Source organism: Desulfosoma sp., assembly GCF_052743555.1.
The window spans coordinates 115,344-173,014 of sequence record NZ_JBRAHS010000002.1; the positions used below are offsets into that span (position 1 = coordinate 115,344).

Annotated in this window: 46 protein-coding genes and 2 tRNA genes (2 of these 48 cut by a window edge); 33 read left to right on the forward strand and 15 right to left on the reverse strand. The window is 57.5% G+C overall.

The features are described 5' to 3' along the window. The 4 genes from ACUVSA_RS02005 to ACUVSA_RS02020 form a co-directional block, all read right to left on the reverse strand. Window positions 1-862, reverse strand: partial view of a DUF6599 family protein gene (locus ACUVSA_RS02005; RefSeq protein WP_445893591.1) — the 5' portion only. The gene continues 176 nt to the left of window position 1, outside the view; the window shows 862 of its 1,038 coding nt (coding positions 1-862); the start codon lies at window positions 860-862; its stop codon lies off the left edge, out of view. A gap of 19 nt (window positions 863-881) precedes the next feature. Then, window positions 882-2,597, reverse strand: coding sequence for a bifunctional sulfate adenylyltransferase/adenylylsulfate kinase (locus ACUVSA_RS02010; RefSeq protein WP_445893592.1), 1,716 nt, complete (start codon window positions 2,595-2,597; stop codon window positions 882-884). Between the two features lie 166 nt (window positions 2,598-2,763). Beyond that, window positions 2,764-3,558 (reverse strand): carbon-nitrogen hydrolase family protein, encoded by a 795-nt coding sequence (locus tag ACUVSA_RS02015; RefSeq protein WP_445893593.1) that lies wholly within the window; start codon window positions 3,556-3,558, stop codon window positions 2,764-2,766. Between the two features lie 109 nt (window positions 3,559-3,667). Continuing rightward, window positions 3,668-4,009, reverse strand: coding sequence for a hypothetical protein (locus ACUVSA_RS02020; RefSeq protein ID WP_445890652.1), 342 nt, complete (start codon window positions 4,007-4,009; stop codon window positions 3,668-3,670). A 214-nt stretch (window positions 4,010-4,223) separates the two neighbouring features. Here ACUVSA_RS02020 and ACUVSA_RS02025 point away from each other — a divergent pair, with 214 nt between their 5' ends. The 10 genes from ACUVSA_RS02025 (at window position 4,224) to ACUVSA_RS02070 (ending at window position 13,623) form a co-directional block, all read left to right on the forward strand. Beyond that, on the forward strand, window positions 4,224-5,453 hold the full coding sequence (locus tag ACUVSA_RS02025; RefSeq protein WP_445890651.1) for an ABC transporter substrate-binding protein: 1,230 nt from the start codon (window positions 4,224-4,226) through the stop codon (window positions 5,451-5,453). Window positions 5,454-5,465: 12 nt separating this feature from the next. Beyond that, window positions 5,466-6,326 carry a branched-chain amino acid ABC transporter permease gene (locus ACUVSA_RS02030; RefSeq protein WP_445893594.1) on the forward strand — a complete coding sequence of 287 codons (861 nt, stop codon included), beginning with the start codon at window positions 5,466-5,468 and terminating at the stop codon, window positions 6,324-6,326. After that, window positions 6,326-7,288 carry a branched-chain amino acid ABC transporter permease gene (locus ACUVSA_RS02035; protein WP_445893595.1) on the forward strand — a complete coding sequence of 321 codons (963 nt, stop codon included), beginning with the start codon at window positions 6,326-6,328 and terminating at the stop codon, window positions 7,286-7,288. Before ACUVSA_RS02030 ends, ACUVSA_RS02035 begins: the two co-directional genes overlap by 1 nt. A 41-nt stretch (window positions 7,289-7,329) precedes the next feature. Next, window positions 7,330-8,094 (forward strand): ABC transporter ATP-binding protein, encoded by a 765-nt coding sequence (locus ACUVSA_RS02040; RefSeq protein WP_445890648.1) that lies wholly within the window; start codon window positions 7,330-7,332, stop codon window positions 8,092-8,094. Then, entirely contained in the window at window positions 8,084-8,785 is a 702-nt protein-coding gene (locus ACUVSA_RS02045; RefSeq protein WP_445890647.1) for an ABC transporter ATP-binding protein, read from the forward strand. The genes ACUVSA_RS02040 and ACUVSA_RS02045 overlap by 11 nt, the downstream gene beginning before the upstream one ends. Before the next feature lie 104 nt (window positions 8,786-8,889). Then, window positions 8,890-9,795: a LysR substrate-binding domain-containing protein gene (locus tag ACUVSA_RS02050; protein ID WP_445893596.1), complete on the forward strand. Its 906-nt coding sequence runs from the start codon at window positions 8,890-8,892 to the stop codon at window positions 9,793-9,795. Between the two features lie 385 nt (window positions 9,796-10,180). Beyond that, window positions 10,181-11,200: a molybdopterin-containing oxidoreductase family protein gene (locus tag ACUVSA_RS02055; protein ID WP_445893597.1), complete on the forward strand. Its 1,020-nt coding sequence runs from the start codon at window positions 10,181-10,183 to the stop codon at window positions 11,198-11,200. Window positions 11,201-11,208: 8 nt separating this feature from the next. Beyond that, window positions 11,209-12,387, forward strand: coding sequence for a molybdopterin dinucleotide binding domain-containing protein (locus tag ACUVSA_RS02060; protein ID WP_445893598.1), 1,179 nt, complete (start codon window positions 11,209-11,211; stop codon window positions 12,385-12,387). Next, window positions 12,354-13,004, forward strand: a complete 651-nt coding sequence (locus tag ACUVSA_RS02065; RefSeq protein ID WP_445893599.1) for a TorD/DmsD family molecular chaperone — start codon at window positions 12,354-12,356, stop codon at window positions 13,002-13,004. The genes ACUVSA_RS02060 and ACUVSA_RS02065 overlap by 34 nt, the downstream gene beginning before the upstream one ends. Window positions 13,005-13,008: 4 nt before the next feature. After that, complete coding sequence (locus ACUVSA_RS02070; protein ID WP_445893600.1) at window positions 13,009-13,623, forward strand: 4Fe-4S dicluster domain-containing protein; 615 nt, start codon at window positions 13,009-13,011, stop codon at window positions 13,621-13,623. A 410-nt stretch (window positions 13,624-14,033) separates the two neighbouring features. Here ACUVSA_RS02070 and ACUVSA_RS02075 read toward each other — a convergent pair. Next, window positions 14,034-14,109, reverse strand: a tRNA-Lys gene (locus ACUVSA_RS02075). An 11-nt stretch (window positions 14,110-14,120) separates the two neighbouring features. Next, a tRNA-Arg gene (locus ACUVSA_RS02080) sits at window positions 14,121-14,197 on the reverse strand. Between the two features lie 77 nt (window positions 14,198-14,274). On the opposite strand from ACUVSA_RS02080, the gene ACUVSA_RS02085 reads away from it, so the two are divergent. After that, window positions 14,275-14,463: a HEPN domain-containing protein gene (locus tag ACUVSA_RS02085; protein WP_445890641.1), complete on the forward strand. Its 189-nt coding sequence runs from the start codon at window positions 14,275-14,277 to the stop codon at window positions 14,461-14,463. Between the two features lie 162 nt (window positions 14,464-14,625). Here ACUVSA_RS02085 and ACUVSA_RS02090 read toward each other — a convergent pair whose 3' ends face one another. After that, the gene (locus ACUVSA_RS02090) at window positions 14,626-15,837 is read right to left on the reverse strand and encodes an MFS transporter (protein WP_445893601.1); all 1,212 of its coding nucleotides are present in this window, start codon (window positions 15,835-15,837) and stop codon (window positions 14,626-14,628) included. A gap of 534 nt (window positions 15,838-16,371) precedes the next feature. Here ACUVSA_RS02090 and ACUVSA_RS02095 point away from each other — a divergent pair. The 11 genes from ACUVSA_RS02095 (at window position 16,372) to ACUVSA_RS02145 (ending at window position 31,201) form a co-directional block, all read left to right on the forward strand. Next, entirely contained in the window at window positions 16,372-17,226 is an 855-nt protein-coding gene (locus ACUVSA_RS02095; RefSeq protein WP_445890639.1) for an AAA family ATPase, read from the forward strand. Between the two features lie 78 nt (window positions 17,227-17,304). Then, window positions 17,305-18,504: a hypothetical protein gene (locus ACUVSA_RS02100; protein ID WP_445890638.1), complete on the forward strand. Its 1,200-nt coding sequence runs from the start codon at window positions 17,305-17,307 to the stop codon at window positions 18,502-18,504. A gap of 2 nt (window positions 18,505-18,506) precedes the next feature. Continuing rightward, on the forward strand, window positions 18,507-19,319 hold the full coding sequence (locus tag ACUVSA_RS02105) for a tRNA lysidine(34) synthetase (RefSeq protein ID WP_445890637.1): 813 nt from the start codon (window positions 18,507-18,509) through the stop codon (window positions 19,317-19,319). Window positions 19,320-19,373: 54 nt separating this feature from the next. Continuing rightward, window positions 19,374-22,085 carry a DNA polymerase I gene (polA, locus tag ACUVSA_RS02110; RefSeq protein ID WP_445893602.1) on the forward strand — a complete coding sequence of 904 codons (2,712 nt, stop codon included), beginning with the start codon at window positions 19,374-19,376 and terminating at the stop codon, window positions 22,083-22,085. Window positions 22,086-22,198: 113 nt separating this feature from the next. Next, window positions 22,199-23,536, forward strand: coding sequence for a KamA family radical SAM protein (locus ACUVSA_RS02115; protein ID WP_445893603.1), 1,338 nt, complete (start codon window positions 22,199-22,201; stop codon window positions 23,534-23,536). A gap of 13 nt (window positions 23,537-23,549) precedes the next feature. Further along, window positions 23,550-24,599: a D-alanine--D-alanine ligase family protein gene (locus ACUVSA_RS02120; RefSeq protein WP_445890634.1), complete on the forward strand. Its 1,050-nt coding sequence runs from the start codon at window positions 23,550-23,552 to the stop codon at window positions 24,597-24,599. Continuing rightward, on the forward strand, window positions 24,599-26,179 hold the full coding sequence (locus ACUVSA_RS02125; protein WP_445893657.1) for a GNAT family N-acetyltransferase: 1,581 nt from the start codon (window positions 24,599-24,601) through the stop codon (window positions 26,177-26,179). Before ACUVSA_RS02120 ends, ACUVSA_RS02125 begins: the two co-directional genes overlap by 1 nt. Window positions 26,180-26,353: 174 nt before the next feature. Continuing rightward, the gene (locus ACUVSA_RS02130; RefSeq protein WP_445890633.1) at window positions 26,354-27,241 is read left to right on the forward strand and encodes a YitT family protein; all 888 of its coding nucleotides are present in this window, start codon (window positions 26,354-26,356) and stop codon (window positions 27,239-27,241) included. A gap of 50 nt (window positions 27,242-27,291) precedes the next feature. Further along, a complete protein-coding gene (locus tag ACUVSA_RS02135) occupies window positions 27,292-28,014 on the forward strand; it encodes a TerC family protein (protein ID WP_445893604.1) in 723 nt (240 codons plus the stop codon). 59 nt (window positions 28,015-28,073) lie between these two features. Beyond that, window positions 28,074-30,671, forward strand: coding sequence for a mechanosensitive ion channel domain-containing protein (locus ACUVSA_RS02140; RefSeq protein WP_445893605.1), 2,598 nt, complete (start codon window positions 28,074-28,076; stop codon window positions 30,669-30,671). A 23-nt stretch (window positions 30,672-30,694) separates the two neighbouring features. Beyond that, window positions 30,695-31,201 carry a DUF2062 domain-containing protein gene (locus ACUVSA_RS02145; protein WP_445893606.1) on the forward strand — a complete coding sequence of 169 codons (507 nt, stop codon included), beginning with the start codon at window positions 30,695-30,697 and terminating at the stop codon, window positions 31,199-31,201. 434 nt (window positions 31,202-31,635) lie between these two features. Here the strand turns inward: ACUVSA_RS02145 and ACUVSA_RS02150 are convergent, their stop codons facing one another. From ACUVSA_RS02150 to ACUVSA_RS02165, 4 genes are all read right to left on the reverse strand, one after another. After that, window positions 31,636-32,031, reverse strand: coding sequence for a hypothetical protein (locus ACUVSA_RS02150; protein WP_445890629.1), 396 nt, complete (start codon window positions 32,029-32,031; stop codon window positions 31,636-31,638). A 148-nt stretch (window positions 32,032-32,179) separates the two neighbouring features. Next, complete coding sequence (locus tag ACUVSA_RS02155; protein WP_445893607.1) at window positions 32,180-36,031, reverse strand: translocation/assembly module TamB domain-containing protein; 3,852 nt, start codon at window positions 36,029-36,031, stop codon at window positions 32,180-32,182. 28 nt (window positions 36,032-36,059) lie between these two features. Further along, window positions 36,060-36,599, reverse strand: a complete 540-nt coding sequence (locus ACUVSA_RS02160) for an acyloxyacyl hydrolase (RefSeq protein ID WP_445893608.1) — start codon at window positions 36,597-36,599, stop codon at window positions 36,060-36,062. A 24-nt stretch (window positions 36,600-36,623) separates the two neighbouring features. After that, complete coding sequence (locus tag ACUVSA_RS02165) at window positions 36,624-38,429, reverse strand: autotransporter assembly complex protein TamA (protein WP_445890626.1); 1,806 nt, start codon at window positions 38,427-38,429, stop codon at window positions 36,624-36,626. Window positions 38,430-38,564: 135 nt separating this feature from the next. Between ACUVSA_RS02165 and ACUVSA_RS02170 the strand changes: the two genes are divergently transcribed. Further along, window positions 38,565-40,259, forward strand: coding sequence for an FAD-dependent oxidoreductase (locus ACUVSA_RS02170; protein ID WP_445893609.1), 1,695 nt, complete (start codon window positions 38,565-38,567; stop codon window positions 40,257-40,259). Between the two features lie 662 nt (window positions 40,260-40,921). Here ACUVSA_RS02170 and ACUVSA_RS02175 read toward each other — a convergent pair. Then, window positions 40,922-41,233 (reverse strand): hypothetical protein, encoded by a 312-nt coding sequence (locus ACUVSA_RS02175; RefSeq protein ID WP_445890624.1) that lies wholly within the window; start codon window positions 41,231-41,233, stop codon window positions 40,922-40,924. A 547-nt stretch (window positions 41,234-41,780) separates the two neighbouring features. On the opposite strand from ACUVSA_RS02175, the gene ACUVSA_RS02180 reads away from it, so the two are divergent. From ACUVSA_RS02180 to ACUVSA_RS02225, 10 genes are all read left to right on the forward strand, one after another. Further along, window positions 41,781-42,959 (forward strand): cysteine desulfurase family protein, encoded by a 1,179-nt coding sequence (locus tag ACUVSA_RS02180; protein WP_445893610.1) that lies wholly within the window; start codon window positions 41,781-41,783, stop codon window positions 42,957-42,959. Between the two features lie 185 nt (window positions 42,960-43,144). Continuing rightward, window positions 43,145-45,664 carry a TIGR03960 family B12-binding radical SAM protein gene (locus tag ACUVSA_RS02185; RefSeq protein WP_445893611.1) on the forward strand — a complete coding sequence of 840 codons (2,520 nt, stop codon included), beginning with the start codon at window positions 43,145-43,147 and terminating at the stop codon, window positions 45,662-45,664. 3 nt (window positions 45,665-45,667) lie between these two features. Then, a complete protein-coding gene (locus tag ACUVSA_RS02190) occupies window positions 45,668-47,224 on the forward strand; it encodes an Rne/Rng family ribonuclease (protein ID WP_445893178.1) in 1,557 nt (518 codons plus the stop codon). 156 nt (window positions 47,225-47,380) lie between these two features. After that, window positions 47,381-49,159, forward strand: a complete 1,779-nt coding sequence (locus ACUVSA_RS02195; protein ID WP_445893612.1) for a chloride channel protein — start codon at window positions 47,381-47,383, stop codon at window positions 49,157-49,159. Window positions 49,160-49,560: 401 nt separating this feature from the next. Then, window positions 49,561-50,868 (forward strand): glutamate-1-semialdehyde 2,1-aminomutase, encoded by a 1,308-nt coding sequence (gene hemL, locus ACUVSA_RS02200; RefSeq protein ID WP_445893613.1) that lies wholly within the window; start codon window positions 49,561-49,563, stop codon window positions 50,866-50,868. 208 nt (window positions 50,869-51,076) lie between these two features. Continuing rightward, window positions 51,077-51,310, forward strand: coding sequence for an AtpZ/AtpI family protein (locus ACUVSA_RS02205; RefSeq protein WP_445893614.1), 234 nt, complete (start codon window positions 51,077-51,079; stop codon window positions 51,308-51,310). Between the two features lie 7 nt (window positions 51,311-51,317). Next, the gene (locus ACUVSA_RS02210) at window positions 51,318-51,716 is read left to right on the forward strand and encodes an ATP synthase subunit I (RefSeq protein WP_445893615.1); all 399 of its coding nucleotides are present in this window, start codon (window positions 51,318-51,320) and stop codon (window positions 51,714-51,716) included. A 3-nt stretch (window positions 51,717-51,719) separates the two neighbouring features. Then, window positions 51,720-52,442: a F0F1 ATP synthase subunit A gene (gene atpB, locus ACUVSA_RS02215; RefSeq protein ID WP_445893170.1), complete on the forward strand. Its 723-nt coding sequence runs from the start codon at window positions 51,720-51,722 to the stop codon at window positions 52,440-52,442. Between the two features lie 71 nt (window positions 52,443-52,513). Further along, the gene (atpE, locus tag ACUVSA_RS02220; protein ID WP_445893616.1) at window positions 52,514-52,888 is read left to right on the forward strand and encodes an ATP synthase F0 subunit C; all 375 of its coding nucleotides are present in this window, start codon (window positions 52,514-52,516) and stop codon (window positions 52,886-52,888) included. A gap of 218 nt (window positions 52,889-53,106) precedes the next feature. After that, a complete protein-coding gene (locus ACUVSA_RS02225; RefSeq protein ID WP_445893617.1) occupies window positions 53,107-53,742 on the forward strand; it encodes a redox-sensing transcriptional repressor Rex in 636 nt (211 codons plus the stop codon). Window positions 53,743-53,804: 62 nt separating this feature from the next. Here the strand turns inward: ACUVSA_RS02225 and ACUVSA_RS02230 are convergent, their stop codons facing one another. The 3 genes in view from ACUVSA_RS02230 to nadA are tightly spaced (at most 27 nt apart) and all read right to left on the reverse strand, a layout consistent with a single transcriptional unit that may run on beyond the window. Continuing rightward, window positions 53,805-56,363, reverse strand: a complete 2,559-nt coding sequence (locus tag ACUVSA_RS02230; RefSeq protein WP_445893618.1) for an excinuclease ABC subunit UvrA — start codon at window positions 56,361-56,363, stop codon at window positions 53,805-53,807. Next, the gene (pdxA, locus tag ACUVSA_RS02235) at window positions 56,360-57,385 is read right to left on the reverse strand and encodes a 4-hydroxythreonine-4-phosphate dehydrogenase PdxA (protein ID WP_445893619.1); all 1,026 of its coding nucleotides are present in this window, start codon (window positions 57,383-57,385) and stop codon (window positions 56,360-56,362) included. The genes ACUVSA_RS02230 and pdxA overlap by 4 nt, the downstream gene beginning before the upstream one ends. A gap of 27 nt (window positions 57,386-57,412) precedes the next feature. Further along, window positions 57,413-57,671 carry the end of a quinolinate synthase NadA gene (gene nadA / locus ACUVSA_RS02240; protein ID WP_445891905.1) on the reverse strand. Its footprint extends 653 nt past the window's final position, so only the last 259 of its 912 coding nucleotides appear in the window; its start codon lies off the right edge, out of view — the gene reads right to left on this strand; its stop codon occupies window positions 57,413-57,415.

A 57,671-nucleotide genomic window follows, 5' to 3' on the forward strand; every position in this document is an offset into this window, starting at 1 on the left:
CATGAACCGGCGAAAGGCGTCGCGCGCCGTTTTCTTCGAGGAACTCCACATAGGCTGCGACGGCCGAAGGGCCGTCTGTGGCTTTGTGGGCCGTCACGATGAAGACCGTCATGGCCGATCCGTCTTCCAGAATCGGCACGGCATAGGTTCTCTGAAAGCCCTCATAGCCAAAAGCGTTCCCCAAATAAAGCACCGCCTTTTCATGAGCTTTCATGGACTCGGGAAATCGTTGCAAGGCCTGAAGAATGTCGGCCGACGGGGGTATGGATTTTATAAGGGGCGTGAGGGTTGACGCCACGGCCTGCATGAGTCGAGGGTCTTCCGAGGATCCAATCCCTTCCAAGTAGAAGTTTCCGGCGGCCGCACAGACGGCGTTGGCGGCTCGATAACCGAAGGCCATGTCCGGCAAGGGAACAGCCGACGAGCGCCTCTGTTGGCTGAAAACAGCATAGGCGCTTTCTGAATGGTTCATGGAAAAAAGAAAAAACTCCGCCCACAGGCTGGGATCTTCCTTGAGTGCCACGCGTTGCGTGCGAAGGGATGTGAATCCCGCTTCCAGGTACAGTTCCGCCTTGCCGTCGATTTTATCCGCCAGGGTCTGGGCGTCAAAGGTTTCCATGGGTCCCGCTGTGGTCAGGTCTTTGGCAAGTGTTTGGGCCCAGTCGGGAAAGGAGAAATTCGAAACTGCCTTGGGCGGCATGGGTTCCCCGGGACCCGCGGTTCCCGCTTTTCCCGTCAGGAAAGGATCCTGGCGAAAGGAAGCCATGAAAACCCCGGTGGTGATCAAAGCCATCACGCCCAGCAAGGCCCACGACAGACGTCGTTCGCTTCGGCTCGGTTCCGGCTTGGTTCGCACTGCCACCTTCGTCCTCCCGATCGTGTCATTTGATGTAGCCGGCGCGTTCCAGATAAAGCAAGACTTCCTGGGCGGCTTCATCGGGAGTGAGTTCCGTCGTGTCGATGACCACCTCGGGGGCGGTGGGTGGCTCATAGGGGTCGTCGATGCCGGTAAAGCCCTTGATAAGGCCTGCGCGAGCCTTGGCGTACAATCCCTTGCGATCGCGGCTTTCACACACTTCCAAGGGCGTGGCCACATAGACTTCCACAAAACCGCCGTAGTTTTCGATCAGGCTTCGAATTTGCCGTCGGGTGGCGGCATAAGGGGCAATGGGAGCACAGATGGCGATGCCGCGGTTTTTGGTGATTTCGCTGGCCACAAACCCGATGCGACGCACATTGATGTCGCGGTGTTCCTTGGAAAAGCCCAGTTCACTGGAAAGATTGCGCCGCACCACGTCTCCATCCAGCAGCGTTACGGGCCGACCCCCCATTTCCAAAAGCCGGGCGTAAAGAATGCGTGCGATGGTGGACTTTCCCGCTCCGGAAAGCCCTGTGCAGAAAATGGTAAATCCTTGCTTGTGTCGAGGCGGGTAACCTCTTTGCAGCTCCTCGATGACTTCGGGAAAGCTGAACCATTCCGGCACGCGCTTGCCTTCTCGAAGCCGGCGGTGAAATTCTTCCAGCGTCAGGGATTTTACCGTGCTCTGGGGCGGCACCTCGCGAAGCGGCATATAGGCGTCTTCTTCAAAAACATAGACCAGTTCTTCAAAGGGAATGATTTCAATGCCCAGAGCCTCCTGACAGGACAGCGCCGTTTTCATGGCCGCTTCGGGCTCGTAAAATCGGCGGCCGTTCGGGGTTGGAGCCGGGCTGGCGTGGTCCCGACCCACAATGAAGTGGGTGCAGCCGTAGTTTTTACGAACGATGGCGTGCAAAAGGGCTTCTCGAGGACCGCACAGGCGTATGGCCAAAGGCAGAAGGCTCAACAGCATCATGTTGGGTGGATAATATCGGCTCACCGCCTGATAACACCGAATCCTCGTATAGTCGTCGATATCGCCCGGCGTGGCCCGGCGGGCTACGGGATGAAGCAGCAGGTTCGCCTTGGCACGGTCCATGGCTCGAAGGGTCATTTCAAACTGGGCTCGATGCACGGGGTTTCGCGTTTGAAACCCCACAATGCGGCGCCAGCCCAGTTTTTTAAAAAGGGCGCGCATTTCATGAGGGGTATGCCGCAACCGTTTAAAGGCGAAATGGAGGGGCAACTGCACCCCTTCCACCGTGCCGCCCACATAATGTGTGCCATAACTGTGAAACAAGGCATCCACCCCAGGGTGTGCGGTGTCCGTGGTGCCGTAGATGATCTCAGCCTCCCGTGGCTTATCGATGGGCCAGACGTCCTCCACATGCAGCACGGCCACCATAAACCCTTCCATGTCACGCAAAGCCACCGACTGGCCGGCGTCCAAGGAGCAGGCTTCGGCTTCCGATACATCGAGGCAGATGGGCAGAGGCCACAGCACGCCGTTTTGCAGCTGCATGCGATCTAACACCGATTCGTAGTCGGCGCTGGTCATAAAGCCGCGCAGGGGCGAAAAGGCTCCGTTCAGGAGCAGTTCCAGGTCCGACAGTTGTCGGGTGTTGAGCGTCAAACTGGAAAGCCCTCGGCTCACATCCCTGAGCATCTGAGCTCGAGTTTCATTCACCACGAGATTAAGCAGTTCGCCGCCGTGGGCCGTCGCGGTGCTCTCGGTCATGATTTCACCCGTTGCCGATGTCGTGTCCCTTGCCTTGAGCTGGAGCGTTTATTCCTGTGAAACAATGCCGCGTGGCCTGTTCTTACCATGTCCGGGCGTGTTTTGAAATGCAAAAGGCTCACGGCCCCACCCCCCTTCATCGTGCCGTTTCGGTCCATCCACAGGTTTAGAACACATCCTTTCGGCGGTTTTGCAGTGAAGGAAGCTTTTGGCGCACGAATTCAATGCGCGCGGAAGACACGCACGCGAGAACAAGGTCTTCGGTTTCCGTAGCGGAGGCAATGGGAATGCCAAAGGGGTCGAACACCGTGGATCTTCCGCAAAAGGACCTTCCGATCAAATTGCACCCGGCCACATAGTAAGCGTTTTCAATGGCGCGGGCTCGAAGGAGCGTGAGCCAATGGTCTTCCTTGACGGACCCCTGATACCAGGCCGATGGGACCAACACCAGTTGGGCGCCCTGGTCGGCCAGGTGACGAAAGATTTCCGGAAATCGTAAATCGTAACAAATGGTCATTCCCACACGAACCCCGTTCAAGGTCACGACCGAAGGGGGGCTTTCCCCAGGAGTCATGGTGTCTGATTCGCGGATGTTCAGGGCATCAAAGAGGTGCAGTTTTCGGTACCTGGCAAGGACTTCGCCTAGAGGGCTTAAAAGGACGGCTGTGTTGTAGACCCTGTGCGGATCCGGTGAGGGTTCCCAGCCGCCGGCGAGCACGGCCAGGCCCAAATCCCTGGCCAGGGCCGCCAACCTACCGAAAAAATCGACGCCCGATTGGCGCAGGAAGGTTACGGGAGGACGACCCGCCGCGGGCAGTCCCATGAACATTTCGGGAAAGACCACCAGGTGGGCCCCTTTTTGGGCCGCCATCTCAATATAACGGCGGGCGGTCTCAAGGTTCTGCGAAACATCCTCGCTGCCCTCCACTTGCGCCAAAGCCAGCATGAGCGTTGTGTCCATTTGAGGCTCACCTCCTGCCGATGTCTTAGTAAACGAAAGTTTCCCCTCTTTTAAGTCCAAGGTTACTTGACTCATATCACATTGTCGGTTAGGAATTTGTCCGAGGACATCAATATTGGCTGATCTTGGCCTTGGCTCCAGCTGAAACTGAAAGCAGTAAACCAGCAAAAACGAGTTCTCGGGCGGTCACATAAACACCTTTTTCCTGAATTTCTTTTTGTCCGGTGGGGCTTAATCTATATGCCATCCAAGGGGGTTGCCAAACCGGCTCTATGAGCGATCTCATGATCGACGCCTTTTCCTTTAGGATCATGCTGCGTATCATGATGGTCGTGTTGGTTGCTTTTCCTGAGCTGGCACTTTTCCTAGCACGCTCTGTTTGCGAAGGAGAGTGAAGGCCAGAAAATGTTGTTCGGGAGGCGGTGACAAAGCGCGTTAACGATTCAAACAATTTTGCGCACTCCCACCTCCGTGAACTTCTCACCCTTCATTGTCGGGGCGCATAGCACTTGGCCACTTTACTAGGATGGGCGATTTTATCAAGAAGTCACTTTCCGACAGGTATCAGAAACGCTTCGGCCTATAGCTTCCCTATGGCTCTGGCTCTGCAGGGCCGAGAAGGCGGGTCATGAGCAACGGGTTTATCAGAACAGGGAGGTGTATTCATGAAAGGGTGGCAACGGATGTGGCTTCTCACGGTGTGGGTGGTTTTGGGTCTGGCTTTGGGGCCGGCGGCACCACAGGCGGCGGATCCTCTCAAGGTGGGTTTCGTGTACATCATGTCCGGACCCTTTGCGACGTATGGTCAGTTTGCCAAACAGGGGGCTGAAATGGCCGTGGACGAGATCAATGCCGCCGGAGGCATCATGGGGCGTCCGGTGCAGGCCATCTTTGAGGACTCCACGGGAAAACCCGACGTGGCGGTGCGCGTCATCCGCAAACTGGTTTATCAGGACGGTGTGATAAGTGTTATCGGATTGGATTCCAGTGCTGTGGCCAACACGGTTGTTCCCCTCATGCCCGAGATGCAAACGCCGCTCATTGTCACCCATGCCGCAACGCCCGATGTCACGGGAAGTTTGTGCAACAAGTACACCTTTCGCATTTCCGTCAGCCTGAACCAAAATGTTAAAGCCGCGGCTCTTGTGGCTTCCGCGTCCAAAGCTAAGACATGGACCACAGTGGGGCCGGACTATGCCTTCGGACATGAGTCTTGGGAGTATTTTCAGAAATACCTCAAGGCACTGCGTCCCGACGTGACCTTTATGCCTCAAGACCAAACAGCCTTTGCGCCCACCAAAACCACGGATTTCAGCGCCTATATAACCAAGATCATGAATGCCAAGCCTGAAGGCGTGCTTATCTCCCTCTGGGGGGGCAATCTCATTGACTTTGTTCGGCAAGCCTCCGAGATGGGGTTTTTCAAGGGTGACTGGGAAGTCCTCATGACCCTGGGCGCTGCGACCGAAGTCCTTTATGCCCTGGGGGACAAAATGCCTGAAGGCCTGTGGGTGGGAACCCGCTACTGGTTTCTTGCCAACGATTCCCCAATCAACGTGGCCTTTCGCGACAACTACAAGAAACGCTACGGTCAGTTCCCTTCCTACAACGCTCACGGAGCCTATGCGGCCCTCTATGCCTTGAAAGCCGCAGCGGAAAAGGCGAAAACCTTGGATAAGGAGGCCATCATCAAGGCCCTGGAAGGACTGACACTGGAACTTCCCGTGGGAACCGTCACCTTGCGGCCCGAAGATCATCAGGCCTGGACCAATGCCACGTGGGGTAAAACGGCTTCAGATCCCAACTATCCCATTCGCATTTTGAAACCGATCAAAATCTTCCCAGCTGAAGCGGTCACACCGCCGGTGGAAGAAACAGGCTGCCGCATGAAATGAGAAGGGTTTTTCATGGAAGTGATGGTGGTCAATGTCCTCAACGGGTTGAGCTGGGGTATGCTGCTTTTTCTCATTTCGGCGGGACTCACGACGGTTTTCGGGGTCTTGGGCGTGCTCAACTTTGCCCATGGTTCCCTTTTTATGTTGGGAGCCTATGGAACTATGACCGTGATGCGCTTCATCCCTTCTTTTTGGGCCGGAGTGCTGATTGCCCCCCTGATGACGGCTCTTTTAGGCATGGGCATAGAAACCACATTGCTTCGACGCGTGTACTCCCGCGACCGGAGTTTTCAGTTGCTACTCACCTTTGCCGTCCTTTTGGTGTTGGATGATGCCGTGCGCGTCCTTTGGGGGGCGGCGTACCATGTGGTGGATCCTCCGGACCTTTTGGCGGGAAGCGTGAGGCTTTTTTCTCATTCCTACCCCGTCTACAGACTGTTTTTGATCCTGGTAGGGCCGGTTCTGGGCATGGGGTTGTGGGCGTTTTTTACCTGGACACGATGGGGAAAGATGATTCGCGCCGCCGCCCAAGACCGGCACATGGCTGAAGGGGTAGGGATTCGCGTGCCGTTGCTTTTTACGCTGGTTTTCAGTCTGGGTGCATGGCTTGCGGCTCTGGGAGGGGCCTTGGCAGCCCCTCACCAGAGTGTAGGGCCAGCCATGGGGGAGAGGATCGTTATCGAGAGCTTCATCGTCGTGGTGGTCGGGGGATTAGGCAGTTTTCCCGGAGCCTTTGTGGGAGCTCTTCTTCTTGGGCTCTTGGACGCCTTCGGAACCCTTTTTGCCGGTCGGTTGCAGATGGCCTTGTCTTACGTGTTGTTGGCTTTGGTGCTGTTGGTGCGGCCACGAGGCCTTCTGGGCAGGGAGGGATGATGGCTCACAGATTCCTCAGCGGCCTGCCCTTTGGTCTTGCCCTGGCGGGACTTCTCCTGGCGTATCCTCTATTTGCACCTATCTATTGGGTGCTTTTGGCCACGGAAATTCTTATCATGGCCCTCTTTGCCATGAGTTTCAACCTACTCTTTGGATACACGGGCCTGCTCTCTTTTGGACACGCTGGCTTTTTAGGTGTAGGCGCCTATGTGGCCGCTTTGGGCATGATCCACTATGGGTCATCCCTGTGGCTCATTTTGCTGGCCTGTGTCCTTTCGGCGAATCTTGTGGCTTTCTCGGTGGGGTTCTTGTGCGTTCGTCGGGATGAGATCTTTTTTGCCATGTTGTCCCTGGCCTTTGGGATGATGCTTTACACCCTAGCGCACAACTGGAGGGAAGTGACCGGGGGCAGTGACGGCCTGCCTGTGTTTTCCATGCCGTCGTTGTCTTTGGGACCATGGAAGTTTTCTCTGTGTTCTCCGTCGGTCATGTTTTATTTCACTCTTTTTTGGTTCCTTATGGGAGCCCTCTTTTTATGGTCCGTGGTTCGTTCCCCTTTCGGACTTATGCTGCAGGCCGTACGGGAAAATAAGCAGCGATTATCCTTTTCCGGAGCCGACGTGAAGGTCGTGCGACTGGTGGCCTTTGTCATCGCCGGGGGGCTTGCGGGCCTGGCCGGGTTCCTTTTGTGCCTTTTTAATCGAATGGCCGCTCCGGACATGCTTCATTGGAGTTTCTCCGCGCGGCCTGTGCTCATGACCATTCTAGGCGGTGCCGGAACCTTTTGGGGGCCGGCTGTGGGATCAGCCATTTTCTTTGTCCTAGAACACTGGGTAACAGCCTTTACGGAAAATTGGATGATCGTGCTGGGAAGCCTCCTCATTCCTGTGGTGCTCTTCTTCCCGCGAGGCATTTGGGGGACATTGACCCACGTCTTTGGTGAGCGCACGAAACGGTTTTGACCAGCTGGCGGAAAACGGCTCATTGTCGGACAAGGTGATCCATGGCCCAGCAAATCATCTTGAGTGTGGAGGATGTGCATCAGCATTTCGGAAGGTTTGCCGCTCTGAACGGCGTTAGCCTTCAGGTGGAAGAAGGCCGGCTCACGGCTTTGATCGGCCCAAACGGCGCGGGCAAGACCACTTTATACAATGTGGTTTGCGGGCGATACAGGCCGAGGGCGGGTAGGGTGGTCTTTCTGGGGCGCGATGTGACCGGACTGCCCCCTCATCGACTCTGCGCCCTCGGGCTGGGACGCTCTTTCCAAATCACCAATGTCTTTTCACGGCTGACGGTTTTGGAAAACATTCTGGTTCCTTTGATCATTAAGAACGGTGGTGCACTGTGTTTTTGGCGCAGGCTGGATCGGGACCGAAAGCTGGAAGCGACGGCCATGAAGGTTTTGGCCATGGTGGGTCTGGTGGACAAGGCGCACGTAGGCGTGCACGAGCTGCCCTACGGAGACAAACGCCTTGTGGAGATGGCCATTGCCCTGGCTCCTTCACCCCGCATGGTGCTTCTGGATGAGCCCACGGCGGGGATGAATCCCGAAGAAACCGAACATATGATTCGATTGATCAAGAGCCTGGCCGATACGCATAGAACCAACTTTTTCATTACGGAACACGACATGAAAGTCGTCTTTTCTGTGGCCGATTATATCTACGTGTTGCATCAGGGAAGTGTTCTTGCCCAGGGAACGCCGGAAGAAATTCGAGCCGACCGCAGAGTGAAAGAGGCGTATTTAGGAGGAAGTCTTGAGCCTTGAAGTTTTGGATATTCACGTGTATTACGGTGACAGCTACATTCTTCAGGGTGTGAGTCTGGAGGTTTACGAAAAGGAAATTGTCTGCCTCTTGGGACGCAACGGTGCCGGAAAGACCACAACGATGCGAAGCATTATGGGTTTTGCGCCCCCGAAGCGCGGCGAGATTCGCTTTCAGGGTCGGGTGGTGAGCGGTAGGCCCGTGCATGAAATTGTTCGCAGCGGAATCGGCTATGTTCCAGAAGACAGGCGAATTTTTCCCGCTCTGACGGTGGAAGAAAACTTGGAAGTGGCCATGTTGCCGCCTCGCCCAGGCAAGAAACCCTGGACGCCGGAGCGCGTCTTTGAAGAATTTCCATTGCTGGCACGGCTTCGCAAAAAGCGTGGGGGTGAACTGAGCGGCGGGGAACAGCAGTTATTGGCCATTGCTCGCGCCCTCATGGGCAATCCTCTTTTTCTGCTTTTGGATGAGCCTTGCGAAGGCCTGGCCCCGGTGGTCGTGGAATTTCTGGGTGAAGTCATCTCTGGTCTGAAAGGGGACATGGCCATTTTGTTGGCTGAACAGAATGCTCGTTTTGCGTTTTCCGTCGCCGATCGTGGTTACGTGATGGAAAAGGGGCGTGTGCAGTGCCATGGCCCCGTAGACCAGCTTCAAGCCGACAAAGACATTCACCAGCGTTGCCTCGCCGTCTGACCTGCGCCCGCTAACACCTAAAGGGGGACGGCGGTCTGAAGGCCTTGTGACCACCACTACCCCTCCATACCTTGCGAAGCCATGGGCGCAAAGGAGAACCTCCGATGGAGTGGAATCTTTTCTCCTTGAAGGTTTTCGCCGAAGTGGTGCGCCAAAAGAGCTTTACGAAGGCAGGAAAAACCCTGGGGCTGACGCAGCCGGCCGTCAGCCTGCAGGTACAAAATCTGGAAAAGCTCATGGGCTGCCCTCTGATGATTCGAAAGAAGACCGGTGGACTGACACTGACCAAACCCGGCGAAGTGCTCTGGCTTTATACGCAAAAAATGACCGAATTGTTGGAAGATCTGGAACGTGAACTGCAACCGTGGACGTCGCAACGAGACGCAGGCGTTGTCGTGGGGTGTTGCTGCATCGCGGGAGAGCACATCGTGCCCTTCTACACCACCATGTTCCAAAAAAGGCGTCCTCAGATTGCTCTGCACTGCCACGTGGGGCGATGCAAGGACATTTTCAGCCGCCTTCTCGATGGATCCCTGGACGTGGCCATCGCGGGAATCGTCCCCGATGATGTTCGTCTCGTGCACCATCCGTTTTTACATCTGCCAATGACCTGCTTTGAGATTTTCGGAAATGTCTCGCGGCGCGTTTCCATCAAGGCTCTCGTGCGGGAACCCCTCATCCTTCGCGAAGAGGGCTCGGGCACCCGCAGGGCCTTTGTGCGGTTCCTGGAGCAACAGGGTCTGACGCTGGACCGATGCACCATCGTGGCCACATCGGAAAGCAATGAAGCCGTGAAGGAAATGGTGGGCAGGGGCATCGGATGGTCCACATTGCCGTCCGTGGTGATTCAAAGGGAGCTAGACCAGGGCCGCCTGAGCCCCATCGCGCTCGAGGAAGGGTGTCCGCTCCACGAATTTTATATAGTATACAGAAAGCACAAGCTCTTCAATGGCCCTCAGAGAGAGTTCCTCCAGTTCCTTTTGGATGTTGCCCCAGATGGTTTGATTTAGCAGCGAAGGCGGGGCATTTTTTTTCGGCGTCTTTTCAGCACCATTCCATTAAAAAAACTTATAAGCGCAGAAAAAATTCTCATTGGACAGGATGCTCTGTGCCGCTTATGCAAAAAGCGTCACAGAGCTGCCAAGCCGGCATGCGCGCGGCGAACCGAATCCTCAGAGACAACTTTTTCAAAGCACACAGTCCTTTTTTCCGTTGCTCATCACTTGGCGACGCGGCTCGTGTTCCCCCTTTGCAGCGCGCGCCTCAGGCAGGATGGACTCGTCAGCGGAAAAGAATTGGTTTCCATAGTGACCATGCTTAGCCACAGATTTAACCGGTGGGCCCGAGAGCGGCCCGGGGACGTGCGGCGGGTTCGAAAAGCGAGAAGGATTCCCTATGGTCCAATGGAGTTGGCGTCAGTTTCTGCAATGGAGCACCGGAGGGCTGGTGGCCGCGGCTTTGTCCGACTGGGTTTTTTTTGAAAAAACCCTCTGGGCGGCTGCCCAAGATAAAGACAAACAATTTTACCACGCCTGCCACATCTGCGACTGCAATTGCGAGATGATCTACCGGATCAGGAACGGTCGCCTTGGGGAGATGCGGGGCAATCCGGCGGACAAACTCGGCGCTGCCGGAAAGTTGTGCGTCAAGGGCTATTCCGCACCGCGTCTCTATCATGATCCTTGTCGCTTGTCCTATCCCCTGCGGCGGACGAACCCTCGAAAGGGACGGGATCAGGATCCGGCCTGGAAAATCATCTCCTGGGATGAAGCCTTCAGCGTGGTCGGTGAACAATTTCGTCGCGTCTACGACCAGCACGGGCCGGACGCCATTGTGCTTTTTGCCAGGCCCAAGGGCTGGGACGTGCACCTTCAGTCCGCCATCGGCACGCCGAACCAGTTGTGCCATGTGGACACGTGCTACATTAACCACGAGGTCGTGGGAAATGCCGTTTGCGGCGACCGCATTTGGGGATGGGATTTTTCACACGCGAAATACATCCTTGGATTTGGTTACGATCAGCCGGGAAAGAGCAAAAATATTCACCAAAGAGAATTTATGGAGGCGCGCCGCAACGGCGCCAAGATCGTCATTTTTGACCCCAGGCTTTCGGAAACGGCCCAAAAGGCGGATGTGTGGATTCCCATTCGACCCGGAACCGACACCGCTGCTCTGTTGGCCATGATCCATGTGATTGTCAACGAGGGCTTATACGACAAAGAGTTCGTTGAAAAATACACCGTCGGTTTCGATAAGCTCAAAGCTCATGTGGCCAAGTATACACCCCAATGGGCTCAAAGGATATGCGACGTTCCCGCGCAGACCCTCGTTCAGATCGCCAGAGAGTTCGGTTCCACGCGACCGGCGACCCTGGCTTATCACAAACGAGACGCGGGCGGGCCAGTCTACATGTGAACTCCTTTATGACGGCGCATGCCATGGTCGTGCTGCAGAGCCTTGTGGGCACCATGGACAGACCCGGTGGACTCTATTTTTCAAGGACCCCCAAGATTCCTTCCTTGAAGGATGTTTATCAGTTGTCTTACCCGGATTTTCACGGCAAGCCACGGTTTGACGATCCGGAAAACATCACCCCTTTGGCCTTCAAAGCCAAGAAAGCGAGATTCAGCACGGCCGCCGACGCCATCCTTCAGGACACCAAGCCCCGCGTGGCTCTTTTTCATAGCTATAACACCACGTCTTTCTCCAACCCGAGGCGTTTTGAAGAAGCCTTGAAAAAACTGGATTTCATTGTCAATGTCGATATGTACCTCACCGAACTGGGCATGTACGCGGATATTCTTCTCCCCGAAAACCTGTGGATCGAAAACAGCGGTTTTACGGTTCGCAGCTACCAGGCCGAACGCCCTCAGGTACTCTTGGACGAAGGGGCGCCCAAACTCCGAGACACGAAGAGTTATGGGGAAATTGTCAATGGCATTTTGGCGGCCATGAAACTTTACGACTTTGTCGTCGATCCGAAGAAACTGGCGGGAGCACAGCTGGGGGCCATAGGGCTCGACAAAGACAAACTGCGCCAGGCCAATGGGGTGTTTGACAGCGGCGAGCCCTTCAGGCCCAAAGAAAAGTTTCGAACACCCAGCGGCAAGATCGAGCTGTACAGCACGGTTCTGGAGCAAGCGGGCCACAGCCCCATGCCGGAGTGGGTGGAACCCGCCTCCAAACCCAGCGCGGACTATCCCTACTACGTGGTGACCCACCATTTGCCCTGGATGCGCATGCTCAAAAACGCCAACGACCCCATTCTCAAGGACCTTCAGTGTGAAAACAAGGCGCACATTCACCCCAGCGTTGCCAAAAAAATCGGGGTCAAGGACAAGGACCTCGTGTGGCTGGAATCCCCCGTGGGGCGCATCAAGCTCAAAGTGGCCATCACTGAAGGCATTCGGCCGGACACCATCATGACCGAACACGGTTTTGGCATTTGGGCCAAGGGCCGATGCCGAGGCTTTGGGTGGGGTCAAAACGAAGGGGAAATCCTTCCCGACAGAACCCTAGCGGAGATGAAGCAATGGAGGCGGTACGCCGCGGGCCGAGGCGTGGGGATATGCGACACGACGGTGCGCATCACCAAGGCCTGAAGCCGTTGGATCGTTCGCGGGCGGCCGTTTTGAGCCCGATGCTGGCCTGGGCCAAAACGGCGGCGCGCTATCCGCAAACGCCGGAGCATCTGGAGACGCTTTTAGAGTCTTCAGAACCTTTGGTCCACAACCTGGGTTCCGCTCAGCCCTTTTTGGAAGAGCTGCTGAGCCGATGGATGGAAGGGCCGCACACGGTGCTGGAAGCTCATCAGGTGGAATACACGCGGCTTTTTGTGGCGCGTTGGGGCGGCGTTCCTGCGCCTCTTTATACCTCTTGGTATCTCGATCGAGAAAGCTATGCAGGCAACGCCATGGAAGCGGCCCTGAGCTTTTTTCAGCGCTGGGGTGTGATGTGGCAGGAGACGGCGCTTAAAGAGCCGCCGGATCATTTGGCGGTGGAATTGGAGTTTTTGGAAATCCTGTGCGCGGCCGCACAGAGCGGACCCGAAAAGCGTGGAGAGTACGCCGAGGCCGCCTCGGTGCTCTGGAACGATTTTCGGCGCACCCACTTCGATCTTTGGGTGCCTCGATGCGTTCAGGCCATGGAACGGCATGCCACGATGCCGGTTTACAAGATTTTGGCTTTAATTCTTCGTCAATTGTGTGAGGGAGAATAGGGCTATGAAAGAAACCGTTCGAGACCGATATGTCATGATCTACAATGCGAATTTATGCATCGGCTGCGCGGCCTGCAGTGTGGAGTGCCGCCGCTATTATGGCTTAGACGAAAAGGGAAGCTTTCGTGTTCGTGTGGAAACCGAGGAATCGGGCACCTTTCCCGACGTGACTTTGGACCACGTGAGGATTTCTTGCGCCCATTGCATCAATGCGGAATGCATCAAGGAATGCCCGACGGGAGCCACCTTTCGCGCCGAAGACGGCTTTGTGCTCACCACCCAAGAACGATGCATTGGGTGCGGTGCCTGCGTCGAGGCCTGCCCCTACGGTGCTCGGTACCTGCGCGAGGTGGGCCAGATGCTCAAGGCCGACAAATGCACGTGGTGTTACGCCAGGGTCTACGAGGGGCAAAAGCCCGTGTGCGTGGAAAAGTGCATCACCGGAGCGCTCCTTTTTGGTTTATCTTCCGACCCGGCCATCAAAGCCGCTTTGGAAGCCTCCGACGTGGATGTCTATCATCCGGAACACAACACGAAGCCACAATTATACCGTAAAGCCGTCCGGCCTCGCCAAAAGGATCTCAAGGTGCTGGCCCACTGGCCCCAGCCCCTGGCCTGAGCCCGCATGGGCTCAAAGGGCCCTCTGAAAATATCTCTCATGCAAGCGGCGCAAGGCGACTTTAGATCGCGCCGTGCGCCGCTTCCGTCCTCCAAAAGAAAGCCGCGTCCCAAAGTTACCGTCGTGGATGTTCCATATAGCTGGCGCGGCTCGCCCCTTCACCCCAGAAGCACCTCATCCGAAAGGCACAGTTGCAGGCTCGTGACGACGTTGTTCCTCCCCCTCCCTGAAAAGGCTTAAGTTGTCGCCCTCCCAGAAGGCATTCTGACAGAAAGTTTATGATCGAGCCCACGGCGCCTAAAGATGTCGCGCCTTGAAGACTATTGAGATTTGGCAGGCGTGTTAAAGACACCGTGAAAAGACTTAAAATCTAAAGGGCCAGGCCGAATGGCCTGGCCCCTCGTTTTGTCTGGTGGGCCGTCAGGGACTCGAACCCCGAACCTCCTGATTAAGAGTCAGCTGCTCTACCCATTGAGCTAACGGCCCTCAGAGTTGTGTGGTACGCCCGGCAGGATTCGAACCTGCGGCCTGCGGATTCGAAGTCCGACGCTCTATCCAGCTGAGCTACGGGCGCATATTCGCGGTCACGAACGGGGTCTTTTACTAGACCAGGGGGGCATTGGTGTCAAGAAACTTTTTCGGGATTGGGGCGTGAACACGCAAAGATGGCAAAATTGGCTGAAGCAGGCGAAGCAGGACTTGGAACACGCCCGCAGGAGCATTGACCTAGGCCATTTTGAATGGGCCTGTTTTGCTTCTCAGCAGGCGGCCGAGAAGGCAATCAAAGCGTTGCACTTTCATCAGGGGACGGTGGTCATCGGCGAGAAGGTTATGACATAGCAAGAGGGATGGGGTGTGGTGGCTCTCGCCTTGGGGGATGGAGTTTGGCCGGCGAATAAGGAGAGAGTGAGGGAGCGGTTGCTGGCTATGCTTTCGGCAGGAGAGGTGTGGTGGTAACATTTCAATTGCCCGGCGGTGGAAACGGCGGGTGACCCCGGGCTGTCAGCGGGCGGATTTCATGAAAAAACCGAACAGGAGAAGACAAAGCCCCGTAAAGACGGCTGCGCCGAAGAAAGCGAAAAAATAGCCTTTGTGCGTGATCACGATGCCCATGGCCGCGGAAGCCGCCATAATGCCCATGTAAATGGAAGTGTTGTACCCTCCCATGGCCAGACCTCGAGAGCGGGGATCGGCGACCACCGCGATGAGCGCTCCAATGGAGGTGAAGGCCAGAGCCAGCCCGGCTCCCAAAAGGCCGGCCCACAGCAGAAAGTGCCATAGCAGGTGAGCGCCGCCAAAGCCCAGCATGGCGCCTGCGGTGCCCAGAGACCCCAGGGCCACCAGGCGTCTTCGGTCCCGAGTCCGGTCGCTCCAATGCCCAAAGGGAATGCGAAACAGAGCGTTGGAGATCCCTTGCACCATAAAGATCAGCCCGATGGAGGCCACGGGAATACCGGTTTGCCGGGCGTGCAGTGGAATAAAGGTGACAAACATTCCCAGCCCAAAGCAGAGACCGAGTGTCACGAGCCAGCAGCCCCACAAGGGACGAGATCGAAGCACGCGCGGAACCATAAGAGCGAGCCCCGGTTTCTGCGCGTTTGAAGCGGCTGCGGGCGGCGTCGGCAAAAAGACGGCCAGCACCAGAAGCAATCCCGCCGTGAGCACGCCCGAGGCCACGAAAACATCCTGAAAGCCGAACCGCTCGGCAATCCAGGCTCCGATGGCCGGCCCTACACTCATGCCCACGTAAAGCGACGTGGTGTACCAGCCATAGGAGCGGCCCACGTGGGTCACCGGGGAAATGTCGGCAACGTAGCTCATCATGGTCGGGCCGTATGCCGAAAGGCCCACACCGAAAAAGAAATAGATGGCCATCAAATGGGCTGGAGTGCCTGCCCAGGTCAGAGCGAAACAAGTCAGACTGACAACGAAGACACCTCCTAAGGCCACCCGCTTTCGCCCCCAACGATCCGACAACAGCCCCACAGGCAGGGAAAGACATCCGGCGGTCAAAAAGAAAATGGAATTGATCCAGCCTACGGTGGCCGTGTCGGCCCCAAGACTCTTGGCATACAGCGGCACCACGGGAATGCGCATGTAAGAGGCGGTGTAAAATCCAAAGGTGAGCGCGCAAGCAAGAAAAAGGCTCAAGCGCAAGGACGGCACCGGACGCCCGGTCCACACGTTAAGGAAGGCCATCAAGGGTCGTCTCACCACACGGCGCCTTTCCCACATGGCTCATGGTGATTGTACTTTTCCAAAAACATGCATGTTGGGGCAGCAATCCATTTTCTTAAAAGCAATGCATTTTCTTGAGGACACGGCCCGTCCCACGGGAGCGGACCGCGAGGACATAATCCCTGCAAGGCGAATCATGGGGCACGCCCTTAGCCTTGGAGGGACGCGCTCCTGCGCGTCCGAGCACATGCGGACCGGCAGTCAGGGAACATGCACGGTCCATCCGAATGGAGCGGACCGGCAAGAGCCGGTCCCTTCGAAGGGTGCGGACGGTGAGGAGCCGGGGTCCCTCCGTTGGAATGGGCGGGCCCCCACGAACGCTTCAAAAGCGTTGTGACTCAAGCTCCTATAGCACGCCGTGGAAGCGGCCGAAAAGGGGGGCACGGGCCGAGGCGCCGGTTTGAGAATGGGCTTCAAGGCAGTGTCAAAATACTCTATGATGAAATGGCGTGAGAGAAAACCGAACATGGAATCCGTTCCATGAGGGATGCCTTGTAAAGGAGGTTTGCCGTGCCGTCCGCATCACCGTCCGCTGCCATGCGCTTTGAAGGCACCGAGCGCTATTACCTGAATCCGGAACTTCGAGAAATCGTCAACATCGCCATGGTCATGGAAAAACCGCTGCTGCTGACCGGCGAAGCCGGCACGGGAAAGACGCAGCTGGCCTTTGAGATCGCCCGCGCCCTGAACCTTCGTATGGAAGAAGCTCGATGCAAATCCACCTTTAAGGGCGAAGAACTGTGTTACGTTTACGATACGGTGTTGCGCCTGAACGATTCCCGGTTCGGAACGGGGGACACGGGTCGAGACGTGAACAATATCTGGGACTACATTCGTTTCGGCCCCATCGGCCGCGCTTTTACCTGTGACGATCGTCGCGTGCTGCTTTTGGACGAAATCGATAAGACGGATTCCGACACTCAAGACAACTTGCTGGACGTCCTGGAAGACGGCGCCTTTATCATTCGAGAGATCAACCACAAGGTGCAAGCCAAACAAAGACCCATTATCATCATCACCAGTAACGCCAAGCGCGAACTGTCGGACCCCTTTTTGCGACGCTGCTTTTGCCATTACATTCCTTTTCCGGGCCCCGAAGAGATGGTGAAGATCGTGCGGCTGCATTATCCGGATATTCCCGACGCCTTTTTACAGGCGTCTCTGGAAACCTTTTATCGCCTGCGCGAGGAAGGATTTGAAAAACCTCCGGCCACCGCCGAGCTTCTGGATTGGATCGGCGCCATGCGGGCCAGCCGTGTGCGGGGCCCCGGAGCCGGAAAAGACATCGCGCATATCGGCACGCTGCTCAAAAGAACCCAAGACATTCTGCGATTCAAAGGTCTTCGACGAAGCCTTCGGTTTTGAGACGGCGGTTCCGTCAAAGGCTGTGATCCGGCACCGGCTCAACGGCGGCCGTCAACAAAGGCCCAAAGGGCAACGGGCATGATGGATTTCATTTACGCCCTGATGCGGGCAGGGATTCCGGTCAGTGTGCATGACATTTTGGAGTTTTATCGAGGTCTGCGTGCCGGCCTCGCCCGTGACCTGGATCGCCTCTTTCTTTTGGCGCGTCTCGTGTTCGTCAAAAAGGTGGAACACTATGACGCCTTTGAACAGGTGTTTCGCCGGATCTTTCTGGGCGATGCGTCGGTGTCCGCTGAAGATTGGGAAAACCTGTTGAGGGGCAAGCCCTTGAAAGAATGGCTGCGCCGTGAAGTGGCCGAAGGCCGGCTGCCGCCGGAGGGTCTGCGCACCTTCGACAACGAAGAACTCCTGGAAGGGTTTCGACGCACCGTGGCAGCCCAGGACGGCGCACATCACGGTGGGGAGACATGGGTCGGCACCGGCGGTCGGTCTCCCTACGGCCACAGCGGCCGGCACGGCGGCGGCCTGCGCGTTCACGGAGAAAGTGTTCACGGGACGGCGCAGAAGGTCATCGGCGCCCGCCGCTACATTCACTACAGTGATGAAACACCTCTTCGCAGTGAAAATCTGCGTCAGGTGTTGTCCACCCTCAAGAGCCTGCGTCCCATCGGCCCCGAAAATGAACTGGACGTGGATGGGACCATTGAAAGGACAGCCAAAAACGGTGGTGAAATCGAGCTGGTCTTTCAAAGAGAACTGAGAAACCGCGTGGAACTCTTGGTCCTGGTGGACAACGGCGGCTATTCGATGCTGCCCTATGTGGATCTGGTCAAAACGGTCTTTAACAAGATTCGCGAGGGCTTTCGCGATGTGCGGTTTTTCTACTTTCACAACTGCATCTACGGCACCGTCTATGCCGATCCGCAGCGCCGCCAACCGGTATCGTGGGACCGCCTTTTGGCGGCCGGTAAAAAAACGCGCTTGATTCTTATCGGCGATGCCAACATGGCCCCGGCGGAACTCATGGCTTCCTATGGATCCATTGATCCTGCCACAGCTATACGGAAACCGGGTTTCGTGTGGCTGAAGGAACTGCGGGAAGCTTTTCCCGTCAGTGTCTGGCTGAACCCCATTCCCCGGGACCAGTGGGCGCACCACAGTTCCACCATCGGCCGTATCGGGCACATCTTTCACATGGAAGATCTCACTCTGGGCGGCATCAAGAACGCCACGGCCTACCTCAACGTTCAAGGCCGGGCAGTGGATCAGGCGGCTTAATTGTGGCCTACATCGAACAGGACGTGCGAAAACTGGTGGGCAAGGCGATCCACCACTACGACTTGATTCATCCCGAGGATCGCATCGCCGTGGCCGTCTCCGGCGGCAAAGACAGCCTGCTCCTTTTGTGGCTTCTTCGCGAAAGACTGCGCCACGTGCCCATCCGCTACTACCTGGTGGCCGTCCATGTGGACATGGGCTTTCAACCCGGCACAGCCGAAATCTTGGAAGCCTTTTTCCGCGCCGAAGGCTTCGATTACCGCATTCTTCGCACCGATTACGGCCTGCAGGCGCATAGCTCAAAAAATAAAGAAAACCCTTGTTTTCTGTGCGCCCGACGGCGTCGAGCCGCCCTCTTTCGCGAGGCGCAATCCCTGGGCTGTTCCAAGCTGGCCTTGGCCCACAACCAAGACGATTTTATCGAAACCTTTTTCATCAATATTCTCTACGGAGCCCAGACGGCGGCCATTGTGCCGCGACAAAGCTTTTTCCAAGGCGCTATCGAGGTCATACGGCCTTTAGTCCTGGTGGACAGCCAAAAGGTGGATCGCATGGTGCGTCGGCTGGGCCTTCCGACGCTGAAAAATCCCTGCCCTTCGGCGCAACGTAATGCGCGCTCTCAAATCCGCGAGTTTCTCTTTAAACTGTACCGGTCTAATAGAAAGATTCGTGGCAATATTTTTCATGCCATGAGCCACGTGAATCTGGAGTATTTGCCGCCGCCGTTGCTTCAAACGCGGGGTTCGGTTCGAAAAGTCGGAAAAGATACGGCCGTGGAGCGCGAAGGCTATCCCGAGAAGCGGGGGCAGCTCTAGGATATGAAAAGCGCAACGACGGTCGGTAAAGCTTCACGGAAGGAGCCGCACGAGATGGCGGAGACCAAGCCGACCCTTTACCTTATCGATGCCAGTTCCTACATGTATCGGGCCTATTATGCCATGGGCCAGCGTCTGACGGCACCCGACGGCACGCCCACGCAGGCCGTCTTCGGCTTTCACCAAATGCTGCAAAAGGTGCTCAGGGAAAAGCAGCCGGAACTCCTCTGCGTGGTTTATGATCCCCCGGGCCCCACTTTTCGTCATGCCCTGTACCCTCAATACAAGGCCACACGGGATCGCATGCCGGAAGATCTCGTGGCCCAGGTGCCCGTCATCAAGAAGGTGGTGGAGCTCATGGGGCTGCCGTCCCTGGAGCTTCCGGGCTACGAAGCGGACGACGTCATCGCCACAATGGTGCGTTTGGCCCAAGAAGAAGGCCACCCTGTAATGATTGTTTCCGGAGACAAGGATCTTCACCAGCTGGTGAAGGAGCCTCTCGTGCTTCAATGGGATCCGCAAAAGGACGAGCTCTACACGGCCCGGGAAGTTTTTCGACGCCTTGGCGTACGCCCGGATCAGGTGCGGGACCTTTTGGCCCTCATGGGCGACAGCGCGGACAATATTCCCGGAGTGGCCGGCGTGGGGAAAAAGACCGCCGAAGAGCTGTTGCGCCGCTTTGAAACCCTGGACGGTGTGTGGCAAAGACTGGACGAGATTCCCAGTGCTTCCGTGCGTCGAAAGTTGGAAGCGTCCAAAGAGGCGGCGGTGCTTTCCCGGGAATTGGTCAGCCTGCGCCAGGATGCGCCGGTGCCGGTGCGCCTGGATCAATGCCGAAGGCGATCACCCCAGACACAGGCTTTGGCCGAACTTTACGAGCGCCTTGGGCTTCGACGCGCTTTGGCCGATCTGGCCAAGGATCTTCCGGTAAAGACCTCGCCTGAGAGCGCCCAGGCGCGGCCGCGCCACGATCGCATCATCGAGGACGAGGACGCTTTTCATAACCTTTTGGAAGAGATTCGGCAGGCGACGATCCTTTCCATTGATTTGGAAACCACGTCCCAGGACGCCATGCGGGCGGAAATCGTCGGCATCGCCCTGAGTTGGCGCGATCACGAGGCCGCCTACATTCCCATCGGGCACCAGGTGGACCTGAGCCGTCGGCAGCTGCCTTTGGGCTTTGTTTTGGACGGGCTTCGGCCCGTCTTGGAAGCCGAAACACCCAAAAAAGTGGGGCAGAACATCAAGTACGAATGGGTGGTGTTCAAGCGGCACGGCGTGGCATTGCGGGGCATCCATTTTGACACCATGGTGGCCAGTTATCTTCTGGATCCGGGCAATCCATCCCACCGGCTGGAACGTATCGTGGCGGAGCATCTAGGAGAAGCCAAGGAAGCCTATGGGGATGTGGTGGGGTCCGGCGCCAAGGAAATGGCGTTTTTCCAGGTTCCCATGGATAGAGCGGCCGCCTATGCCTGCAGCGATGCGGAAACCACGCTTCGACTGGTGCCCGTCTTGCGAAAGAAGCTGGATGAAGCCGGCCTTTTGACCCTCATGGACACCCTGGAACGGCCCCTCATCGACGTGTTGGCCCGCATGGAAATGCGGGGCGTTCGCGTCGATACGGAGAAACTTCGAGAGCTGTCGAAAATCTTTGAAGAAGGCATGCTCGAGCAGGAGCGGGCCATTCATGAGATCGCCGGCGGGCCCTTTAATATTCAGTCGCCCGTGCAGCTGCGGGACGTTCTGTTTGGAAAGCTGCAGCTTCCGGTGATCAAAAAAACCAAAACAGGCCCGTCCACAGACATGACTGTGCTGGAAGAACTGGCGGCCCATCATCCCATCGCCCAACGGATCCTGGCGTACCGCAGCCTGGCCAAACTGAAAAACACCTATGTGGACGCCCTGCCGCTCATGGTACATCCCCAAACGGGGCGTATCCACACCAGTTACAATCAGACCGTGACCGCCACAGGGCGGCTGAGCAGTTCCGAACCCAATCTGCAAAATATTCCCGTGCGCACGGAGGAAGGACGCCGCATTCGCGAAGCGTTTGTCGCCGATGCGGGCTATGTGCTTTTGGCCGCGGATTATTCCCAGATCGAACTGCGCATCTTTGCCCATTACAGTGGGGATGAGCGGCTTGTGGCGGCTTTTGAGGCCGGGGACGATATTCATCGGCGAACGGCCGCGGAAATGTTCGGTGTGCCGCCGGAAAACGTCACCCCGGAAATGCGCCGGCATGCCAAAACCATCAACTTCGGCATCATTTACGGCATGGGGCCCTTCGGGCTGGCCAAACAGCTTAAAATTAACCAGACCAGCGCCAAGGCGGCCATCGACCGGTATTTTGAGAGGTACCAGGGGGTTGGGCGCTGGATTCAGCAGGTGATTGCGGAAGCGCAAAAGCGCGGTTTTGCGGAAACCCTTTTGGGACGGCGTCGGTTCATTCCCGAACTGCAGAGCCGCAACCGCACCGTGCGCCAGCAAGGGGAAAGACTGGCCGTCAACACCACCATTCAGGGTTCGGCGGCTGACGTGATCAAAAAAGCCATGATCGAGATCGACCGAGAGATGCTTTCCCGCCCGGTTCGCAGCGCCATGCTGCTGCAGGTGCATGACGAGCTGGTCTTTGAGGTGGCGGAGGAGGAACTGAGCTGGGTGCAAGAGATGGTCAAGGAGCGAATGGAACGGGTGCTGGCTTTGCGGGTGCCTCTGGTGGTGGACATGGGCTGGGGAAAAAACTGGGCTGAGGCCCATCCTTAAGGCTCTAAAAAAGTTTTTCTTTATGTGGTTTTTGAGTAAATGGAGCGTGCGACGAAGCGGTTTCCTCACTGAAATTTTTTACGGACCTTTGAAGCACAGGAAAGGGCGCCCACATGGAAAACACCGAACGGCAATGGCGGCAGGAATCTTCCGGTGTTCTTGATGAGTCTGTGGAGGCGGAGGAGCCTCCAAGCGAACCTTCGGGTGCAGACCCCGAAGAGGCCTCACCTTCCCCTCGGCGGATCCTTCGTCTTTCCTCACGCCGATCCGCCTCCATGCCCCTCAGTGACGCAGCCAAGGAATTCAAGCGAAAGTATTTTCCGCACATCAGCGCGGCGTTGTGGAACGACTGGCACTGGCAGGTGCAGCATCGGTTCCGGTCCGCCAACGCGCTCAACCGCATCATGCGCCTGACGCCCGAGGAACAGACCGCCTTGCAAAACCCGTCGAAACGGTTTCCTGTGGCGGTGACACCCTATTATGCCGGTTTGTTGAACCCGGAAGACGGCCGACATCCTTTGCGCCGATCCGTGGTCCCCCTTCCCGAAGAATGGATCCGCAGTTCTGAAGAATCCGAAGATCCCCTTGGGGAAGACAGGGATTCTCCGCTCCCCGGACTCGTGCATCGCTATCCCGATCGCGTGCTCTTTTTGGTTACGGGTTTTTGTTCCACCTATTGCCGTTATTGCACGCGGTCGCGGCTCGTGGGGCGCGGAGAATTCCGAGGCCATGCCGGTCCGCGGCTGTGGGAAAAGGCCATTGCCTACATTCAGGCGACTCCCGCCGTCCGCGATGTGCTCATTTCCGGCGGTGACCCGCTCACCTTGGCCGATGAAGCCCTGGCATGGCTTCTGACCCGGCTTCGAGCCATTCGGCATGTGGAAGTGATCCGGATCGGCACGAAGGTGCCGGCCGTTTTGCCGCAAAGGATCACGCGAGACCTGGTTCGGCTTCTGCGCCGCTATCATCCCTTGTGGATGAGTCTGCATTTTACCCATCCCCAAGAGCTGACAATGGAAGCGGCCGAGGCGTGCGCCCGGCTGGCCGATGCGGGCATTCCTTTGGGCAGCCAAACGGTACTCCTCAAAAACATCAACGACGACGTGGCGACCCTGAAAACCCTCTTTCAGGGCCTCATGCGCCTTCGCGTGCGTCCCTATTACCTCTATCAATGCGATCCCATCTGCGGCTCAGCCCACTTTCGAACCACCATTCATCGTGGCCTTGAATTGATGGACGGATTGCGCGGCCACACCTCCGGATACGCCGTGCCCTCCTACGTGGTGGATGCCCCTGGAGGCGGCGGCAAGATTCCACTGCTTCCCGATTACGTGCAGGGAGTGGATGGGGGGGATCTGGTCCTTCGAAACTATGAGCATCGCCTTTTTCGATACCCCAAGGCCTTTGATGGGCCTTTGGCACAAAGCCCCATGGTTCACGAGGCGTTCTGAAGGGGTTAAACCAATGAAGATCGGTCTCACCTATGACCTTCGGGACGTCTATCTGGCCGAAGGGTATTCTGAAGAAGAGACGGCTGAATTTGACCGTGCGGACACCATCGAGGCTTTGGAAAGGGAACTCCGCGCCCTGGGGCACCAAACGGAGCGCATCGGGCGCCTCAAGAACCTGGTGGAGCGTTTGGCCTCGGGGGATTGCTGGGACTTGGTTTTCAACATCGCCGAAGGGCTGTGGGGATCGGGTCGGGAGGCGCAAGTGCCGGCTTTACTGGACGCTTACGGCATTCCTTACACGTTTTCCGATCCCTTAAGTCTGTGCGTCACGCTGGACAAATCGGTGGCCAAACGCTTGGTGCGGGATGCCGGATTGCCCACGGCCCCCTTTGTGGTGGTCAATGACCTGAAAGATCTGCCACAGGTGAGGCTTCCCTGGCCGATTTTTGCAAAGCCTGTTCGTGAAGGGACGGGCAAAGGCATCAGCGGGGCATCCAAGCTCGGCTGTTCCGATGAACTGGTGAAAGTGTGCGCCAAGCTTTTCGCAACATTTCGCCAACCGGTGCTTTTGGAAACCTTTCTTCCCGGACGGGAATTCACCGTGGGCCTCTTGGGTTCGGGAAGGACTACTCGTGCCCTCGGGGTGATGGAAGTGGTGCTGCGGGAAAACGCCGACGCCGAGGTGTATTCCTACGCCAATAAGGAATGGTGTGAGGAGCGCGTTCTTTACCGCCTGGTGGATGACGATGAGGCACGGGAAGCGGCCCGAGTGGCCGTGGAGTCCTGGAAGGTGCTAGGATGCCAAGACGCCGGCCGCATCGATCTACGCTCCGACGATGCCGGCCGGCCTCAGTTTCTTGAAGCCAATCCGCTGGCGGGGCTGCATCCCCATCATTCGGACCTGCCCATCCTGTGCGCGCTTCAGGGGATTTCCTACAGGGAGCTCATCGGCGCCATCCTGGACGAAGCCCGGCAGAGGGTGGCTGGGAATGTGGCGCTTTGTGAATCTCGGAAGAGCCATGAGTCTCTGGGTAAAGGGGCGGCAAGGGAAAGGTGGGCGTGATGCGATCGGTTGTGTTGCACTCCGCTGTGCCCCCCGATGCCCCTCCCGATGAACAGGATGTTTTGGTGCAGGCGTGCTTGATTCGAGAGGCGCTCCAGCGGCTCGGCTGGAGCGTGATCTCATTACCCTTTGCCCACGATCTGGAAGCCGTGCGCCGGGTGCTTCGGGACTTTGATCCGGATGTGGTGTTCAACCTTGTGGAGACAGTGCTGGGCACAGGCCGGCTGATTTATCTTGCGCCCGCTTTGCTGGACCAGGAAGGGCTTTCCTATACGGGCTGCGGACCGGAGGCTGTCTTTTGCACGTCCCATAAGGTGTTGGCTAAAAAATGGCTGAGCGCCTTTGGGTTGCCCACGCCGCCGTGGTGGCTGCCCAACCGGGGAACGCAAACCTTACCGAACGACGGCCTTGTCATTGTGAAGCCCATATGGGAAGACGCCTCGGTGGGCATCGACCAGGAAGCCGTTGTGTCCCTTGAGGATCCTGAGGCGGTAAGGCGGGCCATGGCTCGAGCCGAGCGGCTCTTTGGGTCCAGTGGCTTTTTTGTGGAACGCCTGATCGATGGGCGGGAATTTAACCTTTCGCTGCTTGCAGGACCTGACGGGGTTCAGGTGCTGCCGGCAGCGGAAATACGTTTTGTGGATTTCGGTCCCCACCGACACCGCATTGTGGACTACGAAGCCAAGTGGGCCCAAGGCTCCTTTGCCGAGCAGCACACGGTGCGCTCCTTTTGTTTCCCTGAAGCCGACGCACCGCTTGTGGACCATTTGTGCGCACTGGCTCGACAATGCTGGGACCTTTTTGGGCTGGAAGGGTATGCGCGGATCGATTTTCGAGTGGATGCGGAAGGGCGTCCATGGATTTTGGAAATCAACGCCAATCCATGTCTTTCGCCCGATGCCGGATTTATGGCCGCGGCTCTCGAAGCCGGTTTGGCTGTGGAAAGCGTGGTGCAACGGCTCGTGAACGACGCTCTCGGAACCTGGAACCCGTTCCGCCAGCGGCAAAGGTGTGCTCAAGGCGCCGTGGGACAAAAACAAGAGGCCGATGCATCGCCGGGGGCTGCAGCGAAGCGATGCATGGAGCTCGGGCACGGCGTGACGTTAACGTTCAGGAACCATGTGCGGGTTTCCGATCTTGAGGAAATCCGACGCCTGACGGCTCAAACCGGCTTTTTCAACGAAGAAGAAATCTTCATGGCTCGGGATTTGGCCCTGCAAAGCCTCACCTCGGGCCCGGCATCCGGCTATTTTTTTATTCTCTTGGAACACGCAGGACATGTGGTCGGCTATACCTGCTACGGGCCCATTGTGGGAACGGCAGCGCGTTTTGACCTCTACTGGATTGTGGTGGATCCGGCATGGCAAGGCCGCGGTGTCGGCCGAAGGCTTCTTGAAGCGGCCGAAGAGGCCATCATGAATGCCGGCGGTCAAAGGGTGTATGTGGAAACGTCGTCTCGAGCGCTGTATAAATCCACGCGTCGGTTTTACCTTCGTGCCGGCTATGTCCTTGAGTGCACCCTTCCCGATTTTTACGGGCGTGGGGATCACAAGATCATCTATTGCAAAGACCTTTGCTGAAGAGCATCTTTGGTTTCAAGGGGTGGGCCCTTTCCAATCGGAGGGACGACCTCCTGACCGTCCGTGAAGATTGACGGAGAACCGACGGGTACGCCCTTGATATGGAAGGGACGCGCTCCTGTGCGTCCGGCTCCAGGAAGAAACCGTTCGGCTAAAGGCGTCGAGAGGAAAGTCATGAAGTCATGGACGACGCGGGTGCGTCATCTTCTCCATCGAGACTGGAAATCCCTGGGCGTGAACCTGGGCTTGATCGTTACGGGAAGTGTCATCTTCGTTCTGGGTGTCCATGCGGTGCTCATTCCCCAAAAGCTCCTCAGCGGCGGCATCGTAGGTGTCGCCGTCATTCTGCATTACCTTTTCCCAAGCGTGGACGTGGGGCTTTTTTACCTCGTGAGCAACATTCCTCTCATGGGGCTGGGATGGTTTTCCATCAGTCGCCGTTTTATGGGATACACCCTTTTTGGCATGTTGTTTTTTTCGCTGGCGGCTTCCTGGCTTAAAGTGCCCCCAGTGGCCCTGAGCGACCCGCTGCTCGCTGCGGTGCTGGCGGGAGTGTGGTGCGGTCTTGGGGCCGGCATCGTGCTGCGCTCCCTGGGTTCCGCCGGAGGACTCGACATCCTGGCCGTTTATCTGAACGTGCGATGGGGCATTCGAGTGGGAGTGACCTACATGGGCGCCAATGCGTTGATCCTCGGCATGGGCGGGTATTTTTTCGGCCTGGAAAAGGCCCTGTTCTCCATTGTTTATGTTTATGCCAGCAGTCGTGTGGTGGACGCGGTTTTGGTGGGGTTCAATCGGCGTAAAATGGTTTTGATTATGACCTCCAAGGTGCAGGAAACGGCCGACTTTATCCTGCATCACATTCACCGTGGCGTGACTTTTCTAAAAGGCAAGGGTGGCTATTCGGGCGAGGATCGCGATGTGATCCTTACCGTGACCACCCTCACCGAACTGCCCAAGCTCAAAGAGGCCATTTTCCGCTTGGACCCCCAATCCTTTGTCATCATCAACGACACTTTGGAAGTTCTGGGTAAACGCCATGGCCGGTTGAAGATCTACTGAACGCATTTTTCGTCTTTTAAAAGGACCGGATCACGGAGAGGGTGCGAGACATGCTGGAAAATCTCTGGACGCTGGAAAATGCCGCGGCTTTGATCACTCTGACGGCCATGGAATTGGTTCTGGGAATTGACAACATCGTTTTCATCGCCATCGTGACGGAACGCCTTCCCAAGGAACATCAGGGGCGCGCTCGGCGGCTCGGGCTCTTTGGCGCGATGTTTCTACGTATCGGTTTGCTTTTGGCCATTACCGTCATCATGAGACTGACCAGTCCCCTATTCCGTCTGTTTTCCCATGCTATCTCAGGCCGAGACCTCATTCTTCTTGCAGGAGGTCTGTTTCTCATCGGCAAGGCGACTCATGAAATCCATAACAGGCTTGAAGGAACTTCGCGGCCTCAGACCCCGACAGGCAAGGCCCATGAGGATTTCAGATCGGTGCTGGTGCAAATCCTTTTACTGGACATGGTGTTTTCCCTGGATTCCATTATCACCGCCGTGGGGATGGCCCGGCATCTGACCGTCATGATTGGAGCTATCGTTCTGGCGGTAGGAGCCATGATGTTTTTCGCCGGCGTGGTCAGCGCTTTCATTGATCGGCATCCCACCTTGAAGATTCTGGCCCTCAGCTTTCTCCTTTTGATCGGGGTCATGTTAGTGGCCGAAGGGTTTGGCAAGCACATCGAACGGGGTTACATCTATTTCGCCATGGGTTTTTCCGTCTTTGTGGAAGTGTTGAACCTCCGCGTGCGACGGCAAGCGCAAACCCTGTGACGCCCCAAGGACGGCCCTTAACGAAGAGGTCCAAAACAATGTCCTGGAAAGCTCGAGCCTTGTCTTTTCTATGGATGCTGTGGCTGGTGTGGGCGGGGATGCCGCCCCTCCTCGGGGCGCAGAGCCCTTCGGTTTCGACAAGCGACCCTCAGGACCCTTACGCTGAGCTGTCTTCTTCCTTGGAAAAGGCCATTCAGGCGGAAAAAAAGGATTTGGAACAACTCACCAAGGGGCTTGAGGAGCTCAAGCAAGGGCAGAGCACCTGGGCGAGGGAACTCCAGACCGCCCGGTTACAAATGTCCGCCGTGGGAAACCTCGTGTCCCTGTCCTCCCCATCCCTGGAAGATCTGGACAAGGCCCTGGGGCCGTTGAAGCAAACCGTGGAGGATGCGGTCGCCCGCGTCAAGGCCCTTCAGGAAAAGCAGACCGATCTTGACGCACAGCTCAAAGCCTTGGCGGAACAAAGGGCCGCCAACCAGAGCCGCATGGAAAGCGTGAAAATTCGGGGCGATGAGTTGCCCTCGAGCCGCACCTTGTCGACGCAGCTCAAGGAAGCCGATGAATTGTTCAAACAAAAAGAAAAACGCCTCAAGGATTCTCTGGCCATTTACCAAAAGCTCATGGACGACTGGAGCGCCCTGCGAGACGAAAGCACCGCTCTATTGGACCAACTCAACAAACGCATCGCCGAACGCAAGCGTGAGGAGCTTTTTCGTCGAACCCGAAACCCTCTCCTGGGACTGAGTGGGACGCAATTTCGGCAGGATCTGGACACCGCGGCGGCTTTGATCACCCAGGCTCTGCAACCTCGCTTCTGGGTCGACGCGGGGCAAGGGCTCTGGAAGGCCGGGGGCGTTCTTTTGGTCACCTCACTTCTGGTCTTTGGCGTGGTGGAATGGCTGTGTTTCCGGTTCCGTAACCTGTGCCGTGCCGTGCTGGCTCGCAAGGACGGCCGTGATAGACCATGGTTCCTGCTGACCATGCATCTTCTCAGCCGTTCCCTTCCCCTTTTGGGAGCGACGGTTTTCGTGCATGGCTACACGTCCGCGCGCGATCTTTATGATACGTCCGTTTTCCTCAGAAGCCTGTGCCAAATCTTGCTCCTGTGGCTGCTCAGCTCCTGGGGGATCCATTTTCTTGAAGCCGTTAAGGAAAACTTTCGACCCGATCGGTTTGCCTTTGTGGTGCGGCGGATTCGCCTCCTGGTCTCCTTGGGACGATGGTTGTTTTTGGCCTACGTGGTCGTTCAGGAGAGCCTGGGTCGCTCCAGTGCCCTGCTGCTCCTTTACCGTTTCGCTTTGGAATCGGCCTTTCTGGCCTGGAATGCCGTATTTTGGCGGGAACTGCGGGGACGGCTGGCCGACGGGGCACCATCTTGGATGGCTGCTCGACCTTGGGTTTTGCATGTCGGCATGGGATGGGGATACGGCCTTGCCTTGGTGGGCATCCTGCTGGAACTGGTGGGCTACGCCCTGTTGGCGACTTTGTGGTACGTGGGTTGGGGACGCAGCCTGATCGTGGGACTCTGGGTCTTTCTCTTTTACAAGTGCTTGCATGAATGGGAAGCGACCATGCGCACGGCCGCTGTGTTTGCGCCGCAAGCTGAAAAGGACACGAACGGTTCTTTTTGGTGGTTGACCGTCAAGGTCCTCTGGGTTGTGTGGTTTTTTGCGGGCACTGTGGGAATTTTACTGGCCTGGGGTGCCAAACAAGCCCTCATCGTGGGCTTCTTTCATCTGCTCAACACCCCCGTGCCTTTGGGCAACCTGAACTTTCGATTCCTCGGCCTCATTCACGCCGGTGCCATCCTGGCTTTGACCCACGTGGGCAGCAGGTGCCTCAAGCACTTTGTCAAAAACCGTGTCTTTCGCCACAGCGGTTTGGAAGTGGGACTGCAGGAATCCATTGTGTCCGTGGCAGGCTATGTCCTGTGGTTTGTCGGTATTCTGGCTGCTCTCAATGCGCTGGGGTTTTCGGGTACGTCGCTCACCGTAGCTTTTGGCGCTTTGGGCGTAGGCCTGGGCTTTGGGCTACAAAACATCTTTAACAACTTCATCAGCGGCTTGATCCTCCTTTTTGAACGGCCTATTCAGGTGGGCGATTCCATCGAGATTGACGGTGTCTGGGGAGAAGTGCGTAAGATCAATGTGCGTTCCACCATCATTCAAACCCTGGATAACGCCTCCATGATCGTTCCCAATTCCGAATTCATCAGCAGTCGTGTGGTCAATTGGAGCTTCAAGGACTTGAGGATTCGGCGCAACATCAATGTGGGTGTGGCCTACGGGTCCGATGTGGAACTGGTCCGGCAGACCCTTTTGGAGGTGGCCCAAAGTCATCCTCTGGTTTATAAGCAGCCGGAACCGAGCGTGCTGTTTGTGGACTTCGGAGACAGTGCCCTGATCTTTCGACTGCGGGTGTGGACCACCGTGCCCGTGTGCCTGCAGGTGGAAACGGATATTCGTTTCGAAATCAACCGGTTGTTTCAAGAAAGAGGCATCGAGATCGCTTTTCCTCAATTGGACGTGCACTTGAAAACGGCCTCTGTGACCGGCGGCGACGGCACACCGTCATTCCGTGGCCACCCTGTTGAAGATGCCACGTCCCGAGGCGACGTTCATAGGGTCAAGGATGCGGGTTCACTCAATGAGCGGTAAAAGATTTTTGGTGTTGGGATGCCATGAAAAGACTTCGCCGATTTTACGATCAATTCATTCGCTTGCGCGGAGACCCGAGGGAAATTGCCCTGGGGTTTGCCTTGGGGCTTTTTATCGGCACGTCTCCCACCATGGGATTTCAAATGATTATTGCCGCCTTTTGCGCGTCCTTGCTGGGCTGGAACAAATGGAGCGCCGCCGCAGGGGGTTGGATCACCAATCCTTTCACAGCCCCTTTTGTGTATTCCGCAAACTACTGGGTGGGCTCGAAACTGTTGTCGCAGGCCCCTAAAGCGACGGCGCATGCCCTGGCGGCCCTTGAGCGCGCAGGGCCCATTGTGCAGAAAACACCCCACGTGGCGGCTTCATTGATCCTGGGCGGTATCGTTGTGGGAGTGCCCGTGGCCTTTGCCGGATATTGGCTGGCTCTGTGGGCCGTGTCCTGTTACCGCGCCCGCGTGAAAGCGCAATTGGAAAGGGCTCGCCAAAAAATGCGGAAAGAACGGGCGAAACGCCGCGGCACACCATAAACAGTCTCCAGAGCGCCGGAAGCACGCGGCGCCTTCGACGGCTTGGGCCGAAAGGCCCTTCCGGGAATGCGGTGGAAGGGGGCTCGTGTGCGTATCGAGGCGTGCTTTTGAAGGGATGGCCTTCCGGCCGTTCGCGAAGGTTCGGACCGCAAGGATTGCGCGTCATGGAATGATGCGGACGGCGAAGACACGATCCCACCGAGCTGAATCAGATGGGCGACCCTTTGACGTCGGAGGGCCGCGCTCCTGCGCCTTCGGAAAGCCAGGAGTGCGGTGAACGCTGTCTCTGGCAAGGACACGGACCGAGGAAGCGGGTCCCTTCGAACGGCATCAGGTGAGCGCTCAGGCCCCCAGGGGCTGTGTCGGACAGGCCGGGAATCGGTGTGTCCAACACAGCAACCAGAATGTGGCCGATTTCTCGAGGACTAATGGGCTTATTCGGCCTTAGTTTCCGGCTTGTGTTCCGGAGTGTGCGGGGCGGGAGCCGGTTTGGCTTCGGCCGGCGCCTTGGCTTCCTTCATGGCCGGAGGCGGAACGCTCGCCTTGGGTTTAGCCGGCGCCGTCTTTTCCTCCACCACCCACGCATTGCCTTTCTTGACCAAGGGCAGTACCGTCTTGACATCAATGGTTCCCGTCACGGAAACCTTGGCGCTGTCCGCCGTCTGTTCCACCACCTCGTATTTCAGCTTGGAGCCATCCAGCTGAAATCCCTTGTGCTTGGCAAGCTGTTCCTGCACGTAGGCTTTGGCCGCATCCGGAGGTTCTTTCTTGGCGCAGCCGAAGGAGACCACAAGACCCAGGGCCATGAACACACAAAGTAATCGTCGCATACGCACTCCTTTTTTATTTTGGAGGATTCTGAGATGAAACAAGCGCTCCCGTGAATACTTATACATGATCTTGTCCGCAATCGGAAGACCTTAGGCGATGGTCCACCGGGTCACCCCGGTGAAAAAGCTCCAGGCGGCCCGCAGGCCCCTAGTAGTCGTATTTCCAAAAGATTCCGCCGCCGGTGCGGGAATGGGTGCCGACCTGGGTTTCCAAAGTGATATTGGGCGTGATTTCCACCTCCACGCGCAGGCCCACGTCGCCTTCTTCCAGGCGCTGATCCACATCCACGGTGACGTTTTCTCCGAGGTATTTTCGAAGCCCAACCCCGAGCCCTTCGCCCAGGCCGGCCCCCAAAAGCTCCAACTGGTCCAATCCCAAAAGGTTCCGGGTTTTTTCCATGACGTTGAGGTCGGAACCTGCGCGGGTGCTCAAGGCTTGAAGTGTTCCGGCCAGGCGAAAGGCTTGCAGAGGGCTCAGCGTGGTGGCGCCGCGGCCGAAAAGAATCTGGGACAGGATTTCTTCCTGGGGCCTTTGAGGCAGGGAGGTGAGGGTGAGTTGAGGATTGGCGGCTCGCCCCGTGAGGCGCACCTGGGCGGTCATGTCTCGCAGGGTGACCTCTCCCAAAAGATCGATGGCCGGATTGGGCGGTGATTCACCGTAAAACGCTATGTAGCCCTGGACGAGTCGAAATATTCTGTTGAGAAAATCCAGACGTCCTCGAGTGAGATCCAGGCGGCCGGTGATGTGAGGCTGCGAGGCGTTTCCACTGATGTGGAGGGTTCCCTTCCATTCCGCTTCCAGGCCCCAAGGCGAGACGATGCTCAGCTTGGGCAATTCCAAGGCCAGGTTCGTAGAAACGCGATGCCATGCACCCGATGATTTCTTCGGTGGCCGAACCGAGGGGCCTTCGGCGTCGGGTTTGATCTCTTCCACGTCCAAAACCACCACCTGGGGTGGCAGCCTCTTAGGCAGTTCAATGCGCAGAGGGTGCACTCGCATGTTTCCCGCCAGAACCGTTTCGCGAAGGGTTCCTTGGACAGTCAGCATCCCGTTGAGATTTCCGGAAACGTCGTCGCGATGCAGCGGGGAAACCTCCTCCAGGGTCACCTGTGCGTTCCAAGGAAAACCGGCATCGGCATCCAGCCGACATACACCGCTGCCGCGAATGGAGCCTTTCTTCCCATCAAGGGCTTGGAATTCCCGCACGCGAAGGAGATTTTTCGATCCTTCCAGCACGGCCGTGATGTTCGACAGCACGATTCCCAGATCCTCGTGTTCGTAACGGCCGTTGGAGAGCAGGAGTTCTCCGCCGAGCTGCGGGCGGTTGAGGGTGCCGTCCAGATGCACCTGGCCGCCCAAGGTGCCGTGGATTCGGTGGGCTTCGAGCTCCAAAAGGCTTCCCATGCGTTCCAAGGCAATGTCCAACGCAAGAGTGCCGGTCAAGGGTGCATTTCGAACGAGACCCAGCTCCAGAGGATCCATGTGAAAGCGGATGGGCACGACCAACTGTGCTCGGGTGGGTTGCGCTCCCAGACCCGAAAGGCTGGCTTCAAGATGCAGGGTTTGGGCATCGGCTCGAAGGGAGGCTTCTGCGGAAAAGGTTTCCGACGAAGGCCATGCCGGATGGCGCAGGGATTCCAGTTGCAGATTCGCCAAGGCTTCCGGGTTGTGTCCCTGGCGGCGTAGCATGGCGTTTGCGTTCAGGCGTCCCTGAATGGATGGTCCTCCAAAGTGCTCCATCAGTTCCAAGGGCAGGTTCTGCACCTTCAACGAAACCGACGGCTTCTCACCGCTCCATTGCCCGTGGGCGACCACACGTCCTTCTCCTACGCGAAACGCCATGGCGGACGTCTCCACGCGCTCTTTATCCATTACCATCTTCGAGGGGCTCTCCAGCTGAATGTCGACGGCGCCAGTGCGGGCGGAAAAGGTTTCGAGCCGAATTTCTTTGCCGCCGGAACCCAATCGGGCCGATGCCGTCGAAGACAGAACAAAGGGATATTGAAGAATGCCTTGCATCTGCGTGGAAAAAGTCATTTCCTGCATGGTGCCTTCGGCGTGGGCTTGCGCTTGGGCGACCTTAAGGGGAGGTTTTTGAAAATCTTTGAGCCTTAACGACACCGTGCCTTGAAGCGACGGGAACCGGCCCTCTAGATGGGCGGAGACATCCACGGCATCCACGAAAACATCGTTGTAGGCCAGGGAGCGCCCCGTTAAATTTCCTTGCAAACGTTGGCGTTCATCGTCGTCCGAAAGGGAGACCTTGGCATCAAGGCGTCCACGAATCTCCTGATGCAAAAGGGGCTGAAAAATATCCAGCCGTGGAATGGAAACATCGAGGATTCCGACAGCAAGAAACGTCTCCAGATGGGCGCGCAGGGACCCTTGCACGAGGGCGTCGTGGTATTGAAAGGTGACCCGAGGCAATTGGAGCTCCGGGCCGACTTTGGCGAATTCCATTTCCAGATGCCAGGGACCTTTGTTGTCAACGGCCCTTGTGGTGAGCTTTGCCTTGGGGTGGTGGGGAAAACCCGTGCCGTTCAGATCCAGGTTCCAGTCGTTCCAGCGCGCTGTTCCGTAACCGAGACCGGTTCCAGACATCGTTGTCTGAACGGTCATATTGTCCCAAGGGCCGGATAGGGTCACGTTCCCGTGCAGATTTCCCGCCATGGGCTGAGGTGTGAGAAAGGAAAAGAGGGAAAGGTCAAATAGATGCAGGACACTTTCCATATGGGCACGGCGCTGGGGAAGATCCAGGTGCCCGTGGAGTTCCGTTTCACCTAGATCGGCCGCGCGCACGTGAAGCTTTTGGAGTTCCACACGGCCCTGGTGGGTCAGCTTGGCCGAGGCTTGGGCGCGCATGTCATGAAGGGGTGGGCCGGAGGCCCTGTGGACATCAAAGGCCGAAGCCTCTCCGTCAAACTCCACGGAAATTTCCGGAAAAGGTGAGGCGGCTTCCTGCTGTAGAACCCACTGCCAGTGCATGCGCCCTTGAGAGAGCTTCCAAGAAGGGCTATTCATGGAGTCCAGCCGCACGGTGAGTGTTCCAACCATATGTGACAAAGGCCCTTCCACGGTGCCTTCAACCTTTGCGGTGCCCTGCAAAGAAAGCCCGCCACGAGCGACCAAGGGTTCTAAATTTTGAATGTCCAATTGGAACCTTGTGGGTTCCAAGGCGCCGTTGCTGAAGCGAAAACCGCCATGTGCCGATAAACTGAAGGGTTGCGTCTGCACACGCAACGCGTCCACTTGGAGTGTGCCGCTGGGATCTTTTGAAGTCTCCAGGTGCAGGTGCATCTGGGCGTGAAGATCGCCGAAGTTTTTCAAAGCAAAGCGCGTGGCCACCCAGCCGTTTTCTTGTTCGAAGAAACTGAGATTTCCAAACAATTGCGGATCCCTTTCTTGAAGGACGGCATGAATCGTGAGGGACGATTCCCGGTGACTTTGATTAATCACCATTTTGACAAAGGCTTTTTGTGCCCGCTCCTTAGGGTCACAGGCGACGGAACCTTCCAGAGCCGCCGTGAGCGGGCTTCCTAAGACGGGAGCGTCCACAATCACCTGATGTAGAAAGATCTTACTCACGATGATCGGTATGGGCGGAAAGGGGATGGCCCCACCGCGAGGTTCTGCGTCCTCCGGTGAGGAAGATGTGGCCTGCGGAAGTCGCTCCAGGTGCACCTGTCTGGCGCTCACTAGGTCGGCGAAAAAGCGGCCCCGCAGCAGCGCTCTGAACCGCCAGTTCAATACCACATCGTGTGCGGTGAACCACACCCCCTGAGCATCGGCTACTTCCAGCCGGCTCAGCTCGATTTCGAAAGGAAGCCACCCGCTCAGGGCTTCAAGGCGAACCGTGGTGTGCGGTCCGGAAAGTTTTTTGGACAGTTCTCGAGCCAAAAACTTCTTTGCCGCCGGGCTTTGCAGAGCTCCCCACAAGGCGGCCGCACAAAGGCCGACCGCGCCGATGACGGCCGCCACAGCTCGAAGGATGCGCTTCATGTGCAGAAGTCGTTGCCCCTATGGAAATTCACGGCAAAAGGCATCGCAGTTCCAGCACGTGAAGATCCAACCCGGGATTGTGTTCATAAAGATGGGCATTGGACAGATGCTGGAAGCGATACCCGATGGAAAAGTACTTGGTCAGGGCCAGGTTGACCCCGATTTCTTCCGTAAATTGAATCTCTCCGCCCAGGTTTTCTTTGCCGAAGACATGATCTTCCAAGAAAGCAGGCCGCACGGCCGCCATGAGCGCCACCCGCTTCCATGGGGTCTGCAGGGTCACCATGGGGCCGGTGGAGATCAAAACAGATTGCTTGGCGGCGGCACTGAGAATTCCAAAATGGATTTCCCAATAGGTGTCCAGCGTCCAGCCGCCGTTCCATTGCCAGTCCCACGGCATCGTATGGTAGGCGACAAGTTCGTGAAGATGAAAGGTTTCCTCTTTTTTGATGGCGGAAAAGCCGGTTCGAACCCCGATGCCGAACTCTAGCTTTTCGGCGCTCCACGCCACGGGCCCGTTGAGGATAAGGGCAAGGGCTAGGAAAATCATGGAGCTTTTGAGGCGCATGCACATCTCCCGGCCTTTAAGGCATTAAAAAGCCTGGCCCAAACTTACATAGATTTGATAAGCATCGTCAATGCCCGCGCGACGATTAAGCGGCACCGCGACGTCAATTCGAAAAGGGCCCAAGGGCGAATAATAGCGAAATCCAAGCCCGGAAGCCCACCGAAAACTTTTTCGAAAATCGGGAGCCGCCCTCTCATACAACGTCCCGCCGTCCAAAAAAGCCACAAGCCCGTAGCGTTCTCGAAAACGCCGACGCACTTCGCCGTTCCAGGAGACAAAGGAGAGGCCGCCTACAGGATCGCCGCCGTCTCGAGGTCCCAGGCTTTGATAGGCGTAGCCCCGCACACTGCCGCCGCCGCCCACATAGAACCGCAAATCCGGAGGAACCGCCTCGTGGGTGGCCCCGGCGATGGACCCTGCAGCCAGAACGGAAGCCAACACGAGTCGGCCGTCTTCGGCCCAGTCATAGTAAGTGCTCACGGTCGCGGAGGTCTTCCAAAAGAACAGAGAGGTATCCGTTAGATCCCAATAAGGGGCGGTCTGAAGGTGGAGACGGAATCCCTTTGTGGCGTCCAGGGGATGATCCGTGGTGTCCATGCGCACATAGGCGGGCACAAACAAAAGTGCGTTCGTTTCCCGCGTGGAGGCTTGTTCCACGTTGGAAAGCCGAAATCCGCCTCCCACACTGGCGCGCACCATGGGGTTCAGGTCACGAACCACAGAGGCGGCGGCGCCCAGGCTGCGCGTCCAATACGCGTCCCAATCCTCTTCGGCGATGCGTCCATCCACTTGCAGGAACTGGTCTGTGCGCAGAAAATCCCGCCACAGCACCATGCCGTCCAGAGCCTTTTTTGGCGAGGACATGGCCGCTTGGGCCGCCACCTTGGCCCGGCCTTTTGAAACGTTTCGGTTTTCCCAGGAAACATCCAGTTCCGGCCCCACATCTGTGGAATAGAAAAGCCCGCCTTTGAAGGTGCGAGGCTTTCTTTCCACGACCGTGATGTGTACGGGCAACCGACCCTGAGGGTCCGCAGACGGGGCATGGTCCAGTCGAATCACCGCAAAGAGATCCATCTGAATGAGGGTGTTTTGCGCCTTGAGCAAGAGTCGGGAATCAAAGAGGTCCCCTTCCTTCCATGGAATTCGAGGGCGCACGATGTCTTCGCGCACATTTTTCAGCCCCTCAATGCTCACAGGCCCGAAAAAGCATTGAGGCCCTGCGGCGATGCGATAATGGGTTCGCACCGTTTGTGTGTCGTGGCGAACAACCACACGTCTTTGTTCAATGCGGCTCAAAGGATGGCCGTTTTGGGCGAGAACTTCGAGGATCTTTGCGTCCGTGGCCTCGATTTGGGCGGCCAGCGCCGGCGAACGGGAAGGCAGAGACGAGCGAACCGTCTGCTCCAACAACTCGAGCACTCCTGGATGGAGGTCCGGCGCCACCAGTTCCGCCTCTTCAAGAAGATAAAGGGGGCCGGGGTTGAGGGAAAAGCGCACCGCCACCGGATCCGACATCTGGTCGATGGCAAAAGTCACCGCTGCGGCGTAAAAGCCTTCCGATCGAAGCACGGTGCGAAACAAGTCGGCATCTTTCTTGACCCGGCGCCGAAGCTGGTTCAAGGACGCAGCTCCTTCCTTTTCTTTGGCCAAAGTATCGCTGAAGGGCGTCAGATGCTGCACCCAGTGGGGGTCGACGTTGTCCTCAAATTTGGCGGCATACTGTATGGGGGCGGCGACGCCGACGGCGTCGGGCATGCCGAGGAGCAAGAGTAGGGCGGCCAAGATCCAGGGCCGTGACTCCGGACGCCTGTGGGTCCGGTGTGGCTTCACTCGTGCCTCCGCCTTTCGAAATCTTCCCGATGGATTCCTTTTCCTTTGCGCAATTTGTAAAGGGATTGTACTGAGTCGATGAAGAAAGTCAAAGGGTGAGGCGGACTGTGAGGTAACAATGGAGGTTATTGTGTTATGGCGTCAAAGCGGATTTGCATTGTCGGAGGGGTTGCGGGCGGAGCTTCCTGTGCGGCGCGGTTACGCCGGTTGGACGAGCAAGCGGAAATTATTCTTTTCGAAAAAGGCCCGTTCGTCTCCTTTGCCAATTGCGGCCTGCCCTACTACGTGGGGGATGTGATTCGGCGCGAAGAAAATCTGCTGGTGGCCACTCCCGATCTCTTTCGACAGCGGTTCCGGATCGAGGTGCGCCTGTTTTCGGAAGTGGTGGGCATTGACCGAGACCGTCGCCGCATCAGGGTGCAAGATCATCAAACGGGTCGAAATTATACGGAAACCTATGACGCCTTGGTGCTTTCCCCGGGCGCATTCCCCGTGCGGCCCCCGATTCCAGGGCTGGATCTGCCGGGTGTTTTTTTTGTGCGCACTATTCCGGACAGTCGGGAAATTCGGCGCATGATCGAGGAAAACCGTGCCCAAAGGGCCGTCGTCATCGGTGGTGGTTATATCGGCCTGGAGATGACAGAGAACCTGGCCCGGCGTGGATTGGACGTGGCCTTGGTCGAGATGCAACACCAGCTCATGCCCTTGTGTGATCCCGAAATGGTGTGGCCCCTTTACCTAGTGCTTCAAGAAAAAGGGGTCGTTGTGCGTTTGGGAGCGCAGGTGGACGCCATTGAAGGCGGGGTTGACGGGCAGCTTCGCGTGCGGCTGCGTTCCCAGGACGAACTGGCCGCTCATCTGGTCATCGTGGCCGTCGGTGTGCGCCCCGAGGTGAGGCTGGCTCAGGAGGCCGGCCTCGCGTTGGGTCCCCTGGGAGGCATTCGCGTCAACGAGAAGATGCAAACCAGTGATCCGTCCATATGGGCCGTGGGAGACGCCGTGGAAGTTTTTCACGTGGTGACGGGGCAACCGAGCCTGGTTCCGCTAGCCGGCCCCGCCAACCGACAGGGACGACTGGCCGCGGACGCCATCTGTGGACGAAACGTGCGGTTTCGAGGCGTTCAAGGAACGGCTGTGGTGGGCGTTTTCGACCAGGTGCTGGCCATGACGGGCCTCAGCGAAAAGATGCTGAAATCACTGGGGTTGTGGAATGAACCGTACAGATGCGAAAAAATCTACCTTCATCCGGGCCATCACGCCGGCTATTACCCGGGAGCGGAAACGATGGCCATGAAGCTCATCTTTTCCAAGATAGACGGAAAAATTTTGGGATTGCAGGTGGTGGGCAAAAAAGGAGCGGTCCGGCGCACGGACGTCATCGCCATGGCCATGCAAAAGGGCGGAACCGTCTTCGATCTGGAAGAGGCGGAGTTGTGTTACGCTCCGCAATTTGGATCCGCCAAGGATCCGGTGAACCTTGCCGGCATGATCGCCGCCAATGTGCTTCGAGGGGATGTGGAGGTGGTCCATGCCGAGGACATGGACCAGCCGCCCCAGGACGTGCTGATTCTCGATGTGCGGGAACCTTTTGAGTATCGGCGTGGCCATATTCCCCATGCGGTCCACATGCCTTTGGGAACCATAAGGGAGCGCATGGCGGAGCTGCCAAAGGATCGGGAAATCTGGGCTTATTGTTATGTGGGACAGCGCTCGTACCTGGCCGCTCGAGCCCTGCGCCAATACGGTTATCGCGCCAAAAACCTCAGCGGCGGCTACCGCACGTACACCCTGTGGCGACAGGCCGCACGCCCCTCCCAGGAGAAGCCGTGACGGAGACCCTATGTTTCTCGCGAAGGCCGTCTGAAAGAGGCTTCATTTGGCCCCGATACGAGCCCTCATGCCCCGACGCAGCGACGGTGTCCTGTTTCGCATTAGTCGTTTTTTCGAAGGGACCGGCTCCTGCCGGTCCGCATATTCGTCGAAGCGCGCGCGTGTCTCTCGGCGGAGGAATAAGAAGGGGATGCGCCGAAGCGCGTTCCTCAGACAGAAGGGGCCCACACATTTACCCAACGATGCAGCACTTCTTTAGGGGCGTGTTCGCGGGGACGGCCAGGAGGCCGTCCCTCCGATGGCACGAGGCGCGCCCCTTGGTGCTTCTCGAAGGGACGGCGTCCTCGCGGTCGGTTCGTTCCGCATCGGTTGTTTTTTTGAAGGGACCGGCTTCTGCCGGTCCGACGATTGGTGGACGGGCCGCGAGCCATCCTTTGTGAAAAACGTGGGCTCAGAAAGGCTTGATCGAAGCGGAAGAACCGTTGGACCGCATTCTTGCATGGGCTCCAGGCAAAGGGTATCGTGATGGTCGCATCGATGTCCCGGACAGAGGTTTTTTTGGGGCGCGAAAAGGCCGGCGCCAGCGTCGGTAAGAGAATGGCCCAATAAAAAACGCCTTCCATGGGGGAAGGCGTTTGGGCTGTCGCATGCTTGTCCACACTTTAGGAAGCGGACTTGGCCTTTTCCAGTTCAGCCTTGAGCTTTTCCACTTCCTGTTTGTACTTTTCGGCTTCTTCCTTGTATTTGGAAAGATCGTCGGCGGCGGGTTCCGCAACGGCTTCTTCCTCTTTTTTCTTGCCGAAGGGGAGCTGATCCTTCACTTCATCGTAGCCCAAATAGGCCGCCATGGCGCCGCCCAGCAGCAGCATCAGGGGAATGGCGCCCGCCAGCAGGTTGAGAAAAGGTTTGAACCAAATGAAAATACCAATGATGCCGAAAAACGCTGCGGCTAGGCCGCCTAGAAAAACCTTCATCGTCTCGCCTCCTTTTGCTTCATCCTTAGACTTGTGACCTGTCGCTGATCCTTACGGCGAAAACCCCATAAACCAAAACCTTCTGCCGCATTGGCAGCCCTTGGCATGATAAACATTTCACGCACCCTCTAGCATGCCCCAATGGCTTTTGCAAGGAGAAAGTCATGGCGAAGTGGTGTCGACGGTAAGGGATGCCTTGACGCGCCGCACATGGGGTTCCACCGTTTGTCTCTTTCGTGGCGAGGACTCGTGGGCTTGTCCGACGTTGTCGTTCGCGGCGCCGGCTCAGGCGGGAACTTCGAATGAGCCTTGCAGTGCTCTCGCACGACCAAATGAAAAGGAGCTGGAAATCCACTGCCGTAGAGGTTTCGAGCTGAACGGCCTAGTCTGGATGCACAAGGGCATGCGCGGCCGAGGGGGTATCTAGAGCCTATTTATGCAGATCTCGTTAGGGGTTGACGCTGCCCGACCGGGAAACGTATAGATACGTGATTTCTGACAAAAGCGATAAGCTTCGGTGTAGAGCTCAAAACGGGGGTGGAAGGAGATGAACAGTCGCCGCATCTACATGGATCATATTGCGGGAACGCCGCTGGCACCAGAAGTCTTCGAGGCCATGATGCCGTATCTGGTGGAACACTTCGGCAATCCCGCCAGCATTCATCATCTGGGCGAGGCGCCTCAGGACGCCATCTTTAAGGCGCGGTCGCAGACGGCGGCGCTTATTGGAGCGGAACCCGAGGAGATCATCTTCACTTCAGGCGGCACCGAAGCCAATAACCTGGCCATAAAAGGCGCCGCCTTTCAGCGCATGCGCCAAGGGCGGCATCTGGTGGTTTCGGCCATTGAACATTATTCTGTTCTTTATGCCGCCAAGGCCATGGAACGGTTCGGCTTTGAAATCACCCTTGTGCCCGTGGACGAACACGGCCTGGTGGACCCCGATAATGTGAAAAAGGCCATGCGGCCCGATACGGTGCTGGTCTCCATCATGCATGCCAACAACGAGGTGGGTACCATTCAGTCCTTGGCCGAGATCGCTCCTGTGGTGCATGACGGCGGGGCTCTGCTGCACACGGACGCCATCGCCTCGGTGGGGCGAATCCCTGTGCAGGTGCAGGAACTGGGTGTGGATTTGCTGAGCCTTGCCGCCAACCAATTCAACGGTCCCAAAGGCGTCGGCGCCCTGTATTGCCGCAAAGGCACGACCCTGTGGCCCCTGTTTCACGGCGGCGGCCAGGAAGACGGGCGCAGAACGGGAACAGAAAATGTCCCCGGCATTGTGGGCTTGGGGGCGGCGGCGGAACGCCTTCAGAGGCGTCTTCCTGAAAAGATGGAACGGTGTGCGAAGCTGGAAAGGCTTTTGCGGGACCGCATCGGTCAGACCCTTGAGGACATCCGCTTCAACGGACATTCGCATAGGCATCTTCCGGGTTTGGTCAATGTCTCCATTCGATACGTGGAAGGCGAAGCCCTGCTGTTGCCCATGGACCTGAGAAGCATCTGCGTGGCGGGCGCTTCGGCATGCACGTCCGTTACCGCCAAGGCTTCCCACGTGTTGGAAGCCATGGGGCTGCTAGGTGACGGGGCTTTGGGCACGCTGCTTTTTACCTTGGATGAGGACAACACGGAAGATGAAGTGCATCGGGCCGTGGAAACCCTGGCCGAGGTGGTCTACCGGCTTCGTTCGATGTCGCCTTTGTACGCGGCGCGAGCTTCTTATTGAATTGGACCATGCCTGGCGCAACGGCTGCAACCTATCAGCATCAAACCCAGCAGCATGTCCAAGAATACGTCTTGTCGCAGCGGTGCACGCCGCGATTTCCTATGGCGCTTGCGGCGCCCATGCAATAGAGCCGCCAAAGACGTGACAAACCCGTTTTCAGACCGGCTCTATTAAAGGATAGATCTATGGTGTCAAACAGTCTCCTGGACCAGCTTCTCACAGATATCGAACGGCCCGGGCGCTATCTCGGCGGGGAGATTCATGCCCGAGGCAAGAGCTTTGAGGAGGCTGACGTTCGTTTTGCTTTGGCGTTTCCCGATGTGTACGAAGTGGGCATGAGCCACCTTGGGATCCAGCTTTTGTACCATGGCTTGAACGACATGGAAGGCGTTCTGGCGGATCGCGTGTACACTCCATGGCCCGATTTTGAACAGCGCCTTCGAGAAACCCGCACCTCTCTGTTTGCCATCGAAAGCCGCCGTCCTCTCAAAGACTTTGATTTTCTGGGCTTCAGCCTTCAGTACGAATTGAGCTACACGAATGTTTTGACCATGTTGGATCTGGCCGGTATTCCGTTGCACAGCCGGGATCGGGACGCCTCAAGCCCCTTTGTCATTGCCGGTGGCCCGTGCGCTTACAATCCGGAACCCGTGGCCGCTTTTTTTGACCTGATCATCCTGGGAGAAGGAGAGGAGGTGCTGGCTGAGCTGACGCAGGCGTACCGCGACTGGAAAGCGTCGCGAGGGACACGGCGTGAATTTCTTCAAGGGGTGCGGCACATCAAGGGGGTTTACGTTCCGTCTTTTTTTTCGCCGCATTATGACGCCTCAGGGCGCCTGGAAGGCGTCGATCCTCTCTATGGCGATTACACGCACGTGAAAAAGAGGGTTCTCTCGGACTTGGACGCACAAAGCCCTTTGCCGGAACGGCCTTTGGTTCCCCTGGTAGAAATTGTGCACGACCGACTGGGGCTGGAAATTGCTCGAGGGTGCACTCGAGGCTGCCGTTTTTGCCAGGCGGGTTTTGTCTATCGTCCCGTGCGGGAGCGTCGTCCGGATGTCCTCGTGCAAAAGGCGCGTCGCGCCGTGATGGAAACAGGCTTTGAAGAGGTGTCCCTCCTATCCTTGAGTACCGGGGACTATTGCCAGCTGGGTTGGCTTCTTCATACCGTGATGCGGGACATGGAGCGGCGGCGGGTGGCCCTGTCTTTTCCTTCCATGCGTGTGGGCACCCTCTCCCAGGAACTCATGGAGTGCATTCGCCGCGTGCGCAAGACGGGATTTACGGTGGCCCCTGAAGCGGGCAGTGGGCGCCTGCGCAGTGTCATCAACAAAAATATCGAGGAAGAAGACTTGTACCAAACGGTGCGGGACGCCTACGGCCTGGGCTGGAAGGGCATCAAACTCTATTTCATGATGGGGCTTCCTACAGAAACTTTGGAAGACCTCGAAGAAATCGTGCGCCTCAGCCTGCGCGTCTGGCAGTTGGGCAAACCCTATCGCGCCGCCGTGCATGTGGCGGTGTCCACCTTTGTGCCCAAGCCCATGACCCCCTTTCAGTGGACGGGTCAGATCGGGCGAGAGGAAATGGATCGTCGGCTGGAGTTCCTTAAAGAGCGGCTCAAACGTCCCGGCATTCGCATGAAATGGCACAGCCCGGATCTGAGCGTCATGGAGGCGGCGCTGGCTCGAGGGGACCGGCGGCTGGCCAAGGTCGTGGAGTCGGCGTGGCGCAAAGGGGCCCGGTTTGATGCCTGGGACGAACATTTTCAGCGGCGTGCCTGGGACGAAGCCTTTGCCGAATGCGGGCTGAGCGCCGATGTCGAGGCGCAGCGCCACTACGGCGCCTCGGACCCCTTGCCGTGGGATCATCTCAGTGCCGGAGTGCTCAAGAGCTACCTCTGGGCCGAATGGCAAAAAGCCTTGAACGGGACACGCACGGGCGATTGCCGCTGGGAATCCTGTTCGGGATGCGGCGCCTGTGACGGCATCCACGTCGCCCCTCGACTTCACGACGCGCCACCACCCCCCGTGGACTCCATGGCGCCACCGCCCCGTGGGGCTGGCGAGGGGCTTTTCACCTATACGCTGCACTATGCCAAAAAGGGCCGAGCCCGCTTTTTTGGTCAGCTGGAGACGAACCGCATCATGGAAAGGGCCGTGCGGCGCTCCGGACTGCCCGTGGCCTTCACCCAGGGCTATCATCCGCACGCTAAGATTTCCTTTCGCGAAGCTCTTCCCGTCGGCATGGAAAGCGAAGCGGAGGAGGCGGACATTCAGCTGGAAGAAGCCGTGGCGGAGCCAGAGATTGCCAAACGGCTCAATAAGGTTTTGCCCGAAGGGTTTCACGTTCTTGGAGTGCGTCGCGCCCAGGATGGAGCCCGCAAGCCTTCCGCCATTCGCGTCACCTACCGTCTTTCCGGTTTGACCGAAGAACTGGTGGAAGCTATGATAACTCGCTCTGCCGCGTGTGGGGATCGCGTGGTGCGCAAGAAAACCAAAAGAGGATGCCTTGAGGCGCGCTGCTCGGATGTGTTGCTTGCCTTGCGCCGCCTCGAGGCCACCAGCGTGGCCATGGAACTTGCGGAAGGGCCCACAGCCCGCTTTCGACCTCAAAACGTGCTCGAGGCCTTGGTACCTGAGAGAGTCCTCGCATGCAAGGCGTGCCGCTTGTGCAAGGTCTCCGTGGCACCTCTAGAGGAATAGATGATGGCTGCGGAATTGATCATCAATGCCGACTTTTACGAAACGCGGGTCGCTCTCGTGGAAAACGGCCAAGTGGCGGAGCTCTACATCGAAAGAGCTTCCGACGAAGGCATTGCCGGCAACATTTACAAAGGTCGCGTGGTGCGGGTGCTTCCCGGCATGCAGGCCGCTTTTGTGGACATCGGCTTGGAAAAAGCGGCCTTTTTGTACGTCAGCGACGTGCACCATCCCCTGATGGAAATGGACCAGATTTTTCAGGAAGCCCTACCGGAAAGGGAGGAAAGCCCAGAGGCCGAACCGTATGAAGAAGCTTGCGGGTCCCAGCCGTCGCTGGACGACAGGGAACTACCGGATGTGCCCATTGAGGATAGATTGCGGGAAGGGCAGGAAATTCTGGTGCAGGTGGCTAAGGAGCCTCTGGGAAGCAAGGGAGCGAGAATCACCACCCATGTGACCTTGCCGGGACGTAACCTGGTGCTCATGCCCCTTATGGACCATGTGGGCGTGTCGCGCCGCATCGAAGACGAAAAGGAACGCAAGCGCCTCAGGGACCTGGTCCTGGATATCAAGCCGGCGCACTGCGGCTTTATCGTGCGCACGGCCGCGGAAGGGGAAGATGCGGAAAAGATTCAAGCGGAAATGGAATTCCTGCTGAAGCTCTGGCAAAACATTCAGCGCCGTTCCGAGAACGCTCCGGTGCCATCCCTGGTCTATCGGGATCTGGACATTACGCTGAGGGCGGTTCGGGATCTTTTCACTAAGGAAGTGGACCGTCTCGTCATCGATAATCTTCAGGAATACAAAAAGGTGTTGCAGTTTACGGAAACCTTTTTGCCGTCCCTGAAAAACGGCGTCGAGCTCTACGAAGGCACCGAACCCATCTTTGATGCCTACGGCATCGAAATGGAAGTGCAACGGGCCCTGAGCAAAAAGGTGTGGTTGAAATCCGGAGGCTACATTGTCATTGAAACCACGGAAGCTCTTACGGCCATCGACGTCAACACGGGGCGCTACGTGGGCAAACGCAACTTGGAAGAAACCATTCTCAAGACGAATCTGGAAGCTGTCAAAGAAATTGCATGCCAGCTCAGGCTTCGCAACATCGGGGGCATCATCATTATTGATTTCATCGATATGGAGAAGGAAGCCAACCGAGAAAAGGTCTTCAATGCCCTGAAAGAAGCGGTCCGCAAGGACAAGAGCAAGACCAACATTCTGCGCATGTCGGAACTGGGCCTCATCGAGATGACGCGCAAGCGCACTCGCGAAAGCATCGGCCGAACCCTTTGCGAGCCGTGCTTTTACTGTGAAGGCCATGGGCAGCTCAAGTCCACCCAGACACTGTGCTACGAGATTTTGAGGGAGATTCAAAGGGAACAAAAAGACCTCTTTGGTCGAAATGTGCTCATTCAAGTGCATCCTCGCGTGGCGGCCAGACTGCTGGACGAGGAACGGGCGGCGTTGGAAAGCTTGGAGGAGGCGCTGCACGCGTGTTTCCATGTTCAGGGGGAACGCACTTTCCATATGGAACAATATGAAATTACGGTGGAAGAAAACTGACGGGCTTGACAGGCTGCAATCCCACACGGCGTGGATGCTTTCTTTGGCCATGCGACCCGCACGGCGCATCAGCCCTCGAGAAGAACTCTGCCCAACAGGATCCCGCTTCGAGCGAGCCTCGGCGGGGTGGTGCGGTCGTCTGAGGGTGTGGGTACTGTGAGTCGACTGGCCGGAATCCGCGGCGCTCTGGAACGCAACAAAACGCTGCGTTATGTGGTCTACAGCGTGGTCATCGGCGTGGTCAGCGGACTCGGGGCCTGCCTTTTCTATGTTCTTTTGGAATGGGGCAAGTACTTTTTCTTAGAGTACCTGGCGGGCTATCCTTTGAGTAAACCCGGCGGCGAACACCTGGTCACCCTGGAACGTTCCCCCGTTTTTCGCCGATGGATGCTTCTTGTGTTGCCCGCGTTTGGGGGACTCCTGTCGAGCTTTCTGGTCTATCGATACGCTCCGGAAGCCGAAGGGCACGGCACCGATGCCCTCATCGACGCCTTTCACAACAAAAACGGCATTATTCGAACGCGCGTGCCCTACATCAAGGGCCTGGCCTCCATCATCACTTTGTCCACAGGAGGGAGTGCAGGGCGCGAAGGGCCCATTGCCCAGATCGGTGCGGGTTTCGGTTCCTGGGTGGCGCGCCTGTTGCGCATGAACGTGCGGGAGCGGCGCCTGATGCTTCTGGCCGGGTGCGCTGCCGGCCTAGGCGCCATTTTTCGAGCGCCCTTAGGAGGGGCCCTGACGGCCATCGAGGTGCTCTACCGGGAAGATTTTGAAACGGAAGGCATTATTTTGTGCATCATGTCTTCCGTCATCGCCAACGCCATCTTCATCAGCCTCTTTGGACAACGTCCTATTTTTGACATTCCTCCCATTCACTTCGCCAATCCCGTGGAACTGCTCCTTCACGCCGTGCTGGGGCTCGTGTGCGTTCCCTTTGGATTCACCTATGTCAAAGTCTTTTACGGCATGCGCGATTATTTCTTTCGAAAGCTTCCTTTGAAGAAGGCCCTGGTGCCCCCGGTGGGCGGGCTCATGGTGGGAATGATCGCCTATTGGCGCCCGGAAGTGATGAGCGGCGGATACGGCACCATTCAAAAGGCCCTTATGGGCACCCTGCCCGTGTCCTTGATGCTCAGCCTTGCCGTGCTGAAAATCGTGGCCACCTCCTGCACCATTTCCTCGGGCGGCAGCGGCGGCGTCTTTGGGCCCTCCCTTTTTATCGGTGCCATGTTGGGAGGCGCTGTGGGCCAGATCTCGAGCACTCTGTTTCCTCAATGGGTCGGGAATTCCGGCGCTTTTGCCCTGGTCGGCATGGGTGCCTTTTTCGGCGGCGTCGCCAAGGCGCCCATCGGCGCCTTGCTCATGGTCTGCGAGATGACCGGGGGCTACGGGCTCGTGGTGCCTTTGATGTTTGCGTCCGTGATCGCCGTGTTGTGTTCCCAGGGCTGGTCCTTGTATGAAAAGCAAGTGTTCAACAAATTCCATTCCCCGGCCCATCGCACGGACATGGTCATGAACGTCCTGGAAGACGTGAAAGTGCGGGACGCCTACGACCCGACCCTGGCTGTGACCAGTCTTCCTCAGGACATGACCTTCCGGGAACTCAAACGGTTCATGGTCCATACGCGGGAATCCTTTTTTCCCGTGGTGGATGACCGCTTCCATCTCAAGGGCATCTTGTCGCTCCAGAATGTGCGATCCGTCCTCTTTGAAGATTCCCTGGCGGAACTTCTGGTGGTTGGAGAATTGGCCTCACCTCCGGTGAGTGTGCGACCGGACGAGAGCCTTTACGAAGCCCTGATGAAGTTTCTCAGCTCGGGTTACGGTCAAATTCCCGTGGAAGAAAGAGATCTGGGGGTTGTGGGCATGCTTCGCCTGGAAGAACTCATGCAGGCCTACCATCGGGAAATTCAGAGGCTTCGTGATGAAGATTAGGCGCCTGTTCGAAAAGGCCGCCGAGGGTTTTTGTGCCCCTACGAAAGGCATTTATTGGGGTCCGGCAACGTGCGGACCGCGAGGACGCGGTCCCTCCGAGATAAATCCCGTGAGCGCTCCTCGACGACGCACCATTTCCTGGAATTTTTTCCTTTCGTGGAAGCGGCGCAAGTCGGGATGCTTTATCGCGCCGAGCGGCGCTCCGACGGCCTCAAGCTGATAAGACGCGGCCGAACCGTTCTCGGACCAGATTCACTATTGACGAGGGCGTCGAAGCAGCGCAAGAAACGTGGCGACTTCGGCTTGTGCGCTGCTTCCAGGGGGGTGGTCGGAATCGAGCGCCGTTTCCGTAAGTCGCTCGAAATCGGCTGTCGTGAACCCTTGAAGTTAAGGAGGTATGCATGACACAAAAGACCGTATCGCAGGCGCTCTTTGAGCGGGCTCAGGCGGTTATTCCCGGAGGAGTGAACAGTCCGGTGCGCTCCTGCCGTTCCGTGGGGGCTTCTCCCTTTTTTGTCAAAAGGGCGGCGGGGTGCCGTTTGGAAGATGAAGACGGCCGAATCTACCTGGATTACGTGGGATCCTGGGGCCCTTTGATCCTCGGCCATGCCCATCCTCGGGTGGTTCAGGCCGTGCGACGTGCTGCCACCCAGGGGACATCCTACGGCGTTCCCTGCCGCTTGGAAGTGGAACTAGCGGAAAAGGTGGTTTCCATGGTGCCGTCCATGGACATGGTGCGCATGGTCAATTCGGGCACGGAGGCTACCATGAGCGCCATTCGTCTGGCTCGAGGCTACACCGGGCGATCAAAGATCATCAAGTTCGACGGGTGCTATCATGGTCATAGCGATTGCCTGCTGGTTAAGGGGGGATCCGGACTGGCGACCTTGGGAATCCCCGGAAGCCCCGGTGTGCCGCCGGAGGTGGTGGCTCATACTCTCTCGTTGCCATACAATGACCTGGCTTCTGTGGAAGCCGCCATGAAAGCCCATGGAGAAAAAGTGGCGTGCATCATCGTGGAACCGGTGGCGGGGAACATGGGCACCGTGATTCCCAAGCCTGAGTTCCTACCAGGATTGCGGCGCCTGTGCGACACCTACGGCAGCCTGCTCATCTTTGATGAAGTCATTACCGGATTTCGGTTGGCTCCCGGGGGAGCCCAGGAACGCTTCGGGGTGCGTCCAGACCTCACATGCCTTGGAAAAATCATCGGAGGCGGCCTTCCCGTGGGGGCCTATGGAGGTCGGAGGGACATCATGGAAAAGGTGGCGCCTTTGGGCGATGTGTACCAGGCCGGCACCTTGTCGGGGAATCCACTGGCCATGGCCGCCGGGCTCGCCATGCTTGAGGAGCTCGGTGCACCGGGAATCTACGAGTCGTTGAGGACAAAAGGCGAGAGGCTGGAGGCCGGGCTTCGCGAAGCCGCCCGCATTGCCGATGTGCCGGTGACCATCAACCGCATAGAATCCATGGGCACCGCCTTTTTCACCGATAAGGAAGTCCTGGACTTTGCCTCAGCGCTGCAGGCCGACACGGCAACTTACGCGATCTTTTATAGGGAGATGCTCACTCGAGGCGTCTATATCGCTCCGTCTCAGTTCGAAAGCTTTTTTGTAAGCACGGCCCATGAAAAGGAAGACTTGGATCGAACGGCTGAAGCCGCTTTGGAGTCTCTCCGGGTGGTGAAAATGACACAAAGGAGACGTTAGGAGCGGTGCACGCCGAGAGTCCTGATCGTGCCGTGGAGCAGTCGGACAAAATGGCGTCGAAAGCCGACAGCTTGATGAAACAAGACACCGGCCTACCGGGACGAGGATTCGGCGAAGATGGACTGCAAAACTTCGACGGGAAAAAATAGCGTTGACTCGGCTTAGGCCCTATGCTAGGTAATGTGTGATAATTTACACGAAGTGGCCGATGAAAGAAGAGACAAAAAAATACCTCAAGCAGGTCGGACTGGCGAGCACCCTCGGGTTTTCGGTGGCTTTCGCCATTTTCATCGGCGTGGCGATCGGCTACTGGCTGGATTCCAGTTTTGGAACCTTCCCATGGCTCATGTTGGTTTTTCTAGTCATGGGAATCATCGCTGGCTTTCGCAACTACATGCGCTTCATGCGAAGGCAGCAGCGCGAGGATCAGCGCACACCGTAAGGGGCTCGTGAACACACTGCTGAGTGATGGAAAGCTGGTTCGGCGCATTGAGCTTGTGAATGTGATTGTTCTCTTTTGTGCCGTGCTGGGTGCGGCGGTCTTCTTTTCCATGGGAAAGGCTTTGGGCGTGCTGGTGGGGGCGGTGACGGTCACAGCCAGTTTTCAAGTGATGAAGTGGCAACTGGGCCGGGCTTTTCGACACCCGCAGCAACCACCATCCAAGGGTGTGCTCTTTGTCAAGTATTACCTGCGGTTTCTGGGCACCTTGTTTTTGGTCTTTACGGTGCTCTATTACGGGTGGGTGGATCCGCCGGCATTCCTGGCGGGGTTGTCGGTGGTGATGGTCAGCATCGTGCTGGTGGCCATAGTGGAAGCCGCGAAAATGGTCATGAGGGGAGAGAGGTAAGGTATGGAACATCCAGTCTTGTTTCTCAGCATTCTGTTGGAGAAGCTGGGACTTCCCATCGTCCACAGCGCCGATGAGGCTCACACCTTTTTGCAAAAGCTGCTTCTACCCCATGTGGTCTACACCTGGGTGGTGGCCGCCGTTTTGCTCATTTTGGCCAAGCTGGCCGTGAGTCGCCTGGAATTAGTGCCCTCGGGCGGCCAGAACTTCTTTGAAATGGTCCTTACGGGCATCGAAGACTTCATGGTAGGGATCACGGGCGAGGAAGGGCGGTTTGCTTTTCCGCTCATCGCCACGCTGGGCTTTTTCATTCTGCTCAGCAATTACATGGGCATGATTCCCGGCTTTTTTGCGCCCACCGCCAACATCAACACCACGGCGGCCTGCGCGCTCATTGTGGTGACTTTTACCCACGTCATCGGCGTGCGATTTCATGGGGTCAAGTACATTAAGCATTTCATGGGACCCATCTGGTGGCTGACCCCTCTGATCTTCCCCATCGAACTCATCGGCCACACGGCCCGTGTGCTCAGCCTGTCCATCCGTCTTTTCGGAAACATCTTTGGTGAGGAATTGGTGCTGGCCATTTTGTTCTTCCTGGCCGGGCTGTATTTGGCACCGCTGCCCATCATGTTCCTGGGGCTCTTTACCGGGTTTGTGCAAGCGTTCATCTTTTGCCTGCTGTCCTCCATGTACTTTGCGGGCGCCATTGAAGAGGCGCACTAGGCTTCCCAAGGCGGTTTCGGTTGGAGGAAAGGCCGCATAAACTTAATTCTCAATCCAAGGAGGTTGTATCGATGTCTAGGAAAGTTGGGTTCTTTACGACGCTGTTGGTTCTCGGGTTGACCACGTTGGCCATGGCTGCTGACGCGGGATCTGCCGAAAAAGCGGAAGGCCTTCGGTTCTTCATGTACTCGGCCGTGGCCGCCGGTTTCGGTATCGGCATCGCCGCCTTTGGCACGGGCCTGGGCCAAGGCCTGGCCATTAAGGGCTCCGTGGAAGGCGTGGCTCGGAACCCGGAAGCCTCCGGTAAGATCACCGTAACCATGATGATCGGTCTGGCCATGATCGAGTCTCTGTGTATTTACGCTCTGGTCATCGCCTTGATCCTCATCTACGCCAACCCGGTTTCCAAGCTCATCCAAGGTTTTGTGGGGCTGGCGGCCCACTAAACGGCGAGATTTCAGGTCCATCGAGAAGGCTGAACCCAAAGGGCATCGAGCGTTTTCTGAGGAGATCGATGCCCATGGCCCGAAAGGGGGAGGCCTTCTTTTTGCGCACGTCATGTGAAGCCGGGCACAACACCACAGCACGGGGCGCGTTCATGCACAAGTCTTGACGCGACGTGTGTCGTGAGGCCGCATGGCACCAAAGGATTGATGAGGGGGCAATGATGAAATTTGCCAAAATCCCCATGGCGGCCATCAACCGCCTGTCCATCTATTTGCGCACGCTGCAAGAGCTGCTGGAAGAGGATGTAGATGTCATGTCCTCCGAGCGCCTGGCCAAGCAGTGCGGCGTCAGCCCTGCTCAGATTCGTAAGGACTTGGCCTACTTCGGCGAATTCGGGGTTCGCGGTGTGGGTTACCATGTGGCGAATTTGGTCAATCAGATCAAGGAGATTTTAGGACTCAACCGCACCTGGAACCTGGCCATGGTGGGCCTGGGCAACATCGGATCGTCCATGGTGCGGCACGGCAATTTTGTGAAACACGGCTACATTTTCACGGCGGCCTTTGACGTGGACCCTCAGAAAGTGGGGAAAAAGCTACCTAACGGGCTGATCGTCAACCACGTGGACGAACTGGAAGACGTGGTGCGGGAGCGGAATGTGCACATCGGCGTCATCGCCACGCCGGCCAGCGCGGCGCAAAGTGTGGCCAACCAGCTCATTCTTGCCGGCATCAATGGCATTCTCAATTTCGCTCCGGTACAGATTCAGGTGCCGGATTGTTGCCACGTGGAAAACGTGGATTTCACGATCAAACTGGACTGCATCGCCTACCACCTGTCCGCGAGCTTCTAAACCCCCCCCACGGCATCTTCCTCAGCAAGACTTTTCCAGGCATTCGGTTCCAAGGCAGGCCCTCAAGGCGTGCTCCCTCGAAGGGCTCGAAAAGTGGGCGTGTCGAAGCGGTGCAGCACCGCATCAAGCGGACCTTCCGCCACGATGTGGCCGCCCTCTGGGCCTGCCCCAGGTCCCAAGTCCACCACATAGTCGGCGGCTCGCACCAATTGCAGGTCGTGTTCGATGACAATGACGGTGTGTCCTTTGGCCACAAGGCGGTCCAAAAAGGTGACCAAACGGGCCACATCCTGAGGATGGAGTCCCGTTGTGGGTTCGTCCAGAAGATAAAGGGTAGGTTGCGGAGCTGACCGGGCCAGTTCTTTGGCCAGTTTCAGCCGTTGGGATTCTCCGCCGGAAAGCGTCGAGCTCGGCTGGCCCAATGGCAGATACCCCAAGCCCACCTCTTCCATGACCTGCAGTTTTCGATGAATGGACGGCACGTGCCGAAAGACGGTGGCGGCTTCAGAAACGGTTAAGCGCAACACATCGGCGATGGACAGCCCCTTGAAGCGCACGGTGAGGGTCTCGGGTTCATAGCGGGATCCCTCGCAATGAGGGCATGTGACGTAGAAGTCGGGAAGAAGAAGCATTTCCACGCGAAGACGACCGTCGCCGCGGCAGAACTCACATCGTCCGCCGGGGTTGCTAAAGGAAAACCGCTCCGGGCTATAGCCGCGTGCCTTGGATTCCGGCAAGCCAGCAAAAAGGGAACGCAGGGGGTCAAAGACACCGCAGTAGGTGGCCGGAACGGACTTCGGCAGTCGCCTTGCGGGAAACTGGTCCATGAGAAGGACGCGGCGAAGTGTTTCGAAACCGCGCAGGGTTTCATAAGGCAGGGACGGCATGGTGGTGCGTCCCAGGGCGTGACAGAGCGCGGGATAGAGGGTTTCGACCACCAGGGAACTCTTGCCCGATCCCGAAACCCCGGTGACGCAGGTCAAGGCCCGAAGGGGAAAGCGGGCGCTGATGTTTTTCAGGTTGTGGCCCCTAGCGCCGTGGATCTCGAGAAATTGGGTTAAGCCTTTTCGTGGACGGCGAAGCCCGGACGTGCCTGCGGCGCGCGAACGCAGGAATGGGGCGGTGGACGACCCGGCGCATTGGGCCAGTTCTTTCGGCGTGCCGGCAAAGATCAGACGCCCCCCCTCGGGGCCGGCCCCAGGACCCAGCTCCACCACATAGTCCGCCGCCTGCACGACGGACACGTCGTGTTCCACCACAAGAACCGTATTCCCTCGTCGCCGAAGGTCCCGAAGGACGCCCATCAACCGCTGCATATCCTGGGGATGAAGTCCCACGCTGGGTTCATCGAAGATGTAGACGGCTCCCGAAAAAGGTGCGGCCAGTTGCTGGGCGAGCCGAAGCCTCTGGGTTTCCCCGGAAGAAAGGGAGGCGATGGAGCGATCGAAGCTGAGGTAGCCGAGGCCGAGGGTTGTGAGGGCATTCAAGCGGGGAAGAATTTCCTGGCGGATTCGTGTCACGATTTCTTCCTCATGAAGAAGGGGCCTCAGGGTGGTCAGCCATTGGGTCAGTTCGGTCACCGTCATGGCATTCACGGCGGCGATGGAATAACCGGCAATGAGGACGGAGAGAGCGAGGTTGTTGAGGCGCGAGCCGCCGCATGCCGTGCAGGGGGGGCATTGAGCCCAGAACGGCTCTTCTTCTTCCCGCACGGGTTTTTTCAACTTTGGCCTGGGTTCCTTGCCTGTGCCTTCGCAGTGCGGACACATGCCTTTGGGGTGAAAAAAGGAAAATAGGGCCATAGAGGGCGCTTCCGCTCGATAGCCACACTGGTCGCAAACGGGAAGTTGAGAAAAGGTCACCGTTTCCCCCGAGTCCCACACGGCGCGCACGGCCCCTTGGCCGTAGCGCGCGGCCAGTTCCAAAGAACCGGCAAGGCGCACGGTGGCCTGCGGCTTCACACTCACACGGTCCACCACCAGTTCCAGATCATACCAAGGACGTCGGGGCAAAATGGGCAAAGGATCCAAAGAATACACCTGGTTTTCCCAGCGAATGCGCATAAAGCCGTCTCTTTTCAGAGACGCCAGAAGCCCGGGCAGTTTGTTTTCCGGAACCGGCTCCAGCGGGGCCACAAGCATGACGCGGGCCCCTGCGGGACGTTCAAGAATCGCTTCGGTCATCTGCCGCAGGGTAAAGGATTGAATGGGCCGTCGGCACGAAGGGCATGTGGGGACGCCCAATCGTGTAAAGAGCAATCTCAAAAAATCGTAGATGTCGGTAAAGGTGCCCACAGTGGAGCGGGTTTGCGGAGGAAAACGCCCCTGTTCCACGGCGATGGTGGGGCTCAAACCTTCCATGGAATCCACTTGGGGTTTTTCTCGCCGAAAGGTGGGCAAAAGGGCCATGCTGGAAGACGGCAAAAAGGTGTTGAGGTAGCGCCGTTGCGTTTCGGCATGCAACACGTCAAAGACCAATGTGGACTTTCCCGACCCGCTGACCCCGGTGACCACCACAAAGGCGTCTTTGGGAATGTCCACGTCGAGATTCTGTAAATTGTGATGGCGGGCCCCCCGAATGCGAATCCACGCCTGAGAAGCCTCGCTAAGGGTTGTGTTCATATCCCGATGCGCTCAGCCTTTCGGTGACGAACCATGGTCACGGCCGTTTGCATGGCGTAGAGGAGACTTCCGCAGTGGGCGATGCCCTTTCCGGCAATGTCGTACCCTGTGCCGTGGTCCACGGAGGTTCGAAGAATGGGAAGTCCCAAGGTCACGTTGGCCGCTTCGTGGAAGTGCACCAGTTTCAGCGGGATGAGGCCTTGGTCGTGGTACAGGGCCAGGACGACATCGAAATGACCTTCAAAGGCGCGAAAGAACACCGTATCCGGCGGATAAGGGCCTGAGGTGTCACACCAAGGATGGGTGCGGCGAAAATGATTCACAACCGGAGCGATCACCTCCAGTTCTTCCCGACCGAATCTTCCGGCCTCTCCGGCATGGGGGTTCAGGCCCGAGACGGCGATTCGGGGGCTGGAGATGCCGAAATCGCACTTCAAGGACTCCGCCAGAACCTCCAGGGTTGCCATCAAGCTTTCCTGCGTGATGCCTTCGGGCACGTCGCGCAGAGCACAGTGAATAGTTGCCAGGGCCACGCGCAGCTTGGGCCCGGCAAGCATCATGACCACGCGGGAAGCTCCCGTGAGGTCCTGAAGAAACTCCGTGTGTCCAGGGAACGGAAACCCGTGGCGATGCAGTGCGTCCTTGTGAATGGGCCCCGTGACCATAGCGTCGGCGTGCCCGGTCAGGGTCATGTCCACGGCGGTGCGGATGAACTGAATGGTTTCACGGCAGGCGGCCGCAGACGGTCGGCCGTAGGTGATGTCGTCGAAGGACAGAGGCGTGCGGCATAAGACGGCCACCTCTTCCTGCAGGTCCGAGGGAATCTCATGGATCTCTTGAATGACCTTTAAGGGAAGCCTGACTTTCAAGAGACCCATGGCCCTGTGCAAAGCCGTCACATCGCCGATGATTACCGGCCGACATGCCCTTTGGACCCACGGGTCCTGCAGTGCCTTCACGATCACCTCCGGGCCCACGCCGGCGGGATCGCCCATGGTCACGGCCAGTCGCGGTCGATGCAATGTCGTTTTGGAATCCACGAGCTGACCTCAAATGGAAAGCATCCGCTCCACGGCCTGCAGCGCTCTGACCCGAATGTCTTCCGCCACACGCACCTGGGGCGTAAGGGTTTGAAGGCTTCGAAGTACGTCCTCCAGAGAGGTTCTTTTCATATCCGGGCACACCATGCGGTCCGAGACGGCATAAAAGGCCTTGTGGGGATTATCCCGGCGCATGGGATGCAAGATTCCGATCTCCGTGCCGATAAGAAAGGCGCTGTGCGCACTGTCGCGGACATACCGCAGCATG

Bases quoted from the DNA above. Each gene is read 5' to 3' on its own strand.
- atpB (WP_445893170.1), top strand. From the start codon at position 51,720: ATGGAACATCCAGTCTTGTTTCTCAGCATTCTGTTGGAGAAGCTGGGA.
- polA (WP_445893602.1), top strand. From the start codon at position 19,374: ATGGCGGAGACCAAGCCGACCCTTTACCTTATCGATGCCAGTTCCTAC.
- ACUVSA_RS02230 (WP_445893618.1), bottom strand. From the start codon at position 56,363: ATGAACACAACCCTTAGCGAGGCTTCTCAGGCGTGGATTCGCATTCGG.
- ACUVSA_RS02190 (WP_445893178.1), top strand. From the start codon at position 45,668: ATGGCTGCGGAATTGATCATCAATGCCGACTTTTACGAAACGCGGGTC.
- ACUVSA_RS02180 (WP_445893610.1), top strand. From the start codon at position 41,781: ATGAACAGTCGCCGCATCTACATGGATCATATTGCGGGAACGCCGCTG.
- ACUVSA_RS02185 (WP_445893611.1), top strand. From the start codon at position 43,145: ATGGTGTCAAACAGTCTCCTGGACCAGCTTCTCACAGATATCGAACGG.
- ACUVSA_RS02065 (WP_445893599.1), top strand. From the start codon at position 12,354: ATGCGACACGACGGTGCGCATCACCAAGGCCTGAAGCCGTTGGATCGT.
- ACUVSA_RS02125 (WP_445893657.1), top strand. From the start codon at position 24,599: ATGCGATCGGTTGTGTTGCACTCCGCTGTGCCCCCCGATGCCCCTCCC.
- ACUVSA_RS02115 (WP_445893603.1), top strand. From the start codon at position 22,199: ATGGAAAACACCGAACGGCAATGGCGGCAGGAATCTTCCGGTGTTCTT.
- ACUVSA_RS02055 (WP_445893597.1), top strand. From the start codon at position 10,181: ATGGTCCAATGGAGTTGGCGTCAGTTTCTGCAATGGAGCACCGGAGGG.
- ACUVSA_RS02040 (WP_445890648.1), top strand. From the start codon at position 7,330: ATGGCCCAGCAAATCATCTTGAGTGTGGAGGATGTGCATCAGCATTTC.
- ACUVSA_RS02010 (WP_445893592.1), bottom strand. From the start codon at position 2,597: ATGACCGAGAGCACCGCGACGGCCCACGGCGGCGAACTGCTTAATCTC.
- ACUVSA_RS02155 (WP_445893607.1), bottom strand. From the start codon at position 36,031: ATGAAGCGCATCCTTCGAGCTGTGGCGGCCGTCATCGGCGCGGTCGGC.
- ACUVSA_RS02145 (WP_445893606.1), top strand. From the start codon at position 30,695: ATGAAAAGACTTCGCCGATTTTACGATCAATTCATTCGCTTGCGCGGA.
- ACUVSA_RS02050 (WP_445893596.1), top strand. From the start codon at position 8,890: ATGGAGTGGAATCTTTTCTCCTTGAAGGTTTTCGCCGAAGTGGTGCGC.
- ACUVSA_RS02150 (WP_445890629.1), bottom strand. From the start codon at position 32,031: ATGCGACGATTACTTTGTGTGTTCATGGCCCTGGGTCTTGTGGTCTCC.
- ACUVSA_RS02015 (WP_445893593.1), bottom strand. From the start codon at position 3,558: ATGGACACAACGCTCATGCTGGCTTTGGCGCAAGTGGAGGGCAGCGAG.
- ACUVSA_RS02100 (WP_445890638.1), top strand. From the start codon at position 17,305: ATGATGGATTTCATTTACGCCCTGATGCGGGCAGGGATTCCGGTCAGT.
- ACUVSA_RS02160 (WP_445893608.1), bottom strand. From the start codon at position 36,599: ATGCGCCTCAAAAGCTCCATGATTTTCCTAGCCCTTGCCCTTATCCTC.
- ACUVSA_RS02135 (WP_445893604.1), top strand. From the start codon at position 27,292: ATGCTGGAAAATCTCTGGACGCTGGAAAATGCCGCGGCTTTGATCACT.
- ACUVSA_RS02035 (WP_445893595.1), top strand. From the start codon at position 6,326: ATGGCTCACAGATTCCTCAGCGGCCTGCCCTTTGGTCTTGCCCTGGCG.
- ACUVSA_RS02130 (WP_445890633.1), top strand. From the start codon at position 26,354: ATGAAGTCATGGACGACGCGGGTGCGTCATCTTCTCCATCGAGACTGG.
- ACUVSA_RS02170 (WP_445893609.1), top strand. From the start codon at position 38,565: ATGGCGTCAAAGCGGATTTGCATTGTCGGAGGGGTTGCGGGCGGAGCT.
- ACUVSA_RS02120 (WP_445890634.1), top strand. From the start codon at position 23,550: ATGAAGATCGGTCTCACCTATGACCTTCGGGACGTCTATCTGGCCGAA.
- ACUVSA_RS02070 (WP_445893600.1), top strand. From the start codon at position 13,009: ATGAAAGAAACCGTTCGAGACCGATATGTCATGATCTACAATGCGAAT.
- ACUVSA_RS02030 (WP_445893594.1), top strand. From the start codon at position 5,466: ATGGAAGTGATGGTGGTCAATGTCCTCAACGGGTTGAGCTGGGGTATG.
- ACUVSA_RS02060 (WP_445893598.1), top strand. From the start codon at position 11,209: ATGACGGCGCATGCCATGGTCGTGCTGCAGAGCCTTGTGGGCACCATG.
- hemL (WP_445893613.1), top strand. From the start codon at position 49,561: ATGACACAAAAGACCGTATCGCAGGCGCTCTTTGAGCGGGCTCAGGCG.
- ACUVSA_RS02175 (WP_445890624.1), bottom strand. From the start codon at position 41,233: ATGAAGGTTTTTCTAGGCGGCCTAGCCGCAGCGTTTTTCGGCATCATT.
- ACUVSA_RS02025 (WP_445890651.1), top strand. From the start codon at position 4,224: ATGAAAGGGTGGCAACGGATGTGGCTTCTCACGGTGTGGGTGGTTTTG.
- atpE (WP_445893616.1), top strand. From the start codon at position 52,514: ATGTCTAGGAAAGTTGGGTTCTTTACGACGCTGTTGGTTCTCGGGTTG.
- ACUVSA_RS02225 (WP_445893617.1), top strand. From the start codon at position 53,107: ATGATGAAATTTGCCAAAATCCCCATGGCGGCCATCAACCGCCTGTCC.
- ACUVSA_RS02205 (WP_445893614.1), top strand. From the start codon at position 51,077: ATGAAAGAAGAGACAAAAAAATACCTCAAGCAGGTCGGACTGGCGAGC.